Source organism: Leifsonia sp. 10N434 (assembly GCF_056394405.1).
Map to the genome: position 1 here is coordinate 225,426 of NZ_JBFTHV010000005.1, position 55,946 is coordinate 281,371.

Annotated in this window: 54 protein-coding genes (2 of these 54 cut by a window edge); 26 read left to right on the top strand and 28 right to left on the bottom strand. The window is 69.9% G+C overall.

All coding sequences use genetic code 11. The features are described from left to right. The 3 genes from purF to AC1DB1_RS14690 form a co-directional block, all read right to left on the bottom strand. A protein-coding gene (gene purF, locus AC1DB1_RS14680) for an amidophosphoribosyltransferase (protein ID WP_271175792.1) crosses the window boundary here: on the bottom strand, positions 1 to 1,426 show its 5' portion. Its footprint begins 158 nt before the window's first position; the window shows 1,426 of its 1,584 coding nt (coding positions 1-1,426); its start codon is at positions 1,424 to 1,426; the stop codon falls past the left edge of the window. A 26-nt stretch (positions 1,427 to 1,452) separates the two neighbouring features. Next, positions 1,453 to 1,836, bottom strand: coding sequence for a hypothetical protein (locus AC1DB1_RS14685; RefSeq protein WP_477201325.1), 384 nt, complete (start codon positions 1,834 to 1,836; stop codon positions 1,453 to 1,455). Between the two features lie 101 nt (positions 1,837 to 1,937). Further along, positions 1,938 to 2,306, bottom strand: coding sequence for a sterol carrier family protein (locus tag AC1DB1_RS14690; RefSeq protein ID WP_477201326.1), 369 nt, complete (start codon positions 2,304 to 2,306; stop codon positions 1,938 to 1,940). Positions 2,307 to 2,391: 85 nt separating this feature from the next. Between AC1DB1_RS14690 and purD the strand changes: the two genes are divergently transcribed. Continuing rightward, positions 2,392 to 3,651 (top strand): phosphoribosylamine--glycine ligase, encoded by a 1,260-nt coding sequence (gene purD, locus AC1DB1_RS14695; protein WP_477201327.1) that lies wholly within the window; start codon positions 2,392 to 2,394, stop codon positions 3,649 to 3,651. Between the two features lie 98 nt (positions 3,652 to 3,749). Here the strand turns inward: purD and AC1DB1_RS14700 are convergent, their stop codons facing one another. Further along, positions 3,750 to 5,054, bottom strand: a complete 1,305-nt coding sequence (locus AC1DB1_RS14700; protein ID WP_477201328.1) for an FAD-binding protein — start codon at positions 5,052 to 5,054, stop codon at positions 3,750 to 3,752. Between the two features lie 207 nt (positions 5,055 to 5,261). On the opposite strand from AC1DB1_RS14700, the gene AC1DB1_RS14705 reads away from it, so the two are divergent. Together AC1DB1_RS14705 and AC1DB1_RS14710 are read left to right on the top strand one after the other, a co-directional pair. Further along, complete coding sequence (locus AC1DB1_RS14705; protein ID WP_477201329.1) at positions 5,262 to 5,687, top strand: DUF6325 family protein; 426 nt, start codon at positions 5,262 to 5,264, stop codon at positions 5,685 to 5,687. Between the two features lie 71 nt (positions 5,688 to 5,758). Next, positions 5,759 to 6,133, top strand: a complete 375-nt coding sequence (locus tag AC1DB1_RS14710; RefSeq protein WP_477201330.1) for an SHOCT domain-containing protein — start codon at positions 5,759 to 5,761, stop codon at positions 6,131 to 6,133. Here AC1DB1_RS14710 and AC1DB1_RS14715 read toward each other — a convergent pair. Continuing rightward, entirely contained in the window at positions 6,102 to 6,623 is a 522-nt protein-coding gene (locus AC1DB1_RS14715; RefSeq protein ID WP_477201331.1) for a MarR family winged helix-turn-helix transcriptional regulator, read from the bottom strand. The two genes, AC1DB1_RS14710 and AC1DB1_RS14715, sit on opposite strands and share 32 nt — an antisense overlap. A gap of 53 nt (positions 6,624 to 6,676) precedes the next feature. Here AC1DB1_RS14715 and AC1DB1_RS14720 point away from each other — a divergent pair, with 53 nt between their 5' ends. The 3 genes from AC1DB1_RS14720 to AC1DB1_RS14730 are packed head-to-tail and all read left to right on the top strand — an operon-like array spanning position 6,677 to position 9,122. Beyond that, positions 6,677 to 7,435, top strand: coding sequence for a hypothetical protein (locus AC1DB1_RS14720; protein ID WP_477201332.1), 759 nt, complete (start codon positions 6,677 to 6,679; stop codon positions 7,433 to 7,435). Beyond that, positions 7,432 to 8,187, top strand: a complete 756-nt coding sequence (locus tag AC1DB1_RS14725; RefSeq protein WP_477201333.1) for an SDR family NAD(P)-dependent oxidoreductase — start codon at positions 7,432 to 7,434, stop codon at positions 8,185 to 8,187. Before AC1DB1_RS14720 ends, AC1DB1_RS14725 begins: the two co-directional genes overlap by 4 nt. A 23-nt stretch (positions 8,188 to 8,210) precedes the next feature. Continuing rightward, entirely contained in the window at positions 8,211 to 9,122 is a 912-nt protein-coding gene (locus tag AC1DB1_RS14730; protein WP_477201334.1) for a phosphoribosylaminoimidazolesuccinocarboxamide synthase, read from the top strand. Here the strand turns inward: AC1DB1_RS14730 and AC1DB1_RS14735 are convergent. Beyond that, on the bottom strand, positions 9,086 to 10,996 hold the full coding sequence (locus AC1DB1_RS14735; protein WP_477201335.1) for a heavy metal translocating P-type ATPase: 1,911 nt from the start codon (positions 10,994 to 10,996) through the stop codon (positions 9,086 to 9,088). The two genes, AC1DB1_RS14730 and AC1DB1_RS14735, sit on opposite strands and share 37 nt — an antisense overlap. Before the next feature lie 154 nt (positions 10,997 to 11,150). Here AC1DB1_RS14735 and AC1DB1_RS14740 point away from each other — a divergent pair, with 154 nt between their 5' ends. Beyond that, on the top strand, positions 11,151 to 11,744 hold the full coding sequence (locus AC1DB1_RS14740; protein ID WP_477201336.1) for a TetR/AcrR family transcriptional regulator: 594 nt from the start codon (positions 11,151 to 11,153) through the stop codon (positions 11,742 to 11,744). Here AC1DB1_RS14740 and AC1DB1_RS14745 read toward each other — a convergent pair. Continuing rightward, positions 11,734 to 13,110: an LCP family protein gene (locus tag AC1DB1_RS14745; protein WP_477201337.1), complete on the bottom strand. Its 1,377-nt coding sequence runs from the start codon at positions 13,108 to 13,110 to the stop codon at positions 11,734 to 11,736. The two genes, AC1DB1_RS14740 and AC1DB1_RS14745, sit on opposite strands and share 11 nt — an antisense overlap. A gap of 187 nt (positions 13,111 to 13,297) precedes the next feature. Between AC1DB1_RS14745 and AC1DB1_RS14750 the strand changes: the two genes are divergently transcribed. After that, positions 13,298 to 14,188: a VOC family protein gene (locus AC1DB1_RS14750; RefSeq protein ID WP_477201338.1), complete on the top strand. Its 891-nt coding sequence runs from the start codon at positions 13,298 to 13,300 to the stop codon at positions 14,186 to 14,188. Between the two features lie 115 nt (positions 14,189 to 14,303). Here the strand turns inward: AC1DB1_RS14750 and AC1DB1_RS14755 are convergent, their stop codons facing one another. From AC1DB1_RS14755 to AC1DB1_RS14780, 6 genes are all read right to left on the bottom strand, one after another. Beyond that, positions 14,304 to 16,070, bottom strand: a complete 1,767-nt coding sequence (locus AC1DB1_RS14755; RefSeq protein ID WP_477201339.1) for a DHA2 family efflux MFS transporter permease subunit — start codon at positions 16,068 to 16,070, stop codon at positions 14,304 to 14,306. 14 nt (positions 16,071 to 16,084) lie between these two features. After that, positions 16,085 to 16,666: a PadR family transcriptional regulator gene (locus AC1DB1_RS14760; protein ID WP_477201340.1), complete on the bottom strand. Its 582-nt coding sequence runs from the start codon at positions 16,664 to 16,666 to the stop codon at positions 16,085 to 16,087. 308 nt (positions 16,667 to 16,974) lie between these two features. Beyond that, the gene (locus AC1DB1_RS14765; protein ID WP_477201341.1) at positions 16,975 to 17,613 is read right to left on the bottom strand and encodes a uracil-DNA glycosylase; all 639 of its coding nucleotides are present in this window, start codon (positions 17,611 to 17,613) and stop codon (positions 16,975 to 16,977) included. Between the two features lie 146 nt (positions 17,614 to 17,759). After that, positions 17,760 to 18,932, bottom strand: a complete 1,173-nt coding sequence (locus AC1DB1_RS14770; protein ID WP_477201342.1) for a zinc-binding dehydrogenase — start codon at positions 18,930 to 18,932, stop codon at positions 17,760 to 17,762. After that, positions 18,929 to 19,894 (bottom strand): HAD family hydrolase, encoded by a 966-nt coding sequence (locus tag AC1DB1_RS14775; protein ID WP_477201343.1) that lies wholly within the window; start codon positions 19,892 to 19,894, stop codon positions 18,929 to 18,931. The genes AC1DB1_RS14770 and AC1DB1_RS14775 overlap by 4 nt, the downstream gene beginning before the upstream one ends. 163 nt (positions 19,895 to 20,057) lie before the next feature. Then, complete coding sequence (locus AC1DB1_RS14780; protein WP_477201344.1) at positions 20,058 to 20,618, bottom strand: TetR/AcrR family transcriptional regulator; 561 nt, start codon at positions 20,616 to 20,618, stop codon at positions 20,058 to 20,060. Between the two features lie 38 nt (positions 20,619 to 20,656). Here AC1DB1_RS14780 and AC1DB1_RS14785 point away from each other — a divergent pair, with 38 nt between their 5' ends. The 8 genes from AC1DB1_RS14785 (at position 20,657) to purL (ending at position 29,137) form a co-directional block, all read left to right on the top strand. Further along, positions 20,657 to 21,376 carry an MBL fold metallo-hydrolase gene (locus AC1DB1_RS14785; protein WP_477201345.1) on the top strand — a complete coding sequence of 240 codons (720 nt, stop codon included), beginning with the start codon at positions 20,657 to 20,659 and terminating at the stop codon, positions 21,374 to 21,376. Positions 21,377 to 21,494: 118 nt separating this feature from the next. Next, positions 21,495 to 22,355 carry a tryptophan 2,3-dioxygenase gene (gene kynA, locus AC1DB1_RS14790; RefSeq protein WP_271175813.1) on the top strand — a complete coding sequence of 287 codons (861 nt, stop codon included), beginning with the start codon at positions 21,495 to 21,497 and terminating at the stop codon, positions 22,353 to 22,355. After that, positions 22,352 to 23,398 (top strand): amidohydrolase family protein, encoded by a 1,047-nt coding sequence (locus AC1DB1_RS14795; protein ID WP_477201346.1) that lies wholly within the window; start codon positions 22,352 to 22,354, stop codon positions 23,396 to 23,398. Before kynA ends, AC1DB1_RS14795 begins: the two co-directional genes overlap by 4 nt. Beyond that, on the top strand, positions 23,395 to 24,660 hold the full coding sequence (locus AC1DB1_RS14800) for a kynureninase (RefSeq protein ID WP_477201347.1): 1,266 nt from the start codon (positions 23,395 to 23,397) through the stop codon (positions 24,658 to 24,660). Before AC1DB1_RS14795 ends, AC1DB1_RS14800 begins: the two co-directional genes overlap by 4 nt. 26 nt (positions 24,661 to 24,686) lie before the next feature. After that, entirely contained in the window at positions 24,687 to 25,499 is an 813-nt protein-coding gene (locus AC1DB1_RS14805; RefSeq protein WP_477201348.1) for a PaaX family transcriptional regulator, read from the top strand. A gap of 87 nt (positions 25,500 to 25,586) precedes the next feature. Beyond that, positions 25,587 to 25,847 (top strand): phosphoribosylformylglycinamidine synthase subunit PurS, encoded by a 261-nt coding sequence (gene purS, locus AC1DB1_RS14810; RefSeq protein ID WP_271175818.1) that lies wholly within the window; start codon positions 25,587 to 25,589, stop codon positions 25,845 to 25,847. Further along, the gene (gene purQ / locus AC1DB1_RS14815) at positions 25,847 to 26,545 is read left to right on the top strand and encodes a phosphoribosylformylglycinamidine synthase subunit PurQ (protein ID WP_477201349.1); all 699 of its coding nucleotides are present in this window, start codon (positions 25,847 to 25,849) and stop codon (positions 26,543 to 26,545) included. Before purS ends, purQ begins: the two co-directional genes overlap by 1 nt. A 219-nt stretch (positions 26,546 to 26,764) precedes the next feature. Continuing rightward, positions 26,765 to 29,137 (top strand): phosphoribosylformylglycinamidine synthase subunit PurL, encoded by a 2,373-nt coding sequence (gene purL, locus AC1DB1_RS14820; RefSeq protein ID WP_271175820.1) that lies wholly within the window; start codon positions 26,765 to 26,767, stop codon positions 29,135 to 29,137. Positions 29,138 to 29,152: 15 nt separating this feature from the next. Here purL and AC1DB1_RS14825 read toward each other — a convergent pair whose 3' ends face one another. Then, a complete protein-coding gene (locus tag AC1DB1_RS14825; protein ID WP_477201350.1) occupies positions 29,153 to 30,091 on the bottom strand; it encodes a DMT family transporter in 939 nt (312 codons plus the stop codon). Between the two features lie 101 nt (positions 30,092 to 30,192). On the opposite strand from AC1DB1_RS14825, the gene AC1DB1_RS14830 reads away from it, so the two are divergent. Beyond that, positions 30,193 to 31,692 carry a glycosyltransferase family 2 protein gene (locus tag AC1DB1_RS14830; protein ID WP_477201351.1) on the top strand — a complete coding sequence of 500 codons (1,500 nt, stop codon included), beginning with the start codon at positions 30,193 to 30,195 and terminating at the stop codon, positions 31,690 to 31,692. On the opposite strand, the gene AC1DB1_RS14835 is transcribed toward AC1DB1_RS14830, so the two are convergent. The 6 genes from AC1DB1_RS14835 to AC1DB1_RS14860 form a co-directional block, all read right to left on the bottom strand. Beyond that, positions 31,689 to 33,965, bottom strand: a complete 2,277-nt coding sequence (locus AC1DB1_RS14835; RefSeq protein ID WP_477201352.1) for an exo-beta-d-1,3/1,6-glucosidase — start codon at positions 33,963 to 33,965, stop codon at positions 31,689 to 31,691. The two genes, AC1DB1_RS14830 and AC1DB1_RS14835, sit on opposite strands and share 4 nt — an antisense overlap. Then, the gene (locus AC1DB1_RS14840) at positions 33,962 to 35,038 is read right to left on the bottom strand and encodes an ABC transporter permease (protein ID WP_373877110.1); all 1,077 of its coding nucleotides are present in this window, start codon (positions 35,036 to 35,038) and stop codon (positions 33,962 to 33,964) included. Before AC1DB1_RS14840 ends, AC1DB1_RS14835 begins: the two co-directional genes overlap by 4 nt. A 2-nt stretch (positions 35,039 to 35,040) precedes the next feature. Then, complete coding sequence (locus tag AC1DB1_RS14845) at positions 35,041 to 36,063, bottom strand: ABC transporter permease (RefSeq protein ID WP_477201383.1); 1,023 nt, start codon at positions 36,061 to 36,063, stop codon at positions 35,041 to 35,043. A gap of 44 nt (positions 36,064 to 36,107) precedes the next feature. Beyond that, the gene (locus AC1DB1_RS14850; protein WP_477201353.1) at positions 36,108 to 36,920 is read right to left on the bottom strand and encodes an ABC transporter ATP-binding protein; all 813 of its coding nucleotides are present in this window, start codon (positions 36,918 to 36,920) and stop codon (positions 36,108 to 36,110) included. After that, complete coding sequence (locus tag AC1DB1_RS14855; RefSeq protein ID WP_271175825.1) at positions 36,917 to 37,741, bottom strand: ABC transporter ATP-binding protein; 825 nt, start codon at positions 37,739 to 37,741, stop codon at positions 36,917 to 36,919. The genes AC1DB1_RS14850 and AC1DB1_RS14855 overlap by 4 nt, the downstream gene beginning before the upstream one ends. Before the next feature lie 85 nt (positions 37,742 to 37,826). After that, positions 37,827 to 39,479, bottom strand: a complete 1,653-nt coding sequence (locus tag AC1DB1_RS14860) for an ABC transporter substrate-binding protein (protein ID WP_477201354.1) — start codon at positions 39,477 to 39,479, stop codon at positions 37,827 to 37,829. Positions 39,480 to 39,656: 177 nt separating this feature from the next. Between AC1DB1_RS14860 and AC1DB1_RS14865 the strand changes: the two genes are divergently transcribed. After that, entirely contained in the window at positions 39,657 to 40,367 is a 711-nt protein-coding gene (locus AC1DB1_RS14865) for a TetR/AcrR family transcriptional regulator (protein ID WP_477201355.1), read from the top strand. A gap of 6 nt (positions 40,368 to 40,373) precedes the next feature. Here the strand turns inward: AC1DB1_RS14865 and AC1DB1_RS14870 are convergent, their stop codons facing one another. From AC1DB1_RS14870 to AC1DB1_RS14890, 5 genes are all read right to left on the bottom strand, one after another. After that, entirely contained in the window at positions 40,374 to 40,793 is a 420-nt protein-coding gene (locus AC1DB1_RS14870) for an organic hydroperoxide resistance protein (protein ID WP_477201356.1), read from the bottom strand. Between the two features lie 114 nt (positions 40,794 to 40,907). Next, positions 40,908 to 41,840: an SDR family NAD(P)-dependent oxidoreductase gene (locus AC1DB1_RS14875; protein WP_477201357.1), complete on the bottom strand. Its 933-nt coding sequence runs from the start codon at positions 41,838 to 41,840 to the stop codon at positions 40,908 to 40,910. Then, positions 41,837 to 42,151: a chorismate mutase gene (locus AC1DB1_RS14880; RefSeq protein ID WP_271175830.1), complete on the bottom strand. Its 315-nt coding sequence runs from the start codon at positions 42,149 to 42,151 to the stop codon at positions 41,837 to 41,839. The genes AC1DB1_RS14875 and AC1DB1_RS14880 overlap by 4 nt, the downstream gene beginning before the upstream one ends. Positions 42,152 to 42,336: 185 nt before the next feature. Beyond that, a complete protein-coding gene (locus AC1DB1_RS14885; protein WP_271175831.1) occupies positions 42,337 to 43,671 on the bottom strand; it encodes an ABC transporter permease family protein in 1,335 nt (444 codons plus the stop codon). Next, positions 43,668 to 44,480, bottom strand: a complete 813-nt coding sequence (locus AC1DB1_RS14890; protein WP_477201358.1) for an ABC transporter ATP-binding protein — start codon at positions 44,478 to 44,480, stop codon at positions 43,668 to 43,670. Before AC1DB1_RS14890 ends, AC1DB1_RS14885 begins: the two co-directional genes overlap by 4 nt. A gap of 269 nt (positions 44,481 to 44,749) precedes the next feature. Between AC1DB1_RS14890 and AC1DB1_RS14895 the strand changes: the two genes are divergently transcribed. Together AC1DB1_RS14895 and AC1DB1_RS14900 are read left to right on the top strand one after the other, a co-directional pair. Beyond that, positions 44,750 to 45,145: a RidA family protein gene (locus AC1DB1_RS14895; protein WP_477201359.1), complete on the top strand. Its 396-nt coding sequence runs from the start codon at positions 44,750 to 44,752 to the stop codon at positions 45,143 to 45,145. A 105-nt stretch (positions 45,146 to 45,250) separates the two neighbouring features. After that, a complete protein-coding gene (locus AC1DB1_RS14900; RefSeq protein ID WP_477201360.1) occupies positions 45,251 to 46,555 on the top strand; it encodes a GNAT family N-acetyltransferase in 1,305 nt (434 codons plus the stop codon). A 60-nt stretch (positions 46,556 to 46,615) separates the two neighbouring features. Here the strand turns inward: AC1DB1_RS14900 and AC1DB1_RS14905 are convergent, their stop codons facing one another. Beyond that, positions 46,616 to 47,902, bottom strand: a complete 1,287-nt coding sequence (locus AC1DB1_RS14905; protein ID WP_477201361.1) for an adenylosuccinate synthase — start codon at positions 47,900 to 47,902, stop codon at positions 46,616 to 46,618. 176 nt (positions 47,903 to 48,078) lie between these two features. Between AC1DB1_RS14905 and AC1DB1_RS14910 the strand changes: the two genes are divergently transcribed. From AC1DB1_RS14910 to AC1DB1_RS14930, 5 genes are all read left to right on the top strand, one after another. Then, entirely contained in the window at positions 48,079 to 48,708 is a 630-nt protein-coding gene (locus AC1DB1_RS14910; RefSeq protein WP_477201362.1) for a TetR/AcrR family transcriptional regulator, read from the top strand. Positions 48,709 to 48,718: 10 nt separating this feature from the next. Then, a complete protein-coding gene (locus AC1DB1_RS14915) occupies positions 48,719 to 49,576 on the top strand; it encodes a hypothetical protein (RefSeq protein ID WP_477201363.1) in 858 nt (285 codons plus the stop codon). Beyond that, complete coding sequence (locus AC1DB1_RS14920; protein ID WP_477201364.1) at positions 49,573 to 51,540, top strand: YhgE/Pip family protein; 1,968 nt, start codon at positions 49,573 to 49,575, stop codon at positions 51,538 to 51,540. Before AC1DB1_RS14915 ends, AC1DB1_RS14920 begins: the two co-directional genes overlap by 4 nt. A gap of 159 nt (positions 51,541 to 51,699) precedes the next feature. Then, positions 51,700 to 52,548 carry a metallophosphoesterase family protein gene (locus tag AC1DB1_RS14925; protein ID WP_477201365.1) on the top strand — a complete coding sequence of 283 codons (849 nt, stop codon included), beginning with the start codon at positions 51,700 to 51,702 and terminating at the stop codon, positions 52,546 to 52,548. Then, positions 52,545 to 53,042 carry a DUF3052 family protein gene (locus tag AC1DB1_RS14930; protein WP_477201366.1) on the top strand — a complete coding sequence of 166 codons (498 nt, stop codon included), beginning with the start codon at positions 52,545 to 52,547 and terminating at the stop codon, positions 53,040 to 53,042. Before AC1DB1_RS14925 ends, AC1DB1_RS14930 begins: the two co-directional genes overlap by 4 nt. 13 nt (positions 53,043 to 53,055) lie before the next feature. Here the strand turns inward: AC1DB1_RS14930 and AC1DB1_RS14935 are convergent, their stop codons facing one another. Further along, a complete protein-coding gene (locus AC1DB1_RS14935) occupies positions 53,056 to 53,703 on the bottom strand; it encodes a TrmH family RNA methyltransferase (RefSeq protein ID WP_271175841.1) in 648 nt (215 codons plus the stop codon). A 129-nt stretch (positions 53,704 to 53,832) separates the two neighbouring features. Here AC1DB1_RS14935 and AC1DB1_RS14940 point away from each other — a divergent pair, with 129 nt between their 5' ends. After that, positions 53,833 to 54,630 (top strand): HAD-IIA family hydrolase, encoded by a 798-nt coding sequence (locus tag AC1DB1_RS14940; protein WP_271175842.1) that lies wholly within the window; start codon positions 53,833 to 53,835, stop codon positions 54,628 to 54,630. Between the two features lie 11 nt (positions 54,631 to 54,641). Here the strand turns inward: AC1DB1_RS14940 and AC1DB1_RS14945 are convergent, their stop codons facing one another. Then, positions 54,642 to 55,946, bottom strand: partial view of a septum formation family protein gene (locus AC1DB1_RS14945; protein ID WP_477201367.1) — the 3' portion only. The gene runs 1,755 nt beyond the window's last position; only the last 1,305 of its 3,060 coding nucleotides appear in the window; the start codon falls outside the window, past its right edge; the stop codon is at positions 54,642 to 54,644.

Genomic DNA, 55,946 nt, shown 5'->3' on the forward strand with positions numbered 1-55,946 from the left:
GCGCATCCGGCAGCTCGATCGGGTACACGCCGGTGAAGCACGCCGTGCACAGACGCTCGCGCGGCTGCTCGGTCGAGACGATCATGCCCTCTTCGGAGAGGTAGCCGAGGCTGTCGGCGCCGATCGACTGGCGCACCTCGTCGACGCCGAGTCCGGTGGCGATGAGCTCGGCGCGCGAGGCGAAGTCGATGCCGTAGAAGCACGGCCACGTGATGGGCGGGCTCGAGATGCGCACGTGCACCTCGGCGGCGCCGGCCTCGCGCAGCATCGACACGAGCGCGCGCTGGGTGTTGCCGCGCACGATCGAGTCGTCGACCACGATGAGGCGCTTGCCCTTGATGACCTCTTTCAGCGGGTTCAGCTTGAGCTTGATTCCGCGCTGGCGGATGGTCTGCGACGGCTGGATGAACGTGCGGCCGACATAGGAGTTCTTGACGAGACCCTGACCGAACGGGATGCCGGAGGCCTGCGCGTAGCCGATGGCCGCCGGGGTTCCGGATTCGGGGGTCGGGATGACGAGGTCGGCTTCCACCGGGTGCTCGCCGGCCAGCTGACGCCCCATCTCGACGCGGGCCTCGTACACGCCGCGGCCCGCGATGGTGGTGTCGGGACGGGCGAGGTAGACGTACTCGAAGACGCAGCCGGCGCGCTTCTCCGGAGCGAACTTCTGGCTGCGGAGGCCGTTCTCATCGATCGCGATCAGCTCGCCGGGCTCGACCTCGCGCACGAAGCTGGCGCCGACGATGTCGAGCGCTGCGGTCTCCGATGCGACGACCCAGCCGCGCTCGAGCCGGCCGAGTACCAGCGGACGCACGCCCTGCGGATCCCGGGCGGCGTAGAGGGTGTGCTCGTCCATGTAGACGAGGCAGTATGCGCCGCGCAGCCGGGGCAGCACCTCGAGCGACGTCGCTTCGAGGGTGTGGTCGAGATCGCCGGTGAGCAGCGCGGTGACGACGGCCGTGTCGGTGGTGTTGCCGCGCGAGAGCTCGCCGTCGAGCTCGGGATAGCGCTCGTGCACGAGCTGCATGAGCTCGGCCGTGTTGGTCAGGTTGCCGTTGTGGCCGAGGGCGACGGTGCCGCTCGACGTGCGGCCGAGAGTGGGCTGCGCGTTCTGCCAGCTGGAGGCGCCGGTGGTGGAGTAGCGCGTGTGCCCGACGGCGATGTGGCCGGGCAGGGAGTTGAGCGCGTTCTCGTTGAAGACCTGCGAGACGAGACCCATGTCTTTGTAGATGAGGATCTTCGAGCCGTCGCTGGTGGCGATGCCCGCGGACTCCTGGCCGCGGTGCTGCAGCGCGTAGAGCCCGAAGTAGCTGAGCTTGGCGACCTCTTCGCCGGGAGCCCAGACGCCGAAGACACCACAGGCATCCTGTGGCCCCTTCTCGCCCGGAAGTAGATCGTGACTGAGAAGACCGTCGCCTCCGGACAAACCGGAACCCCCTTTATTCGGGAAGATTATTCCTCGATGGATTTGCGGGTATCGGATGCTCCGTCGATCTCGGATGGATCACCGTCTGCGACGGCCTCCTCCGGATCCTCCGGATGCACCGTCAGTCTATCGGCCGTGACGGTGCGCGCTCGGCGCGTCGTCGAACGGTCGACGAGCAGGGCGACGACCGCCCCGACCGTCACTCCCACGGCCACCCCGATCGCCAGCAGGAAGCCGAAGACGGCCCCGCGGTCGTAGGTGGGGTTCTCCGGGAAGGCGAACGTGAGGATGAGGGCGACGATCGCGAACAGGATGGCGCCGGCCAGCATGAAGCGGAAGTACCGCGGCGACCGCTGCACGACCACCGAGCTCTCGGTGACCGTTGCGTTCTCGTCGGGGTTGTCGCTCATGGAGTCCATTGTCCCTTAATCAAGCTGTGAGCGATCCCGCGGGCCGCGGGTCAGGCGCGACCTCGGGCCAGGAGGGACCGCGGGTCAGGAGAGACCGCCGGTCAGGAGAGGCCGCCGACGCGCAGCGGGAGCAGTCCCTCGAGATCGGCGCGCTGGCCCGACGCGTGCACGGCACCTGCCGCCATCGCCTCCGCCCAGGTCAGGCCGCCGGTCGCGAGGCCGAGCCAGGTCGCCGCATCCATCTCGATGACGTTGGGCGGGGTGCCGCGCGTGTGCCGCGGGCCCGGGATGCACTGCACGGCGCCGAACGGTGGCACGCGCACCTCGACCGTGTTCCCCGGGGCACGCTCGGCGAGCAGCTGCAGCAGGTAGCGCACGGCCATCGCGGTGGTGTTGCGGTCGGCCCCGCCGGCGAGCGCCGCCCGCACGGCCGGCTCGCCCTCGGCATCCTGAATCTTCGCCTTGGCCATCTCCACATTCTGGCATCGGCTGCCGTTCTTCACCGGTTCTGCGACGAGCGGGACCGACACCGGGCGGTCCTCTAGCATTGGTCGCGTGAAGATTCTGGTGCTGGGTTCGGGCGCGCGTGAGCACGCCATCATCACGTCGCTGCTGAGCGAAGAGGTTCAGCACGAGATCGTGGCCGCGCCCGGCAACGCCGGAATCGCGCGCGACGTCGCGGTCGAGACCGGTCTCGACCCGCTGAACGGCGAGGCTGTCACCGCGTACGCCATCGAGAACGGCATCGAGCTGGTCGTCATCGGGCCGGAGGCACCGCTGGTCGCCGGCGTCGCCGACCCGCTGCGCACCCGCGGCATCCCGGTGTTCGGCCCCGGCAAGGTCGCCGCTCAGCTCGAGGGCTCCAAGACGTTCGCCAAGCGCGTGATGGACGCCGCCGGCGTTCCGACCGGTCGCGCCGTCCGCGCGGCCACGCTGGTCGAGGCCGAGGAGGCGCTCGACACCTTCGGCGCCCCCTACGTCGTGAAGGCCGACGGCCTCGCCGCCGGCAAGGGTGTGCTCGTCACAGAAGACCGCGAGGCCGCCGTCGAGCACGCCACCCACTGGCTCTCGCACGGGCACGTGCTCGTCGAGGAGTTCCTCGACGGCCAGGAGGTCTCGCTCTTCCTGGTCAGCGACGGGCACAACGTGCTCCCCCTCGCGCCTGCGCAGGATTACAAGCGCCTGCTCGACGGCGACGCTGGCCCCAACACCGGCGGCATGGGCGCATACTCCCCGCTCCCCTGGCTGCCCGAGACCTTCGTCGACGAGGTGATCGACACGATCGCGCTGCCGACCGTACGGCAGCTCGCCAAAGAGCAGAACCCGTTCATCGGGCTGCTCTACTGCGGCCTCATCCTGACGAGCCGGGGCATCCGGGTCATCGAGTTCAACGCCCGCTTCGGCGACCCCGAGACGCAGGTCGTGCTCCCGCGGCTCGTCACCCCGCTCTCCGAACTGCTCTTCGGCGCCGCGACCGGCGCTCTCGCGGGCGTCAAGCGCCCCGAGTTCGCCCTCGATGTCGCCGTCACGGTCGTGCTCGCGAGCGAGGGCTACCCGGAGGCACCGGAGACCGGCCGCCCGATCGTGGGGCTCGAGGCGGCCGAGGCCGTTCCCGAGGTCACCATCGCGCACGCCGCGACCGCGCTCGACGAGCAGACGGGGGCGCTGCTCGCCACCGGCGGCCGCGTGCTCAGTGTCGTCGCCCGCGGAACGACCTTCGCCGAGGCGCGGTCCCGCGCCTACCAGGCGGTCGACGCGATCGAGCTCGAGGGCGCTCAATACCGCACCGACATCGCGGCGCGCGTCGCCGACTGAGACGCGCCTCCGTCGCCCGGCGCACCCGGCCGAGTGAGGCGTGCCGCCTACGCCTGGCGCATGGCTCGATGGGCCGGATCAGCCAGGATGAGCCGGGATCAGCCGAGCAGCCGCTCCACGAACGCATTGCGGAAGCGGCCATCCGGATCGTACGCGTGCACGAGGTCGCGGAACTCCGCCAGCCTCGGATACAGGCCGGGCACCACGTGGTCGCGGTCGAGATAGAGCTTGCCCCAGTGCGGGCGGGCGCCGAGCGGCAGCAGCGCCCCTTCGAGCGCGGGCAGCACCGCCTCGACGGCCGGCTGGTCGCGGAACCACGTGAAGTGCAGGCCGACCACATCCGTTCCCTGGGCGGACGACAACCACAGCTCGTCCGCCGCCACCGTGCGGATCTCGCTGATCTGCAGCACCGGAGCGATGAGCGGAGCGAGACGACGGACAGCCTCGATCGCTTCGACCGCGCGCGCCCGCGGCACCAGGTACTCCGACTGGATCTCCTCGCCGTTCGAGGGCGTGAATTCGAACCGGAAGTGCGGCAGGCGTTCGTTCCACGGGCCGGCGACACCGAGCTGCTCGGTGGTGTTGCGGACATCCATCGTCGGGATCATGTGCCGTGGAGCGGTCAGCGCCCTCGCACCGAAGAAGTCGTCGCCGATCGTGCTCGAGACGTCCGCGCGCTCTTTAAGCCACGCGAGACCGACCGTCGGCTCGTCCCAGGTGGTGAAGAGCGAGACGCTGTACGCCGCAGAGGTGACGTCGTCGAAGCGGCCGCTCACGGCATCCCACGGGAGGTTCTCGAACAGGCGCTGAGAGGCATCGAACGTCGGCACGATGTCGAGGGTGACCTCTACCACCACACCGAGCGCACCGAGCGAGACGACGGCGCCGTCGAATCCGTCATCACCGCGGGCGATGTCGACGAGTTCGCCGTCGGCACGGAGGATGCGCAGCGCGCGAACGGCGGTGGCGAGGTTGCCGTTGCGGTCGCCCGAACCGTGCGTCGCCGTTGCGATCGCACCGGCGACCGAGATGTGCGGAAGGGACGCGAGGTTGTGCAGGGCCCAGCCCGACTCCTGCAGTTGCCGGGCGAGGTCGCCGTAGCGGGTGCCACCGCCGACGGTCGCCGTGCGGGCATCCGCGTCGATCTGCACGGTGGACGGGAGGGACGCCGTGCTCACGAGCAGCCGGTCGTCGTCCGCGAGGTCGTTGAAGGAGTGGCGGCTGCCGAGGGCGCGGACGGAAGGCGAGCCGGCGATCAGCTCCCGCAGCTCATCGATCGACGACGGCTGCGCGATGCGCGCCGCGCGGTACTCGTAGTTGCCTGCCCAGTTGCGCTCGCCCACCGCGGTCTCCTTCGAACCTGTGCTGCCTGCCGAGGCGCCGGGACCGTCGTCACCGAGCATCCGGATCGCCTCTCGTTTGACAAGTCTCGCAGATGATGTGAACGTGCACATAGCCGTGCTGCCGGATGTCTCGCAGTGCGTCGGGCCGGCGGCCCGGATGCTCGCGACGGGTGCCCGCACACCCCCGCCACCGCTCTATACGGTGCGTGATGCCGCTGATAGCGTGGCGCGTGCGGCATCGTTGCCGCACGGGGAGAGGGGGTCCAGATGACCGATTTCGAGTACGGTCCGGCCGAATTCATCGTGGCGCAGTTCGCGGGAGACCGGCCGTCGCCCGGGGTCGTCCAGGCGATCCTCGACCTGGTGGATACGGGCACGGTGCGCCTGCTCGATCTGCTGTTCGTGTCCCGTGCGCCGAGCGGAGAAGTGCAGGTCTCCGAGTTCGAAGACGTCGGCGACGAGTTCGGCTTCGCGAGCATCACGCTCGAGGCCAGCGGTCTCGCCGGCGCCGAAGACGTCGACGACATCACCGAACTCATCGAACCCGGAACCTCCGGCGCCATCCTGGTGCTCGAGCACATCTGGGCAAAGGACCTCGCCAACCGTTTCTTCGCGGCCGGCGGCAGCGTCGTGCACGCCGAGCGCATTCCCGCTCCGGTCGTCAACGCCGTGCTTGCCGAAGCCGCCGGCTGAATCAGCCCACCCACCACCGGCGCCGAGGCCCGTCAATCGGGGCCCAGGCCCGTCAACTCGAGGAGCACACTATGCCGTTCATCCGTCGGTTCGGCCGTCCGGGACTTCTCGGGCTTGCCGCGCGCACCGCCGTCGTCGCCGGAACCGCCACTGCGGTCAGCGGTGGGATGCGAGCCCACCAGCAGCAGAAGGCCGAGGAGCAGTACGAGGCCGAGCAGTACCAGGCTCAGCAGCAGCAGGCGCAGATGCAGGCGGCCGCCCAGCAGGCAGCCGCTCAGCGGGCAGCGTTCCCGCAGGTGCCTGCGGCCGCGCCCGCACCGTCACCCGCTGCAGCCGGGAGCGGCTCGGATCTCATGGCGCAGATCGAGCAGCTGGCCGCCCTGCATGCGCAGGGCATCCTGACCGACGCCGAGTTCAGCGCCGCGAAGACGAAGCTTCTGGCCTGAGTCCGTCCGCCGCCTCGCGGTAGCCGGGATGCCCGTCCGGGCCGATCGTCGCACCCCCGGCGAGTTTGGCGAGCAGCCGCGACAGCACGACGCTCTCGTCCTGGTCGAGAGGCGCGAGCACCTCCGCCTGATGCGCCTCCGCGATCACGCGCAGCCGGCCGAGTAGTTCGGTACCTGCCGCCGTGAGCTGCAACTGGTAGTTGCGACGATCGTGCGGGCTGCGTGAGCGCTCGACGAATCCTCGCCGTTCGAGCTCATCGACCAGCGCGACGAGGCGGCTCGGCACCGTTCCGAGTCTGGTCGCGAGCTCGCGCTGGCTGATGCCGGGGTCACGGCCCAGCACCCGGATGGCGCCCGCGTCGCGAGGCGTCAGCCCCAGCTCGGCGACCCGCTGCGCGAAGCGATCGGCTGCGTCGGCGCCGAGCTGCGTGAGCAGAAAGGCGGTGCGCGGGCTGGGCCGATCGGGTCGGGAGGCGCTGGCGTCGGTCACGGGTCCAGAATACCCGTTGCGAAGAATGATTACAATATGTAATCATTACTTCCATGAACGCTATGACATCCTCCGGCGTCACGTCCGAGAAGACTCGACGGCGCTCGGGCGGCCCTCACCTGGGAGCCCTCGCCATCGTCACCGCCGGCCTCGTCGCCCTCGGGCTGATCCTCGGCGTCGTCCTCTCCGGCGGCACCGGTTTCGTCTCGCCCTTCGCGGGAAGCGAGGCGGTCGCCGCCTACGCTCAGAGCGACTGGCTGAGCATCCGGATCAGCGCCATGATCCAATTCGGCTCGGCCGTGCCGCTCGGCATCCTCGCCGCCACCGCGTGGGCCCGCCTGCAGCGCCTGGGGGTCCGGGTCCCCGGCCCCGGCATCGGATTCTTCGGCGGCATCACCGCCTCGCTGCTGCTCATGGTCTCGGCATTCGCGAGCTACGTGCTCAGCCGGCCGGAAGTCAGCTCCGACCCCTCGGTCGCGCTGGCATTGTCGTTCCTGGCGTTCGTGACGGGCGGTGTCGGCTACGCCACGGGACTCGGGCTCCTGCTCGCCGGAATCGCGGTGCCGTCGCTGATCCTGCACCTGCTGCCGCGCTGGCTGAGCTGGACGGGGCTCGTCATCGCCGCGCTCGCCGAGCTCAGCTTCCTGTCGCTCGCGATCGAGCCGCTGCAGTTCCTGCTCCCGATCGGACGCTTCGGCGGACTGCTCTGGCTGATCGCCGCCGGCTTCCTGCTGCCCACCGATCGCCGCGAGGTCCGGGATCGCGACGGCGCACCGAACGCGAGTGTCGCGCAGGCAGGCGACCGCTCATGAGCGGCAGCGCCGTCGCGCTCGGCGGCGCCCTCGTGCTCGGCGCCAACGGGCTGATCGGCAACGCGATCTGCCGGCTGCTGGGCGCCGACGGCCTCACCGTGATCCCCGCCGGCCGCGATACCGCCGCTCTCGAACGGCTGGCCGATGACCTCCGCACAGCGGGCATCCGATGCCCCGAGGTGCTGACCGTCGACGCGACTGACGACGACGCCGTCGAGTACGCGGTCGCGCGTGCCGCCGGCATCGCCGACCTCACCGTCGCCGTCAACAACATCGGCCGCGGTCACCGACCGTCCCCGTTGACGGCGATGGCGTTCGACGAGTTCGACGCCGTGGTGGCCGTGACGTTCCGGGCCGTCGCCGTCGCATTGCGGGCCGAGCTCCGAGCGATGACGGAGGTCGACGGACCCCGCGCGATCGTGAACGTCGCGTCGAGTGCCGGCACCAGCGGGGCGCCCGGCATGTCGGCGTACGCGGCGGCCAAGCATGCGGTCATCGGGCTGACCAGAACGGCGGCCATCGACGAGGCGCGCCACGGCATCCGGGTCAACGCGGTCGCTCCCGGCCCGATCGAGTCCGGCCCGATCATGGCGCAGGATGCGGCGGTCCGTGAGCAGGTCGGCCAATACATGCCGATGGGCCGGATGGGCCGTGCCGACGAGGTCGCCGAGGCCGTGCGCTGGCTGGCCTCGCCCGCGTCGTCGTACGTGACCGGGACGGTGCTGGCGGTCGACGGAGGCAAGGCCGCCTGAGCGCCTGCCCGTACGATGGACGCGTGACTACCTCTCCCGCTCTGCCCGACTGGTCGCACGTGTACTCCGGCAAGGTGCGCGACCTCTACGTGCCGTCCTCCGCCACCGGGCTGGACGACACCGACGCCGTGCTCGTGGTGGCGAGCGACCGGGTGAGCGCGTTCGACCATGTGCTCGAGCCGGGCATCCCGGCCAAGGGCGAGTTGCTGACCACCCTCAGCCTCTGGTGGTTCGACCAGCTGACCGAGGTGCCGAACCACCTGATCCCGGATCACCGCCTCGTCGGCGACCGCGTGGTCGAAGACATCCCGGATGCCGTGGCCGGCCGCTCGATGCTGGTGAAGCCGCTCGGCATGTTCCCGATCGAGTGCGTGGTGCGCGGCTACCTCACCGGCAGCGGCTGGGCCGAGTACCAGCAGACCCAGAGCGTGTGCGGGGTCGCGCTTCCTGCCGGGCTGCAGAACGGCGACCGTCTGCCGGAGGCGATCTACACGCCGGCGTGGAAGGCTCCGCTCGGCGAGCACGACGAAAACATCAGTTTCGAGCGCACGGTCGAGCTCGTCGGCGCCGACGTCGCCGAGGAACTCCGCCGACTGTCGCTGCTGGTCTACGAGCGCGGCGCCGCCATCGCCGAGAAGCGTGGCGTGATCATCGCCGACACCAAGTTCGAGTTCGGCGCCGACCGCTCGTCGGGCGAGATCACGCTGGCCGACGAGGTGCTGACGAGCGATTCGAGCCGCTACTGGGATGCGCAGGTCTACGCCACGGCCACGAGCCCGGGCGAGCGGATGGCCAGCTTCGACAAGCAGATCGTCCGCGACTGGCTGGCGGCCAACTGGGACAAGACGGGGACCCCGCCCGAGCTGCCGGCCGACATCGTCGAGCGCACGGCCGCCCGCTACCGGGAGCTGCTGGAGCGCCTGACCGGCGACTGAAGCGCGCCGGGGGCGTCGGGAGTCACGCCGACGGCCTCCGCCCTGGCATCCAGGCGCCCGCCGATCGCCCGCAACGCCGCGAGGATCGTCACCAGATCCACCAGCTCTTGGATGATCGCCCCGGCGGTGGCCGGAATCACGCCGAATGCCGCGATCACCATCAGCACGACGGACACGCCGATGCCCAGCCAGATGCTCTGCAGCGCGATCCGCACCGTGTCGCGGCCGAACTCGACGGCCTTCGCCGTGCGCGCGATGTCATCCACCAGGATCACCGCGTCCGCCGACTCGCTCGCGGCCGTCGCGCCCTTCGCTCCCATCGCGATTCCGACATCCGCCGCCGCCAGCACTGGAGCGTCGTTGACCCCGTCGCCGACCATGATCACGGGCCGTTCCGTGATCGCGGCCACCTCCGCGACCTTGTCGGCGGGCAGGCACTCGGCTCGCACGTGCCCGATGCCCAGTTCGGCGGCGATGTGCTCGGCCGTCTCGTGCGCGTCGCCGGTCAGCATCATGGTTCGGGTGACGCCGAGCGATCCGAGACGATCGAGGGTCGCCTTCGCGTTGGCGCGCAGGTGGTCGCTGGCGAGCACCGCTCCCGCGTAGCGCCCGTTCATGGCCACGTAGATCGCGAGTTCTCCGGGTGCGATGGCGGTTCTGCGGGCATCCGGCGCGTGCTCGGCGACGAACGCGAACTTGCCCACCACCACGTCGCTGCCGCCGAAGTGCGCGACCACGCCGTTGGTCGCCGCCTCCTCCGCCGAGTCGGCCTCGTGCAGGGTGAGCCCGCGTTCTCGGGCCGCCGCGATCATCGATGCGGCCAGTACGTGCGACGAGTACTGCTCGGCGCTGGCGACCGCGACCAGCAGCTGCTCGGGACTGAGCGGCTTGACCGGCCGCAGCTCGGTCAGGGCGGGGGCGCCGTAGGTCAGGGTCCCCGTTTTGTCGAACACCGCCGTCTTGGCGCGGGCGAGCTGCTCGAGCACGCCGCCGCTCTTCACGATGATCCCGTTGCGGGCGGCTCGGCTCATGCCGCCGATGAACGCGACCGGCGCGGCGATCAGCAGCGGGCACGGCGTCGCGAGAACGAGAACCTCCGCGAACCGAACGGGGTCGCCGCTCAGCCACCAGGCGAGAGCACCGAGCGCGAGGGAGAAGACGGTGAAGGGGACCGCATACCGGTCGGCCAGTCGCACGACCGGGGCCTTGCTCTGCGCGGCATGCTCGACAAGGGCGACGATCTGCTGGAACTGACTGTCGCCCGCGGTCTTCGTCGCGCGGATCTCGACGGCCTGGCGCCCGTTCACGGCACCGCTCAGCAGGACGTCGCCTACGACGCGCTCCACCGGAACGCTCTCCCCCGTGATGGACGACTCGTCGAGTGTCGTCTCGGGCGAGAGCAGCGTGCCGTCCACGGGGACGATCTCCGACGGCCGCACCAGCAGCACGTCGCCCGTCTTGACCTCGCCGATCGGGATGTCGCGGTAGCCGCCGCCGACCGCGTGATGTGCGACCTGCGGGGAGCGCGTGAGCAGCGCATCCAGCTCGCGTTTCGCCCGCTGGTTCGCGTAGTCCTCGAGCGCTTCTCCGCCGGTCAGCATCAGGACGACCAGCAGGGCCGCCACGTATTCGCCGACGAGAACCGTGGCGACGATCGCGGTCACGGCCAGGATGTCGAGGCCGAACTCTCGATGCAACATGGCCCTGACCATGCCGATCGCCTGCCAGGCCGCGACGGCGAGGGCGTACGCGCTGAAGGTCCACTGCACGAGCCAGCCGGCCCCGCTGAGCGCGAGCACGATGCCGAGCAGTCCCACCAGGATGGTCAGCGTGACCATCCAGTAGCGGCGGGCGAGACCGAGGATCTGGGTCATCCGGCCAGTCTTGCGGATGCCGCCGCGGCAGCAACGGGGCGCGCCGCTCCCTCCGCTGACGGCCGCCCACATCGAGTCCGGGAAGAATCACGCTGAACGGGTCGAAATCGGTACTTCTCCCGGACTCGATTCGACCAGCCGGTAGGGTGCGGCTATGCGCACGAGCGAGACCCCGGATGCCCGCCGACGGCACATCGGAGAAGCAGTGTGGCGCATCATCCGGCGGGACGGCATCTCGGCGGTCAGCACCCGAGCGGTCGCGGCCGAGGCCGACATGGCGCTCGGCTCACTGCGCCACTACTTTCCGCGGCAGTCCGACGTGCTGGCTTTCGCGATGCAGCTCGTGGTCGATCGCACCGCGCGCCGCATCGAGCAGCTCACCGCGGCCGCGCGTGACGGCGCACCGGATGCGCAACTCGTGCTCGAGCAGTACCTGCCGCTCGACGACGAGCGCCGGGAGGAGATGGAGGTGTGGCTCGCGTTCGTCGGGGCCACCTTCGCCGACGAACGACTCGAGCCGGCGAAACGCGAGTGGGACGACGGGATGCTCGCCGTCGTTCGGCAGGTGGTCGCCTCCGTCTCGCGTCCCGGCACGTCGAGCGCCGCGCTCGATCTGGCCGCCGACCGGCTCCGCGCGCTGATCGATGGGCTCGCCGCCCACCTCGTCGGCACGCATCCGGCTCTCGAGGGTGGGCGCGCCCGCGCGATCCTCGCCGACGAACTCTCCCGGCTCGGCGCTAGCCGCTGAACGGCTTCGAACAGGTGACCTGACCGGCGGTCTGGCCGTGCACATCCGAGGGGAGCTCGACGGACGGCGCTTGCGTCGCCGGGGGCTGTGTCGCTGGCGGCTGCGTCGCCGGGGGCTGCGTTGCCGGCGGCTGGGTGGCCGGCGGCTGCGTGGCCGGGGGCTGCGTGGCCGGGGAGTTCGGCGCGGTCTCGGATCCGACGCCGGTGTCGCCCGTCAACGCGATCGGCTTGTCGGCGGCGAGCGCCGTCATCAGGGTCTCCGCCGCATCCTCGGTCGGCTCGACGCCGCCGCCGCCCTTCACGTAATGGTTCGGGTACTGCACGAAGACGACCTTGTTCAGGTCTATGTTGCGCAGAGCCGCGGCGATCGAGACGATCGTCGTGAGATTGCTGAGGCTCTCGGAGAGCTTGATGTTCTTCACCGCAGCGCGCGCCAACCCGTAGACCTTTACCGGATTGGTCAGCGTGTCCGAACTCTTGATCGTGCGCACCAGCGACGACAGGAACACCTGCTGGTTGCTGATCCGGCCGAGGTCCGACCCGTCGCCGACACCGTGCCGCGTGCGGAGGAACGCCAGCGCCTGCGCGCCCTGCAACGTGTTCTGACCGGCCTTGATGTTCAGGCCCGTCATGTCGTCCGAGATGTCGCCCCCGGCGCAGACGGGCACGCCGCCCACCGCGTTCGACATCTCGATGACGCCGTCGAACTCGATCACCCCGGCATACGGGATGGTCAGACCGGTCAGCTTCTCGACCGTCAGAACGGTGCACGCGAGCCCGCCGTAGCTGAGCGTGTTGTTGATCTTCTGCCGGCTCATCGCGCTGTAGCTGCCTTTGCCGTCCTCAGTCGGGCAGGACGGGATGGGCACGAACATGTCGCGCGGGAAGCTGACGACGGTCGCGTTCTTGTGGTCCGCGGAGACATGCAAGAGCATCGTCACGTCGTTGAGCACTTCGCCGCGCGAGCCGTAGGCCTTGTTGCCTCCGCCACTGTCGCTGCCGGCGAGCAGCACGTTGAACCCGCCGCTGATCGCACCGACCTCCGGGATCGGGGGGATGACGTTTCCCTTGGCGTCCACGAGCTTGACGGCCGGCTTCACGCTGGAGGTGACGTTCCACAAGGCGTAGGCGGAGAGCGAGACGCTGGAGACGACCGCTACGGCGGCGAGGGATCCGATGATCGAGAGCACGAACGGCAGAGCGCGTCGCTTCCTCAGCCGGCCGTGCCGTGCGATTCCTGGGGCGCCGGTGTTCCGCGGGCGGACGTCGGCCAGCGCGCGCTCGTCCGTCAACGCACCCTCGTCGGGAGACCCACCCTTGTCGGGAGACGCGGTGCCGCCCATCGTCGGACGGTCCCCGGACGTCACGCGTCCCTCAGGCGTCGATCCTGCTTCCACCACTCCCCCTCCATCACGGGTTTCCGGCTGCGTCAGACGCCAGCCAGATCACAGTAGCGGCACCTGCCTCTTCCGCACCGTCATGGGGGCGCATCCGGTTCGCGTGTCCGGGTCGCGCATCCGAAATATATGCGTTCGCATGGGCGTTGGTGAAGGTATGACCGAGCTCCTCCCCGCCGACTCCGCCATGGGCGCCGTGACCTTGCGCGTCGCCGACCTTGACGGGATGACCGCGTACTACCGCGATGCCGTGACCCTCGATTTGCTGGCCCAGGCCGGCGGCAGCACGATCCTCGGCCGCGGCTCGACGCCGGTGGTGATCCTCGAGCACGCGCCAGAACTGCGTCATGCAGCGCCGCACGAGGCGGGTCTGTTCCACACCGCGGTGCTCTTCGATTCCGAGGAGGCGCTCGCGGCAGCGGTGTATTCGGTGGCGACGCGAGCACCGGGCACGTTCACCGGCAGCGCCGACCACCTGGTGAGCAAAGCGTTCTACTTCACCGACCCCGAAGGCAACGGCGTCGAGCTCTACTGGGATCGCGACCGCACGACGTGGAGCTGGACGCACGGCCAGGTCGAGATGGGCACGCTGTACCTCGACCCGAACGACTTCCTGCGCGAGCACCTCACCGATCGCGGCGCCGCGCTGGCGACGGAGGGCGCTCCCGGCGGCGGTTCGCCCTTCGGCTCGGCCGTGGTCGGGCACGTGCACCTCTCCGTCGGCGATGTCGCATCCGCCCGCGAGTTCTACGTGGACCGGCTCGGGTTCGCAACGACGGCCGCGCTCGGCGACCAGGCGCTGTTCGTGAGCGCCGGCGGCTACCACCACCACATGGCGATGAACACCTGGAACAGCCGCGGTGCCGGCCGCCGGCAGCTCGCCCTGGGTCTCGGCCAGGTGGAGATCCACGTTCCGCAGGCGGACGATCTCGGCGAGCTCGGCGAGCGGATGCGGCACTACGGCATCGAGGCGCGCGACGACGGCCGCTCGGTCACCTTCGACGACCCGTGGGCGAACGTCGTGCGCGCCGTGGTCGCGACCTCCTGACCGCAGGCCCCTGAGTCGCATCGACTCGGCGCGTGCGGGTGTGCGTGCGTGCGGGAACGACGGAAGCCCCGGCCGAGTCGGCCGGGGCTTCCTTCATCAAGCGGTGACGTCGGCGCTAGTCGGTTGCCGTCGTCGGGGCAGGAGCGGCGTGCAGCCCGTGCGGCGGCTCCTGGTCGGGAGCGAGGTCGGTGACGGGGGGAACGTCGGCGGCGTGCGAACCGTGCGGCACCGCATCCACCGGCACCGGAGCCGCATGCGAACCGTGCGTCGCCGCAGCGGTCCCGGCCTCGGTCGCGACCGACTCGGCCGGCGCACCAGCGCCCACCGGCACGGGCTCCGACCCGGTGACCGGCGCACCGGCTCCGGCAGGAGCATCCTGCGCCTTCGCTGCGTTCGGACCCCACGCGGGCGGCTTCGGCTTCTGCCAGAACGCCACGATCAGCGCGCCGAGGAAGGCGACGGCCGCCGGCAGGAGGAGCGACTCCGACATCGCCTGCGTGAAGCCGGCGTGCAGGAATTCGGGCAGCTCGGTACCGCCGACGACGGACCCCGCGCTACCGGATGCGCCACCGGGCGCCTTGGGCAGGTCGACCGCGAGGCGGCCCGAGATGAGGGCCGCGATCGACGCCGAACCGAGCACCGCACCGACCTGGCGCGTCGTGTTGAACACGCCGGAGCCGGCCCCGGCCTGGTTGATCGGAAGGTTGCGCGTGGCTGTCGTCGAAATCGGACCCCACACTCCGGACATCGCGATGCCGAGCAGGGCGCTCGGAGCGAGCAACCACCAGATCGACACATCCGGGGTCAGGAGACGCGAGAACCAGAACAGCGCGACGGCGAAGAGCACGAGGCCCGTCGTCGCGAAGTAGCGCGGGTTCACCCGGTCGATCATCTTTCCGACGAACGGAGCGAGCACGCCGGAGAACACGGCGGTCGGAGCGAGCATCAGCGCCGACTCGGTCGGGGTGAGGCCGCGGACCGTCTGGAAGTAGAACACCAGGGGCAGCGACATGCAGGTCACGGCGAAGCCGACGGTGGTGATGGCACCGTTCGAGAGGGAGAAGTTGCGGTCGCGGAAGAGCTTCAGCGGAAGCAGCGGCTCCTTCTTGTTGTAGGCCTGCCAGACGACGAACCCGATGAGCACGACGATGCCGGAGATGATGAGTCCCCAGACGGTGATCGGCCCGGCGATGACGCCCCAGTCGTACGTGCTTCCCTCCTGGATGCCGAACACCAGCAGGAACATGCCGACGGCGCTCAGCACGACGCCGAGGATGTCGAAGCTGTGCGAGTGCGTCGGGAGCTTCGGGACGAGACGCATCGCGAGCACGAACGCCACGATTCCGACGGGCACGTTGATGAAGAAGATCCACTCCCAGCCGAGGGCATCGACGAGCACGCCGCCGAGCAGCGGTCCGACGAGCGTCGCGACACCGGCGACGGCACCCCAGAGGCCCATCGCCGCACCGCGGCGGTCGGGCGGGAAGATGCGGGTGATGACGGCCATCGTCTGCGGCGTCATGAGCGCGGCGCCGAGACCCTGCACGACGCGGGCTGCGATGAGCATCCCGATGCCGCCGCCCGGCAGCACGCCGGAGAATCCGCACCAGGCAGACGCGATCGTGAAGATCACGAGACCGATGAGGTAGAGGTTCTTCGGGCCGAAGCGGTCACCGAGACGTCCGGTGATCAGCAGCGGAACGGCGTAGGCGAGGAGGTAGGCGCTCGTCACCCAGATGACGGCGTTGTAGTCGGTGCCGAGATCCAGGCCCTTCATGATCGCGGGGTTCGCGACCGACACGATGGTCGTGTCGATGAGGATCATGAAGAACCCGATGACCAGGGCCCAGAGGGCCGGCCACGGCTTCAGTTCTTTTTGCATGTGTGTTGTCTCTCTCAGTGGGGCTTCTCCTCGGACCAGGACAGTACGCCTGATTCGAGGTCGTCGATGAGGGTCTCCAGCCAGGTCAGTTCGACCTCGCGGATGGCCCGGATGTATTGGGCGTTGATCCAGTACTTGCGCGGCAGTCGCCTCGCCTCGAGATCCTGGATGCCCTTCTCGATGAGGTCGCGGTCGGCCTGCAGATGGGCGACGCGGGTGCGCAGCAGCTGCACGACCGTCTCGATCGGCAGGTTGTGCGCCTCGCCGAGTCCGAGCGGGAACTCGGGGTACTCGTTGATCGGAGTGCCGAGGATGCCGGCGACCCGCTCGCTCAGCGCCAGGCTCCCCTGTTCGGTGATCTCGTAGGTGGTGCGCTCCGGGCGGTTGCCCTCGCGCTCGGTGCTGATCGCCCGGACCAGTTGCTGCCCGGCGAGCCGGTCGACCGTGTGATAGAGCGAACCCGGGCGCACCTTGACCCAGCGGTCCTCCGAACGCTGGATCAGCGTCTGGTACATCTCGTACGGGTGCATCGCCCGTTCGGCGAGCAGCGCGAGCGCGGCGACGCCGAGGGGCGTGAGAGACGTAGCGGGAGGCATGCGGAGGGGAGTCCTTTTTCGAGGAGGGAGAGGAGCACGGGGCGACGGCGGCAGGCGACTGGCGGGATCAGAATTGCTCCCGTTTGATTATTCCACATGGAATATACGGCGCGGACTAGTTCGTTGTCAACCCTCCGACCTGCTTGTTTCCGAGCCTGCCACCCGCCACCGACACCCGTGCCGGCGCCCGCATCGAGTTGCGTCAGATGTGCGGTCGGTCGGGTGCGCATCCGCACATTCGACGCAAGTCGACGCCGGCAGGCGGCGCGGGCGCGGGGCGGGGCGGCGACGGGCGACGGCGCGACGGGTCAGCGGCGGCTGCGCCCCAGTTCGGCGAGCTGCTCGGTGAAGAGGCGGGCGCCGCCCTGCGCCGGATGGCGGATCGCCTGCGCAGCGACGCCCTCCGCCGCGAGTGCACCCTGCGCCTTGCGCCCCACCGCGACCACCGTCTCGATGCCGAGCGCTCGCACGAGCTCCAGCGCGACCGCCGTGCCCGCGCGGACTTCCGGCGGGCGCGGCGTGCGGTTGGTGAGGGGATCGCCGGCGACGAACGGATGATGCGGGTAGATCGGCCAGGTGACGGGGAGCGGCCCCTCCCACGACGCGAGCGCCGCCCAGACGACACGGCTCGACGCCTCCCACGGAGCCTGCGGGTGCTCCGGCAGCTCCAGCGGACCGATCGCGCGCGTGGCCGGGCCGTCGGGCGCTGCCTCGCGTGCCGACACGAACGGGACGCCGGTGACCGTCATCCCGCGCCAGCCCGGCGCCTCGCCCAGCAGCATGATCGACGCACTGCGCCCGACGCCGTCGAGGTAGCGCCGCAGGTTCCGCGCGCGCATCCGGCCGGCTTCGTCGTCGGCGTACAGGAACTCGGCATCCGACGGTGCGGGCACGGCGGCGAGGCGCGCGAAGAACTCGTCCAACGTGTCGTCCGCCGTGTCACCCACACCCCCAGCATCCCCCACGACCGGATGCCGCCGCCATCGAGTCCGGGAGAAATCATGCTCGCGAGTCGGTAGACCTGATTTCTACCGGACTCGACGCCTGCCGCCCGGACGGACGGACGGACGAGCGGACGAGCGGAGAAGCGGCGTCAGTGCGGGCGCAGCGCGACGCGGGGAGAGGCGCCGGTCGCTGCGGCGGCGAGCGCGGCATCCACCTCGGAGAGCGGGAAGGTCTGCCCGACCTGCTCAGCGAACGGATAGCGCGTCCCGCTCTGAGCGAGGAAGCGCACCGCCTGCTCCAGGTGCCGCGGCGCATAGTTGTGCACGCCGCGCACGGTCAGCAGCCGGCGCACCAGCTGGTCCGGATCCACCAGCAGCTCGGGACCAGGCGAGACCGAGCCGACGAGCACCAGCACCCCGCCCACGTCGATCGCCGACAACAGCGTGCTCCTCGCGCTCGCGGTGCCCGACAGCTCGAGTGCGACGGTCGGAACCGCGCCCCTGCCGCCGGCGCGCACGATCGCGGCGGCCAGCCCGAGAGCGGAGTCCGGGGCCACCGTCGGGTCCGAGACGGCCGCCGCCCCGAACGTGAGCGCCGCATCACGACGTGCCGGATCGGGGTCGCTCACGACGACGCGCGCCCCGGAGTCCGTGGCCATCGCGACGGCCGTGAGACCGAGCATCCCGGCGCCGGCGATGAGCACGACGGCCCCGTCGAGCGGCGTGATCGCGGATGCGGCTTCGAGCGCGGCGGCGACGGTGGCGGTCGCGCAGGAGGCCGGGGCGAGCACCGCGGCGGGCAGGTCGTCGGGCGCGGGCACCATCGGTGTTCCCGCGAGGATGTGCGCGTGGGTGGCGAAGCCGCCGGAGAGCTCCCAGCCGCGGCGCATCCGCTCATGCCCGTACTTCTGCAGGTTCGCGCACTTCTGCGGGAGACCCCGGCGGCAGCGGGTGCAGCGGCCGCACGGCACCGCGACCGACCACACGATGCGCTCCCCGAGGGAGATCCGGTGCCCGTCGGTGGAGGTCGCCCCGCCTCGCCCGAGCGCCACGACACGGCCGACCTGCTCGTGCCCGAGCACGAGAGGAGCGGGCGCCTCACGATCACCGGCCACCGTGTGCAGGTCCGACCCGCAGATCGTCGCCAGCTCGATCTCGACCAGGGCATCGCCCGGTGAGAGCCGCACGCCCGGCACGGCCACCGCCTCGTGGAGGTGACCGGCGCCCGGCCACACCATCGCGGTGGCGGATGGGTACACGCTGACCCCTTTGCCGCGCGCCGGAGGCTCGACGATGCGCGGCGTGACCGCCCTGACGGTCACCGGAGGACGTTCGCTGGGGGCGCCTGGTGCGCCTGACGCGCCTGGTGCGCCTCGTGCGTCTCGTGCGCCTCGTGCGTCTGGTGCGCGTCGTGCGCCTCAGGCGCCTGGTGCGCCTCGAAGCCGAGCAGCTCGGGAAGGTCCGCGACACTCGGGATGACCGCATCGGCCCCGGCGGCGAACAGAGTGTCCTCGTCGTCGGCGCCCGTGAGCACCCCGACCACGAGCCCGGCGCCGGCCGCGATCCCGGCAACGATGTCGTTCGCGGTGTCACCGACGACGACCATGCCTTCGACACTGCTCGCGCCCGTGCGCAGCAGCGCCGTGAGCGGCAGATCGGGGAACGGCCGACCGCGCCCCGCCTCGGCCGGCGTGAGCGACACGTCCGCCAGATCCTGCCAGCCGAGCTCGTCGAGCACTGCGTCGTGCGTTGACCGCGAGAACACACTGGTGAACGCGACGCGCACGCCGCTCTCCCTCAGGCGGCGGACCAGATCTTCCGCGCCCTGGACGGGACGCAGCCCGATCTCCGCGGCCAGCGCGGCGTACGCACCCTCGAACTCCGCGTTGGCGTGCTGCGCCTGCTCGTCATCGCGTGCGACCGAGCGGAAGACCGCCAGGGTCGGCTGTCCCGCCGTCTCGCGCAGGTAGTCGAGCGCGTCGGCTCGAGCATCCGGGGTCTCGCCGATCCCGGATGCCGCGAGCGCCAACTCGAACGCCCCGTTCAGCACGTCGTCGTCGATCACGGTCGTGCCGGCCAGGCCGAACACGACGAGTTCGAGGTCGACGTCCAGCTCGTCGGCTTCTTCCTCGTCGTCGTCCCAGTCGTCGTCATCGGCGTCGTCAGCCCGACGGTCGTCGAGGTCGTCGGCGTCGAGATCGCCGAATTCGTCGAGCGGGACGTCATCGTCGAACGTCGCCGCATCGTCGAACTCGGAAGTGATCAGTCCATCGCGCGTCGTCATGGTGCTGCCTTTCTGAGCGGGAGGCATCGTCCCCTGCCGATGCTCTGCCGCAAACGTTGCCTGTGACGTTAGAAGCGCGGTCGGTCCGTAGCAGCAACGCCGGGTTACGCGCAGGTGAACGGCGCACGGCATCCCGCTCCGGGCTCAGGACAGTTCGCTCGGCTCAGGTCTCGGCGGCGAGCGATGCGACGATCCGGTCGAGCCCCCATCGCCAGGCCGATTCGACGTCGCCGCCGAGTCCGAACAGCCCGCCGAGCTCCATCGTGATGAACCCGTTCGCCCAGGCCGTCACGAGGCGCGCCCCGTCCAGGGCGTGATCGGGGCCGGTCAGCGCCGCGACGGCGTCGAGCAGCGGGGCGACACTGCGCACCACCGCCGCCTGCTCCGGCTGCGGTGCGCCGTGTGCCGCGAACACGAGTCCGAAGCCGACGGGATGCTCGTGCGCGAACCTCCGCAGGGCGTCCGCCTGCTCCGCGAGACGACGGGTGGGATCGGCATGTTCGTCCAGCGCCTCGAGGCGGGCGGTGAGGTCGCCCAGGGTCGCCGCGACGACGAGCGCCAACAGCTCGCGCCGGTCGCGGACCCGCTTGTACAGCGACGGCGCACGCACGCCGACCCGTTCCGCCACGGCCTGCATGGTGAGCCCGTCCAGGCCGGCGCGCTCGACGAGCTCACGACCCGCAGCGACGATCGCAGCGCGCGACGTCTTGTCCGGAGTCGGCATCTTGCATCTCCTCTCGATAGCTAACTATCATAGCCATCATGGAACTCGCACCCGGCCTCCACCGCATCGGCACTGACATCGTCGCAATCCATCTCGTCGTGACCGACGACGGGATGACCCTCATCGACACGGGACTGCCCGGGCACTACGGCGACCTGAAGAAGGAACTCGCCACTCTGGGCCGCCCGCTCTCCGACATCAAGGGAATCGTCCTGACGCACGGGGACAGCGATCACACCGGCTTCGCCGAGCGGCTCCGTGCCGAGCTCGGCATCCCGGTCTATGTCGGCGCCGGCGACGCGGCGCGGGCGATGGGCGAGAAACCGCCGCCGCCGCCGAAGGACCCCCGCCGGCTGGGACCGATGCTCGGCTTCTTCGCGTACGCGATCAGCAAGGGCGGGGTGCGGATGCCTGCGGTGAAGGAGGTCGTGCCGGTCGACGACGGCGAGGTCCTCGCCTTGCCCGGCGCTCCCGTGATCATCGGGATGCCCGGTCACTCGCCCGGCAGCGTCGCGATCCACGTGCCAGCGGTGCGCGCAGTGTTCGTCGGCGACGAGCTCACGACGCGAAGCGTGCTGACCGGCGAGACAGGACCGCAGCCGGCGCCCTTCACCGACGATCAGGCCGCATCCTCCGCTTCGCTCGAGCGGCTGGCCGGACTCGACGTCGACTTCGTGGTCCCGGGTCACGGACCGGTGTGGACCCAGGGTGCGCCCGCACTCGTCGCCGCGTACCGCGAGGCCGAGAAGCGGCGCTAGGGGCCGATCCCTGCCCGCACCCGCGTCAGTGCCCGCAACCGCGACAGGTGCGGGCAACCGCGCCTCGGCGCGGAATGTGTCTGTTGCAGTTTTGTGACGATCGACGCAGAATTGCAACATGACCGCCGATGACAACACGCGCGCGTTCGATCCCGACATCGTCACCGACTTCCGTGAGCGGATGTCGTACGGTTCGTACCTCGACCTCCCCACCCTGCTGAGCGCGCAGAAGCCCGTGAGCGTCCCCGAGCATCACGACGAGCTGCTGTTCATCATCCAGCACCAGACGACCGAGCTCTGGCTCAAGCTCGTGCTGCACGAACTGGAGTCGGCGCGCGACCTGCTCCGCGCCGACGAACTGGCCCCTGCACTCAAGCGGATCGCCCGGGTCAAGCACATCCAGAAGACGCTGACAGAGCAGTGGTCGGTGCTCGCCACGCTCACACCGACCGAGTACGCCGAGTTCCGCGGCTTCCTCGGCAACTCGTCCGGCTTCCAGTCGTACCAGTACCGGGCCGTCGAGTTCGTGCTCGGCAACAAGAACCGCCGCATGCTGAGCGTGTTCGAAAGCGATCCGGTCGCCCAGGCGCTCCTTGCCCAGCTGCTCGAGGCGCCGAGCATCTACGACGAGTTCCTCCGTTACCTCGATCGGGCCGGGTTCGACATCCCGCCGAGCGTGCTCGACCGCGACGTGACCGAGGCGTACACGTTCCACCCCGAGCTCGTCCCTGTCTTCCGCGACATCTACGAGAACGCCGCCGACCACTGGGCCGAATACGAGGCATGCGAGGAACTCGTCGATCTGGAGGACAACTTCCAGCTCTGGCGGTTCCGGCACCTCAAGACGGTGCAGCGCACGATCGGCATGAAGACGGGCACGGGCGGATCGACCGGCGTCTCGTTCTTGCAGAAGGCGCTCGAGCTCACGTTCTTCCCCGAGCTGTTCGCCGTGCGAACGGAGATCGGCGCGCCACGATGACGGACGCGACCGCCGACGGCCGCACCATCGGCGTCGACGCAGCGTGGGACGGCGACGGCTTCCGTGGCCGCACCGTCTTCACGATCAGCGGCGGCACGCTCCAGCTCGCCGAAGCGGATGCGGCCGATCACGAACTCGGCGGCGCTCTCATCCCGCACCTGACCGACCACCACACGCATCTCGGACTCACCGATCCCGCCGTGATGTTCGCCAACGGCATCACCGACGCCGTCGACCTCGGCTGGATCCCCGAGGTCGCCGCAGGGTGGCTCGACGCCGATCCCGGGCATCCGGCCGTCACGATCGCCGGGGCGCTGCTCACCGCTCCCGGCGGGTATCCGGTCAATGCCGGCTGGGGACCTCCCGGGTCGTCGGCCGAGCTGAGGAACGCGGATGATGCGGTGGCTGCGGTGCGTGAACAAGTCATGTGGGGAGCCTCGCGGATCAAGGTCACGCTCAACACCCAATCGGGACCAACCGTGGACGACGCGACTCTCGCCGCGATTGTGGAGGAGGCTCACGCGCGCGGCCTCCCGGTGACCGTCCATGCGCAGGGCGATGGGCAGACCGCTCGTGCGATCGCCGCCGGCGCCGACCAGCTGGCCCACACCCCGTTCACCGAGCGGGTCGACGACACGACCATCCGGCGATGCGTCGACGCCGGCGTGAGCTGGGTCTCGACCCTCGACATCCACGGCTGGGGACGGCCAACCACCGAACTCGCGACCGCGATCGAGAACCTGCGCCGTTTCGCCGACGCGGGCGGACGCATCCTGTACGGCACGGACCTCGGTAACGGTCCGCTTGCGACCGGCGTGAACGCGCGTGAGCTCGCCGATCTCGCCGCCGCCGGCCTCGACGGCACCGCTCTCGTGCGCACCATCGCCGGGCCCGATCCGCTCACTCGCGCACCGTTCGGCCCCCGCTTCGCCTGGCTGCCCACCACCCCGCCCGCCGACGAGGCAGACCTGCCCGCCTGGCTGGCCACCGCCCGCGGCGCCACCGCCTCGACGATCACCACCATCCCCGGAGGAGACGCATGACCGACCGCACCGACCCCACCGACCTCACGGACCATCTGGCCGCCGCCCGCGCCGCCGACGCCTCCGACCCGCTCGCCGGCTACCGCACGCGTTTCGCCGGCATCGACGACGGCTCCAGCGACATCGTCGCGTACCTCGACGGCAACTCCCTCGGCCGTCCGACCCGGGCGAGTATCGACCGCATCCAGCGCTTCCTCGTCGAGGGCTGGGGGAACCGGCTCATCCGGGGATGGGACGAGGAGTGGATGGAGCTGCCGTTCACGATCGGCGACGCGATCGCCGACACCGTGCTCGGCGCCGCACACGGCCAGACCTTCATCGGCGACTCGACGACCGTGCTCCTCTACAAGCTGGCGCGCGCGGCCGTCGACGCCCGCCCGGGCCGCACCGAGATCGTCGTCGACACCGACAACTTCCCCACCGACCGCTACGTCCTCGATGGCATCGCGCGCGAGCGCGGCCTGACCCTGCGCTGGATCCAGGCCGACACCGAAGCCGGCGTCACGCCCGAGCAGGTCGCCGAGGTGGTGGGCCCGGAGACCGCGCTCGTCGTGCTGAGCCATGTCGCGTACCGCTCCGGTTTCCTCGCCGACGTGCCCGCGATCACGCGCATCGCCCACGACGCGGGCGCGCTCGTGCTCTGGGATCTCTGCCATTCCGTCGGCTCCGTCCCTCTCGAACTCGACGCGTGGGGCGTGGACGTCGCGGTCGGCTGCACCTACAAGTACCTCAACGGCGGGCCGGGCTCGCCCGCCTTCGGCTACGTGCGCGCTGACCTGCAGGGCGAGCTGACGCAGCCGATCCAGGGCTGGATGAGCGCCGCCGACGTGTTCCTGATGGGTCCCGAGTTCCAGCCGGCCACGGGCGCCCGCCGCTACCTCAGCGGCACCCCCGCGATCGTCGGGATGCTCGCGATGCAGGACACGGTCGCGATGATCGCCGAGTGCGGGATGGATGCCGTGCGCGCCAAGTCCATCGCGCTCACCGAGTTCGCCATCGCCCTCACCGACGACTGGCTGCGTCCCCTGGGCGTCACGGTCGCGAGCCCGCGGGATGCGGAGCGTCGCGGCGGCCACGTGACCGTGAACCATCCGGCGATGCGCGAGGCGACCGCGCTGTTGTGGGAGCGCGACGTCATCCCCGACTTCCGCGACCCGAACGGCCTGCGCATCGGTCTCTCACCGCTGAGCACGAGCTTCGAGGAGACGTATCTGGGCGTGGCCGCGATCCGCGACGCCCTCGGCGACCTCACGAATGAGTGAGCGACCGCACGAATGCGACCTCACGAATGAGTGAGGGCCGCGAAGACCTCGAGGCGCGCACCGGCAGCTCGACCGCGCTGCTGCGCACGGTCGTCGGAAGCGTTCTGCGTCCGCTCGGCGGCTGGATGACCGCATCCGGTGCCGTCGCCCTGCTCGACGCCCTCGACGTGCCCGCCAGCACGGCGCGCTCCAGCCTCACCCGGCTGTGCGCCCGAGGGGTGCTCGTGCGCGAGCCGCACGGAGCGGTCGCCGGATACGCGCTCGACCCCGCCGCCGTCCCGATGCTCGAGCGCGGCGACCGCCGGATCTTCGACACCCGGCCCGCCGGCGACGACGGCTGGTGCCTCCTCTCGTTCTCGATCCCGGAGCACCGCCGCGACCAGCGCCATCAGCTGCGCCGCCGGCTCGCCGCCCTCGGCTGCGGCACCGTGGCCGACGGACTCTGGATCGCCCCGCAGCACCTCGAACCCGAGATCGACCGGATGCTCACCGAGCTCGCTCTGCAGCAGGAGTGCGTGCTCTTCGCCGACGCCCGCGCACGCGGCCCGCTCGGCAGCGGCCTGGCGCTCTGGTACGACCTCGACCGCATCCGGGCCGCCCACGAGATGTTCCTGGAACGCTTCGCCTCGGCCGCGCATCCGGTCGACGATCGGGCCGCGTTCGCCCAGTGGATTCGCGTGCTCGACGAGTGGCGGGTGATCCCGTACCTCGATCCCGGGCTTCCGGCGGCCGCCCTCCCCGACGACTGGCCCGCCGCCGCCAGTGCCGCCCGCTTCGCCGAGCTGCGCGCCGCCCTGGAGCCGCGGGCGCTGGCCTGCGCGAGGCGCGTCGCGCTCTGACCCCGCACGGCGTCGCCGCCTGACGGCGCGCCTCTGGCTCTCCGGTAGAATCGGTGCATCCCCGACCCCTGTGAAGGTGAGTGAACGTTGCCAACGATCGTTGTCGAAGTCATGCCGAAGGCCGAGCTGCTCGATCCCCAGGGGAAGGCCGTCGCCGGCGCCCTCGCCCGCACCGGTCACACCCAGTTCAGCGGAGTCCGTCTCGGCAAGCGCTTCGAGCTGACCGTCGACGGGCCGATCGATGACGCCGTTCGTGCGACCGTCGAGCAGATCGCCGCCGACATCCTCTCGAACTCCGTGATCGAAGACGTCGTCGGCATCCACTATCCCGCCGAGGTGCAGGCCTGATGCGCGTCGGCGTCGTCACCTTCCCCGGCTCGCTCGACGACCGCGACGCCCTCCGCGCCATCCGCCTCGCGGGCGCAGAAGCCGTCGCCCTCTGGCACGGCGAGCACGACCTCCAGGGCGTCGACGCCCTCGTCCTCCCCGGCGGCTTCAGCTATGGCGACTACCTGCGCGCCGGCGCCATCGCCAGCCTCTCCCCGATCATGACCGAGGTCATCGACGCGGCCGGCAAGGGCATGCCCGTGCTCGGCATCTGCAACGGATTCCAGATGCTCGCCGAGGCCCACCTCGTCTCGGGCGGCCTGATCCGCAACGACCACGGCAACTTCATCCGCCGCGACCAGGCGCTGCGCGTCGAGAACACCGACACCCCCTGGACCAGCGGCTTCGAGCCGGGCCAGGAGATCGTGATCCCGCTCAAGAACGGCGAGGGCGGCTTCATCGCCTCCGCCGACGAGCTCGCACGCCTCGAGGGCGAGGGCCTGGTGGCGTTCCGCTACGAGGGCGTCAACCCGAACGGCTCGCTCAACGACATCGCCGGTGTGCGCAACGATCGCGGCAACGTGGTGGGCCTCATGCCGCACCCCGAGCACGCGGTCGAACCGGGCTTCGGCCCCGACACCGCCGCAGCGATGCGCTCGGGCACCGACGGCCTCACGTTCTTCACCTCGGTGCTGCAGGCGACGGTTCTCGCGGCGTAGCAGTCGGTGGCCGCGTTCGTCCAGCGACCGTCGGTTCACAACTCCGGAACACCCGGCCCCGCGGGCGCCATCCTTCCGGAACCATGCGCCCTCGCGCGGCGTGTCGAAGGCAGGTTCCGGATGAACAACCAGCGCCGCCCCGGACGAACAACCAGCGCCGCCGCAGACGAACAAGCAGCGCCTCCCGCCCGGAGAAGACGCGCCAGCTTCGCCGGTAGAATGAAGACCTCCCCCGGCATCCGAAAACCCTTGGAGAGTGCCAGCGTGACCGAAGCCCCCACCACCTCGCCCGCGCACGTCGTCGACACCGTCGCCAACGCAGCGGCCACGCCAGAGCGGGAGCAGCCGTACGCGGCGCTCGGTCTCAAAGACGACGAGTACGCGAGCATCCGCGAGATCCTGGGCCGCCGCCCGACCAGCGGCGAGCTGGCGATGTACTCGGTGATGTGGTCGGAGCACTGCTCCTACAAGTCGTCGAAGATGTACCTGCGCCAGTTCGGCCAGAAGGTCACCCCCGCCATGAAGAAGAACCTCATGGTCGGCATGGGCGAGAACGCCGGCGTCGTGGACGTCGGCGAGGGCTGGGCGGTGACCTTCAAGGTCGAGTCCCACAACCACCCCTCCTACATCGAGCCGTTCCAGGGCGCTGCGACCGGCGTCGGCGGCATCGTCCGCGACATCATCTCGATGGGCGCCCGCCCCGTCGCCGTGATGGACCAGCTGCGCTTCGGCGCGATCGACAACCCCGACACCGCCCGCGTCGTGCACGGTGTCGTGTCGGGAATCTCGTTCTACGGCAACTGCCTCGGCCTGCCGAACATCGGCGGCGAGACCTACTTCGATCCGATCTACCAGGGCAACCCGCTGGTCAACGCCCTCTCGGTCGGCGTCCTCCGCCACGAAGACCTGCACCTCGCGAACGCCTCCGGCCTCGGCAACAAGGTCGTGCTGTTCGGTGCGCGCACCGGCGGCGACGGCATCGGCGGCGCGAGCATCCTGGCGTCCGACACGTTCTCGGCCGGCGGACCCACGAAGCGTCCCGCCGTGCAGGTCGGCGACCCCTTCGCCGAGAAGGTGCTCATCGAGTGCTGCCTCGAGCTGTTCCGCGACAAGCTGGTCGAGGGCATCCAGGACCTCGGCGCGGCCGGCATCTCCTGCGCGACATCCGAGCTCGCCTCCAACGGCGACGGCGGGATGTTCATCGAGCTCGAGAAGGTGCTGCTGCGCGATCCCACTCTCACGGCCGAGGAGATCCTCATGTCGGAGAGCCAGGAGCGCATGATGGCGGTCGTGAAGCCCGAGCTGCTGGACGCCTTCCTCGCGGTGACCGCCAAGTGGGATGTCGAGACCAGCGTTCTCGGCGAGGTCACCGACACCGGACGCCTCGTCATCAACTGGCACGGTGAAGAGATCGTCAACGTCGAGCCGCGCACGGTCGCGGTCGACGGCCCCGTCTACGAGCGCCCCGTGGCCTACCCGGCCTGGATCGACGCACTGCAGGCCGACAGCGCCTCCCGCCTGGCTCGCCCCACCTCGGGCGACGAGCTGCGCGAGCAGTTCCTCGCACTGCTCGGCAGCGCCAACCTGGCCGACAAGGGCTGGATCACCGACCAGTACGACTACTTCGTCGGCGGCAACACGGCCCTCGCGTTCCCGGATGACGCCGGCATGATCCGCGTCGACGAGGAGAGTGGCCTCGGCTTCGCCATCGCCACCGACGCCAACGGCCGCTACTGCCAGCTCGACCCCAAGCAGGGCGCCAAGCTCGCCCTGGCGGAGGCCTACCGCAACGTCGCCGCCTCCGGCGCCGTGCCGGCCGCGGTCACCGACTGCCTCAACTTCGGCAGCCCGGAGAACCCCGAGGTCATGTGGCAGTTCTCGCAGGCGGTCGAGGGACTCTCGGATGCCTGCCTCGAGCTCGAGATCCCGGTCACGGGCGGCAACGTCTCGTTCTACAACCAGACCGGTTCGACTCCGATCTTCCCGACCCCCGTCGTCGGTGTGCTGGGCGTCATCGACGATGTCGCGCGGCGCATCCCGAGCGGGTGGCAGGACGAGGGCGACAACATCTACCTGCTCGGCATCACGCGCGAAGAGCTCGACGGCTCGGCCTGGGCCGGAACGGTGCACGGCCACCTCGGCGGGCGTCCCCCGGCGGTCGACCTCGACCGCGAGCGGGCGCTCGGCGAGCTGCTGCGCGCCGCGTCGCTGGAGAGCCTCGTCGGCTCGGCCCACGACCTCTCCGACGGCGGCCTGGCGCAGGCCCTGGCCGAGAGCGTGATGCGCTTCGGCGTCGGTGCGCGCGTCTGGCTCACCGAGATCATGGACCGCGACGGAGTGGACGCGGCGACCGCCCTGTTCAGCGAGTCGACCGGGCGCGTGCTCGTGTCTGTGCCGCGCGAAGACGACGTCAAGTTCCGCGGACTGTGCGAGGGACGCGACTTCCCCGTGCTGCGCATCGGCGTCACCGACGCCGAGGTGGGCACCCAGCCGGTGCTCGAGGTGCAGGACTTCTTCACCGTCGGTCTCGAGGAGCTGCGCGGGACGCACCGTTCGACGCTTCCCGAGCACTTCGGGCCGGTCGTCGCGTAGCGGCGGTTCCGCTCCCTATCGCTCGCGAGAGGCGGCATCCACCGCACTCGCCGGCACCGGCGCCGCCGCCGCGCGTCGCGTCAGCAGCCGCACCCGCTGCTGCGTGAGCAGGATGCCCAGCAGCACGACGACGGCTCCGACGGGCTCGTTCCAGCTGAGCGTCTCGTGCAGCACGAGGATGCCGAGCGCCACGCCGACCACGGGCGTCACGTACGTCACCCCTGAGGTCGCGGTCGGTCCCCAGGCGCGCAGCACGTTCATGTTCCAGATGTAGACCACGCCCGTGCCGAGAGCCCCCAGCGCCAGCAGGCTGAGCAGCACCGGCCAGCTGAACGTGATCGGGCCCACGGCGATGACGGGCGTGAGCACCAGCATGATGACGGCGGCGATGCCGATGTTCATCACGGCGGTCGACGTCGCCGAGATCTGACGGTGGCTGATGAACCGGCGGATGTACCCGAAGCTGAAGCCGTAGCAGGTGACCGCGCCGAGGCAGGCGAGCTGGCCCCACAGGCTGCCGGTGAGTGCCGCGACCTGCCAGGGACCGACGACCACCACGACACCGACGACGCCGATGAGCACGCCGAGCACCTGGTCGCGGTTGAGCTTCTCGACCCGGAACGCGAGCGTGACCAGGATGGCCGTGGTGATCGGCGTGACCGCGTTGTAGATGCTCGCGAGGCTCGACGAGACGTACTGCTCCGCCCACGCGAAGAGCAGGTACGGGATGACGCAGTAGGTGACCGCGACCACCGTGAAGTGCAGCCAGACGATCGGCTCCCGCGGGAGCCTGCTGCGCGTGATCAGGGCGATGATGCCGAGGGTGATCGCGCCGAACACCAGACGGGCCCACACCACCTGCCCGGGGCCGACCCCTTCGAGGCCCACCTTCATGAACAGGAAGCTGGCTCCCCAGATGAGACCCATGGCGATGAACTGCAGTGCGACCTTCACGTATCGACGGTAGTGCCAGCCGCGGACATCCGCACGCGGGTTTCGGACGCCGTGTTCCGCGCAGGCGGTATCGTGGCTGAAGACGGCGAGGGGTTTCGGGGATGGTTCTGTTGTCGGTAGGGATCTGGGCGCTGGTCGTCATCTGCCTGGTGCTGGCACTCACCGGGCTCGTGCCGGTGATCGCGAACTTCATCGTGTTCGCCGTGATCCCGTTCCACGCCTTCATCAACCACTACGGCAAGGCCAAGCCCTACCTGCCTCGGGTGGCGATCGTCGTTCCCGCCTGGAACGAGGGCGCCGTGATCGGCGCGTCCATCGACCGCCTGATGAAGCTCGACTATCCGCTCGAGGCGCTCCGCATCTTCGTGGTCGACGACGCCAGCACCGATTCCACGCCCGACGTCGTCCGAGAGAAGGCCGAACGGTATCCGGGCAACGTCTTCCTCCTGCGCCGCGAGAAGGGCGGAGAGGGCAAGGCGCACACGCTCAACCACGGCATCCGCGAGATCCTCAAAGACGAGTGGATGGAGGCGCTCCTGATCATGGACGCCGACGTCATCTACCTGCCCACCTCACTGCGCCGGATGACGCGCCACCTGGCGGACCCCGAGGTCGGCGCCGTCTCCGCGTACATCCGCGAGGGCAGCCAGGACCGCAATTACCTGACGAAGTTCATCGGCGTCGAGTACGTGCTGTCGCAGCCCGCGTCGCGCCGGGCACAGAACGTGCTGGGCGCTCAGGCGTGCCTCGCCGGCGGCGCCCAGCTGCACACCCGCGAGAACCTCGTCGCGATCGGCGGTCAGATCGACACGTCGTCGCTCGCAGAAGACACGATCACGACGTTCGAGACGCAGCTGCACGGCCGACGCGTGGTGTTCGAGCCGCACGCCGAGGTGCTCGCTGAGGAGCCGCGAGCGATCGACGGACTCTGGAAGCAGCGGCTGCGCTGGGCACGCGGCAACGCCACCGTGACCTCGCGCTACCGCAAGGTGTGGTTCCGGCCGTCGCGCACGCACCGCCTCGGCGGCGTCATGTTCGGGCTCGAGTGGTTCAGCCTCTGGCTGCTGCCGGTCATCATGGTCGTGTCGTCCATCGGCCTGATCGGTCTGCTGTTCCTGCAGAGCGAGTTCGCGACGACCGTCTTCCGCATCCTGTGGATCTCGGCGGCGCTGGCGTACATCTTCGTGCTGATCCTCGGCTCGCTCACCGACACCCGCACCAGCAGACGGGCGATCGGTCATATCCTGCTGTTCCCGGGGATCATCAACATGCTCGTGATGCTCACAGCGCTGTTCCCGCCGCTCATGCTGGTGTGGCTGCCCGGGCTGTTCGGTGTGACCCTGAACGAGACGGCGCTCTTCGTGCTCACCCTGTGCATCTACATCTGGGTGCCGATCTCGATGGTGTTCGCGTGGCTCGCCCGCAAGGTCGAGGTGACGAGGGCGGGCCGCTGGCTGGCGCCCACCCTCGTCTACCTGGCCGGCTACGGGTCACTGCTGTGCGCGATCACGTTCGACTCCTACGTCAAGGAGCTCCGCGGTGCCGAGGCGCGGTGGGACAAGACCGAGAAGATCGGTCGCGTCGCCACCAACCAGACCTAGGCCGCGTTCGCGACGACCTCGAACCCGGCCGTCAGCAACACCGCGTCACGCGAGGAGGGACCGACGAGCAGTTCGAAGGCACCGGGCTCCACCCGGCGGGTTCCCGCGGCGTCCACGATCGAGAAGTCCTGCACGGGGAGCTCGAAGCGCACCCGAGCCGTCTCACCCGGTTGCAGATCGACCTGACGGTAGGCCTTCAGCTCCTTGTCCGTCCAGCTGACGCTCGTCACCGTGTCCCGCACATAGACCTGGACGGTCTCGCGCACCGGGCGTGCACCGGTGTTGCTCACGCTGACCTCGGCCACGAGGTGCTCGCCGGCGCCGAGTTCGGTGCGCGCGAGGGTCAGGTCGGCGTACTCCACGCTCGTGTACGACAGTCCCTCGCCGAACCCCCAGGCGGGAGCCTGGGTGAGGTCGGCGTACCGGTCGCCGTGCTGCCCGCGGATCTGGTTGTAGTACGTCGGCTGCTGGCCGACGTGCCGGGCGAAGGAGATCGGCAGGCGGCCGGAGGGCTCGATGCGACCGGCGACGATCTCAGCGATCGCCTGACCACCCAGCATTCCCGGGTTCGCTGCCCAGACCACGGCGGCGGCGTTCGCGACCGACGGCGGCAGCACGAGCGGCTTCGAGGCGAGGAGCACCACGACGACGGGTTTCCCGGTCGCGATCATCGCGTCGAGCAGCGCGATCTGGCCGCCGATCAGTTCGAGTGTCGCGGTGGAGCGGCCCTCGCCGACGAGCTCGATCCGGTCGCCGACCACGGCGACCACCACGTCGGACGCCTCGGCGGCGGCGACGGCCTCGTCGATCAGCACGGGGTCCGGGTCGCACGGCACGACGACGGCGGGTCGCGGTTGCCCGTCGGGGAACGTCTTGCCGTGCGGGTCGTTTTCAAGCGTCAGTATGTCGGCGCCCCTGGCGTGCAGGACGCTCCAGCCGTCGATCGCCTGCAGACCGTCGAGCACGGTGGTGATCATCTCGCGCGGCTGGCCGTCGAGCCATCCGGCCTGGCCGGATCCGCCCGCCCAGTCGCCGAGCTGGGTCTGCGCGTCGTCGGCGAGCGGGCCGACGAGCGCGACACGCAGGGGCTCAGACGGGAGCGGCAGCGTCCCGTCGTTCTCCAGCAGCACGATCGAGCGCCGCGCGATCTCGAGGTTCAGCTCGGCGTGCGCCGCGCTGCCGACCACGGTGTCGAGTTCGGCCGAGGGGAGGCGGGCGTTCTCGAACAGTCCGAGATCGAACTTCAGCGTCAGAATGCGGGCGACGGCAGCGTCGAAGGCGTCCTCGGCGAGCATCCCCTGGGCGACCGCCTCGAGCGCGCCCTCGTAGAACATCGGCGTGGTCATGACCATGTCGTTACCGGCCTTCACCGCGGCAGCGGCGGCGTGCGCGTAGTCGGGCTGGATCTTCTGCTCCCAGACCATGCGGCCGACGTTGTCCCAGTCGGTGATCAGCGTCCCGGTGTACCCCCACTCCCCGCGCAGCACCTCGCTGAGCAGCCAGTCGTTCACCGTGATCGGCACCCCGTCGGTGCTCTGATAGCCGAGCATGAAGGTGCGGCATCCTTCGCGCGCCACCCGCTCGAACGGCGGCAGGAACCAGCTCCGCAGCTTGCGCCGTGAGATGTCGGCCTCGCTCGCGTCGCGGCCGCCCTGCGTCTCCGAGTACCCGGCGAAGTGCTTCGCCGTCGCGAGGATCGCCGTCGGATCGTCGAGTCCGTTCCCCTGGTAGCCGCGCACCATGGCGCTTGCGAGCTCGCCGATGAGGAAAGGATCCTCGCCGAAGGTCTCGCTGACGCGTCCCCAACGGAGGTCCCTGGCGATGCACAGCACGGGCGAGAAGGTCCAGTGCACACCGGTCACGGCGACCTCTTCCGCGGTGGCGCGCGCGACCCGCTCGATCAGGTCCGCATCCCACGACGCGGCCATTCCGAGCTGGGTGGGGTAGATCGTGGCGCCCGGCCAGAACGAGTGCCCGTGGATGCAGTCCTCGCCGACGAGGAGGGGGATCCGCAGGCGGGTCTCGGCGGTGAGCCGATTCGCCTCCAGGATCCGCTCCGGGGAGGTGTGCAGGATGGAGCCGACGTGCCGACGCAGGATGTGGTCGCGCAGGTCGTCGCGCGCGTCGAGCTGCAGCATCTGCCCGACCTTCTCCTCCACGCTCATGCGTGCGAGGAGATCGGCGACACGTTCGGCTGTCGTCAGCGCCGGGTCCTGGTACGGAGGGGTTCCAGATGCCAGAACCGGGGAGGCTGATGGCAGGGTCGAGGTCATTCGGTCGTGCTCTCCACTGTTCTTCCGACCGGAGCGGCCGTGGGGGTATCGGTGCGCACCTGGGTGACGGCGGCGTTGAGGTTGATGCCCTTGCGCTTCATCGCACGGGCCCGCTCTCCGGCCGAGCGCAGTCGGGGGTTGACGTATTCGTCGATGCCGAAGTTGATCAGGGACAGTGCCACGCCGAGCAGGGCGATGCACAAGCCGGCGGGAACGTACCACCACCAGTAATCCGGGAACGCGTTGTTCTGCTGCGCCCAGAACAGGATGGTCCCCCAGTTCAGGTTCGACACCGGGATGACGCCGATGAACGCGAGGGTCGTCAGACCCAGGACCGCGGCCGTCATGGTGCCGACGAAACTCGACGCGATGATCGCCAGGAGGTTCGGGAGCATCTCGACCAGGATGATGCGGTGCAGCGGTTCACCGTTGGCGCGCGCGGCCTGGATGAAGTCGCGGTTGCGCAGCGACATGGTCTGCGCCCGCAGCACGCGCGCTCCCCACGCCCATCCGGTCAGACCGAGCACGGCGGCGATGAGCCACAGGGGCGGGTCCTCGAACTGCGAGGCGACGATGATCATCAGCGGCAGTCCGGGGATGACGAGGAACACGTTCGAGAAGGCCGACAGCGATTCGCTCTTCCAGCCACGCAGGTAGCCGGCGGTCACACCGATGATGATCGCGACCACCGTGGCCATGATCGTCGCGAGGAACCCGACGACGAGCACGCCGCGCGTTCCGTAGACGAGCTGGCTGAAGACGTCCTGGCCGATGTGGGTCGTGCCCAGGAGGTGCTCCCACGACGGCGGCTGAAGGGTCTCGTCGAGATTCTGCGCGTTCGGGTCGTACGGAGCGATCCAGGGCGCGAAGATCGCGACGAGCACGAACACGCCCATGATGATCAGCCCGGCTGCGGACTTGGGGTTGCTGAACATCGCGAGCGAGGCTCGCAGCTGCGACCAGAAGGTGTTCTTCGTGGGGCGTTGGCGGCCTGCGACGGCGAAGGCCAGGGTCTCGGGGGCGCCGACGCCTGCGGGCTGCGCGAGCGTCGTCTCCTGGGCGGGGGTTGTCATGGTCAAGCCTCCGTCTGATGGGTGCGGGGGTCGAGGATGGCGTAGGCGATGTCCGCGAGGATGTTCGCCACCAGCACAGCCAGGACCAGGACGAGGAAGATGCCCTGCATCAGCGCGTAGTCCTTCGCGCTGGTGGCGTTGAGCAGCAGCAGGCCGATGCCTGGGTAGGAGAAGACCATCTCCATCACGATCGTGCCGCTGACGATGAAGCCGATGGCGAGGGCGAAGCTCTGGATCTGCGGGAGCACCGCGTTGCGGGCGGCGTAACGCCAGAGCACGCGGCGATCCGGCATGCCCTTGGCCTGCGCGACGGTGATGTAGTCCTCGTCGAGCACGGTGAGCATCATGTTGCGCATGCCGAGCACCCAGCCGCCGACCGAGACGATGACGATGGTGATCATCGGGAGCGCGGCGTGCGAGATCACCTGGGAGATGAAGTCGGCGTTCCATCCCGGTTCCACGCCCAACTCGTAGGCGTGTCCGGCGGGGAACCAGCCGAGCGTCGTCGAGAACACCGCGATCAGGATGAGCCCGACCCAGAAGTACGGGACGGTGCCGAGGAACGTCGTCACGGGGACGAACACGTCCAGCCGTCCACCGCGCTTCCATCCGATCACCGCGCCCAGGCTGGTGCCGATCAGGAAGGAGATCACCGTCGCGAAGCCGACGAGCCCGAGGGTCCACGGCAGGGCCGAGGCGATCGCATCGCCCACCGGCGCCATGCCGGTGGAGATCGAGACACCGAGATTGCCGTGGAAGAGCATGTTCCAGTAGTCGAGGTACTGCTGCCAGAGGGGCACCGACGTGTCCAGGCCGAACATCAGCCGGAGCGCCTTCTCCGCATCCGGGGTCAGCTGGCCCTGGCTTCGTGCCATGTACGACGAGACTGCATCGCCCTTCATCATGCGCGGCAGGAAGAAGTTGATCGTGATCGCCGCCCACAGGGTGAACGCATAGAAGCCAACGCGTCCGCCGATGAATCGCCAGGGGACGCGCTTGCCACGGCGCTCGGTCTTCGTGGCCATCGTCCCGACGAGGGTCGGGTCGATGGTCGTGGGAGCTTCGGCGCTCACAGTGCACCTCCTGAGGTCAGCGGGGCCATCGCACCGAAGTGCTTCTCGGGGTCGGGGGACGCAGCGCGGAGCTCGCGGGTGTACGGGTCCTGCGGCCGGAGGATGACATCGTCCGCGGGTCCGTGCTCGACGATCCTGCCCTGATTGAGCACGATGATCTCGTCGCTGAAATGCCGCGCGGTCGCCAGGTCGTGGGTGATGTAGAGCACGCCGAGCCCTTCTTGGCTCTGCAACTCGGCGAGCAGGTTCAGCACTCCGAGACGGATCGACACGTCGAGCATCGACACGGGCTCGTCGGCGACCAGCAGCGCGGGGCGCGATGCCAGCGCACGCGCGATGGCCACGCGCTGACGCTGACCGCCGGAGAGCTCGTGCGGACGCCGGTCGATCACGGCATCCGCGTCCAGCTGCACCCGGTGCAGCAGACGCCGCACCTCGTCATCGACCTCCTTGCGCGGAACGACATCATCCAGACGCAAGGGGCGCTCGATGTGGTGGCGGATCGAGTGCGAGGGGTTCAGCGACGCGAACGGGTCCTGGAAGACCATCCGGAGCTGCTGGCGATACTTCCTCAGCCGCTTCCCGGACCGGGGGATCGGGGTGCCGTCGAGCAGCACGTCACCGCTGGTGGGGGTCTCGAGCTGCGTGAGGATCTTCGCGATGGTCGACTTGCCGCTGCCCGACTGGCCGACCAATCCGATGGTCTGTCGCGGGCCGAGGGTGAAGCTGACGTCGTCCAGGGCCTTGAGCTGCCCCGCACCGCGCACGTTGTAGATCTTGGTGACGTTCTTGAATTCGAGCGTGGTCATCGCACGACCACCCCTCTCTCGCCGGTGAGGCGTGGAAACGACCGGAGCAGCTTGCGCGTGTACTCGTGCTGCGGGTTCGTCCAGATCTGATCCGCGTCGGCCAGCTCGACGATCTCGCCTTCGCGCATGATCGCGATGCGGTCGCTGATCTCCAGCAGCAGGGGGAGGTCGTGGGTGATGAAGACGACGGAGAAGCCGAAGTCGTGGCGGAGCTGGGAGATCTGCTTCAGGATCTCGCGCTGCACGAGCACGTCGAGGGCGGTCGTCGGCTCGTCCATGACCATCAGTTGCGGACGGAGCGCGAGGGCCATGGCGATCATGACCCGCTGGCGCATGCCGCCCGAGAGCTCGTGGGGGAAGGAACGCCGGCGCTGGGCGCCCACCTTCACGATCTCCAGGAGGTCGTTCACCTCGGCGCGACGCTGCGCACGGCTCATCTCCGGGCGATGCACCAGGAACACGTCTTCGAGCTGCGAGCCGATGGTGGCCACCGGGTTGAGAGCGTTCATCGCCCCCTGGAAGACCATGGAGACCTTGTCCCAGCGGAAGCGGCGCATCTCCTCCGCGTCGAGGGCGTTGATGTCGATGTCGTCGCCGCCTTCGTCGTGGAAGACGACGTTGCCGCTGCTGATGACGGCCGGCGGCTTGAGGAGGCGCTGCACTCCGTAGGCGAGTGTGGTCTTGCCGCACCCGCTCTCGCCGGCGAGACCGACGATTTCGCCGCGCTTGATGTCGATGGTGACGTTCTTGACCGCCTCGACGGGCGGATCCACGTCGTACACGACCGAGAAGTCGCGCACGGAAAGAAGGGAGTCTGTCATGGGGATGTCGCTTTCACGCGGTCCGCGGACCGTCCGGGGCGGACGAGGGCCGAGAGCCCTCGCCCACCCCGGACGCGCAGGTTACTTACTTACCAGCCGACTTCAGGTTCATGATGACCTGAACCGCCGAGGGCTGCGTCGGGTCAGCCGTCGCGTACTGGTTGCTCTCGCTGGGCCATCCCGTGAACTTGCGGGTGTTGTACTCGGCCAGCTGCGGGTGGGTACCGATCGGGATCGCCGGGACGTCCTCCACGAAGATCTTCTGCAGCTTGTTCAGCGCAGCGGTGCGGGAGTCGTCGTCGGAGGCCTGTGCGTACTCCTTGAGCAGGGCGGTCGCCTCGGGGTTCTTGTAGCGTCCGAAGTTGTCGGAGACCTTGCCGCCGGCAGCCTGATCGATGTAGCTGCTGTTCATGACGTCGTCGTAGATGTGCCACGGGTTCGAGCCGGAGCCGGTCCAGTGCAGAACGGCATCGAAGTTGCCGGAGGCGACGTTGGCGAACCAGGTGTCGGCGTCGGGCGTTGCGACCTTCGCGTCGGCGCCGAGCGTGGTCTTGATCTGCGTCGCGACCAGCTGGATGCCGGTGACGTAGTCGTTCCAGCCCTGCGGGTCCTGCAGGGTGAAGGAGACCGGCTTGCCGGACGGGTCGATGAGAGCGCCGCTCTTCCAGGTGTAGCCCGCGTCGGTCAGAACCTTCTTGGCGCCGTCGACGTCGATCTTGAAGGTCTGGTCCTTGTACTCGGGAGCGATGTACTGGTCACCGGTCGGCTGCGGGATGCCGGTCACGTTGGTCAGTTCCGGTCCGGCGTTGCTGCGCGCCTTCTCGGCGTGCGCCTTGCGGTCGATGACCATGTTGACGGCCTTGCGGAACGCGACGTCGTTGAACGGAGCCTTCGTCGTGTTGACCACGATCATGTCCGGGCTCAGAACGTTGGCACCCCAGAAGACGTTGTGCTTCGGGTCCTTGTCCACATAGTTCTTCTGGTAGTCGGTGATGAAGATCTGCGCCCAGTCGGTCTCGCCGCTCTGGAGAGCGCGGAGCAGGCCGGTGTTGTCGTTGTACTCGAGGTACTTCAGCTCGGCCACGGGAGCCTTGCCGCCCCAGTAGTCGCTGCGTGCCTTCAGCACGACGCCCTGCGACGAGAAGGTCTTGATCGTGTACGGACCGGTGCCGATCGCGTCCTTCACGGCGTCCTTGGTCGGGTCTGCGATGCCCTTCCACTGGTGCTCGGGAACGATGGCGACCTGCAGCACGTCACCCTGCTTGACGAACTTCGACTCGCTGAAGTTCAGCACGACGTTGTCGCCGTCCTTCTTGACCTCGGTCAGCTTGAGGCCGCCCAGGTCGAGAGCCGGGGTGTTCTTGATCAGGTTGTACGTGAACACGATGTCGTCCGCGGTGAAGGGCTTGCCGTCGTTCCACTTGACGTTCGCGCGCGGGGTGACCGTCAGCTGCGTGTAGTCGGAGTTCCACGTGACCTTCGAGGCGAGCCACGGGGTGGTCTCGTTCTTGCCGACCGGGTTCACGATCGCGAGGGGCTCGTAGATCATCCGGTCGTAGCCGAGCGACATGCCGGAGCCGGTCGTGATGAACGGGTTGTTGATCTGCGTGGCGAGGATGGCCGCGCCGTCCGGCTTGGCGACGGTGAGCGAGCCGGTGCTCGCAGCCTTCGCCCCGGACGAACCGTTCGATGAGCAGCCGGTGAGCGCAAGTGCGCTGATGGCGGCGATCGCGGACACCGTGATTAACGTTTTCCTAAGCCTCATTGCTTCTCCTTCATGGCGGACACATTCGTTGTGCCCTGTGGTGCGGGATGTGGCTGACGATAACTTGCTTACTGGTCAGAAAGCAAGTTGGATCGAGGTTACTGAGTGGTAAGCTCGCCCGCAAGCGGCACGAAATAGAGGACGGCACGCATGGTCACGACGGGGGACAGCACCACTCCTCGCCCGGAGACCCAGCGCAAGCGCAAGAAGATCCTCCGGGCGGCGATCGAGACGTTTGGCGCCAAGGGGTCGGCCAACGGCACGCTCACCGACATCGCCGATCAGGTCGGGATGACGCACGCCGGCGTGCTGCACCACTTCGGATCCAAGCAGAATCTGCTCCTCGAAGTGCTCGAGTTCCGCGACCAGGACGACGTCGCGCACCTGGCCGACCGTCACATCCCGGGCGGTCCCGCGCTGTTCGCGCACCTCGTCGACACCGCGCTGCGCAACGCCCAGCGACCCGGCATCGTGCAGGTCTACACCGTGCTCTCCTCGGAGGCGGTGACCGAGGACCACCCCGCGAAGGCCTACTTCCACGATCGCTACAGCACGCTCCGCCTCGAGATCGACGCGGCGTTCCGCGAACTGTGCGCACAGGAGAATGTGAGCGACCCCGACACGATCGACAAGGCCGCGGCATCCATCCTCGCGGTCATGGACGGACTGCAGTTGCAGTGGCTGCTCGACCCGACGGCGATCGATCTGGCGAAGGCGAGCGAGTTCGCCATCGAGGCGATCGTGAACGGTGTCCTGCATCCACCGCCGGCGGTGTCGTCGTACGTGCACCCGACGCGATCCGAGCAGGATGAGCCGCTGCCCGCCTCCGAGCCGGAGGCCGAGACCGAGCCGGAGGCGTGACGCGGGCTAGTCGACGATGGTGATCTTCACGGGCATGTTGCCCCGGGTGGCGTTCGAGTACGGGCACACGTGGTGGGCGGCGTCGGCGAGTTGCTCCGCCTGCTCCCGGCCGAGGCGCGGGGCGTAGACGTCAAGCTCGACGGCGAGCGCGAACCCGCCCGCTCCGTTCGGACCGATGCCGACGCTCGCCGACACTGCGGCATCCGAGGTGTCGACCTTCTCACGACGACCGACGGCGTGCATCGCGCTCAGGAAACACGCGGCGTAGCCCGCGGCGAACAGCTGCTCGGGGTTGGTGCCTGCACCGGATCCGCCGAGCTCAACGGGCGGGCGGGTGTCGAAGTCGATCAGATCGTCTTCGCTGCGGACGTGTCCGTCCCGTCCCCCACCAGTGGCGTGCGCGATTGCGGTGTAAGCGATGTCCATACACTCAGCCCATACCAGCGATCTGGGCGGCACCTGGGAGGGTGCGGGACCGGTCGGGTGTATGGGCCGGATGCCCGTGCGCGGCGCTCGGTCAGCGGCGGTCGCGTCGCGCTGTCAGCGCCGTTCGCCGACCTCGAACGCCTGGCCCGAGTACTCCTCGAGCAGCGTCCAGAGGCGCTCCCCGACCCGCGGGCTCCGGGTGGTCGGGGTGGCGTGCGTCACGACAGGCTCCCCCTTCGTCACGAAACGCGGCCCGTAGTACTGGCCGCCCACCGCATCCGGATCGATCGCCGCCCGCACTGCCGACCACGCCCCGTGGTCCTTCCCCTGCGTCCACGCCGCCTGCAGGTTGTCCGCGAAGCGCTTGGCCCGCGACGGCTGGTTCACCCCGCGGATGCCGGGGGTGCGCCCCGACGTCGAGTAGCCCGGATGCGCGACCAGGCTGGCCACCACCGATCCGGATGCGCGGAGCCGCCGGTCGAGCTCGAAGCCGAACGCCTGCACGGCGATCTTGGACTGGGCGTACGCGGTCCACGAGTTGTACGAGGACTCGAGCTGCAGGTCGTCAAGCGGGAAGCGGGAGAGGAGCGTGGCGAGCGAGCCGAGCGAGACGACGCGCGCCCCGTTCGAGCGCTCGAGCAGGGGCAGGGTGAGTGCGGCGAGCTGGAAGTGCCCGATCACGTTGGTGGAGAGCACGAGCTCGTTGCCGTCGTCGTCCGTCGCGCGTTCGGCGGGCGGATGCACGATGCCGGCGTTGAGCATCAGCACGTCGAGACGGTCGCGCTCGAGGAGCGACGCTGCCGCTGCTGCGACCGAGCCCCGGTCGGACACGTCGATCGGGGTCGCCTCGACGCTCGCGCCGGGCACGCGTCGCCGGATGGCCGAGACGGCGGCCTCGGCGCGCTCCGGATTGCGGCAGCCCAGGATGACGTGGGCGCCGGCGCGCGCGAGCTGTTCGCTGGCGAAGAAGCCGATTCCCGCGTTGGCACCCGTGACCATGACGGTCGTGCCGACGGCGTGCGGGAGAGCGTGCGGGTCCCAGCTCACTTGGTGCTCTCGGTGGCGATCCGCTCGTGGTGGTGGATGACCTCGGCGATGATGAAGTTCAGGAATTTCTCCGCGAAGGCCGGGTCGAGGTGGCTCTCTTCGGCCAGGGCGCGGAGCCGCTGGATCTGCTCCCGCTCGCGTTCGGGGTCGGCGGCCGGGAGGCCGTGCACGGCCTTCAGGGTGCCCACCTGCTGCGTGAACTTGAAGCGCTCGGCGAGCATGTGCACGAGCGCGGCGTCGATGTTGTCGATGCTCTGGCGGATGCTGTGGAGCTGCGCGATCGTCGCGGCCTCGTCTTCGTTCTGACCCATGCGTCGAGCCTATCCGGCGCCCTTGCGCGTTGCGGTGCGTTTCGCCGCGCGACGTGCGGGGAGGCCCGGCCCGGCTCGGTGAGTGGTCACCAACTGTCGCTCAGAGGCCGGATTCGCCGGTTCAGACGACAGTTGGTGACCACTCACCTGCAGCTGCCGACGAACAACCCATGGGCCGCACCGCTTCAGAGGCTCGGCGCCTGCTCCGCGAGCACCCGCGACAGCACCGGACGCGTCGCCAGCAGCCCGAGCCAGACCAGGAGGATGCCCGCCGCCAGGCAGGCCGCGATCATCACCAGCGTCGCCGGAGCGGTGAGCAGCGCCACGCCCGTCAGCGGGAAGACCACGATCGCTGCGGTGACGGCCGATCCGACGGTCGTGATGCGCAGCGGCGACAGCACGGCACGCGACCGGGCCGCGTTCATGGTCTGCTCGGGCATCCCGAGTCTGTCGAGGCTCACGTAGAGCGCACGGCGATCGAGCAGGGCCGAGGCCTGGTTGACGCCGACGGAACACGCCACCATCAGGAACGACGCGACCACCGTGATGATCACGCCCGTGCGGATGTCCGCGTAGAGCAGCACGGTGTCGTGGTCGGCTCTGTCGCCCATCACCCCGAGCAGGGCGACGCCGACTCCGGCGAACACAGCCATGAAGCTCGTCATCGCGACGCCCGCGACCTGCCGCCAGGCGGCCTTCGGCGACTCCAGGATGCTGCGGGCCGCGAGCAGGCGCGTCACGGTCTTCGCCCGCTTGGCCTGGCCGGATGCCGCGAGTCGCAGCACCCACGGTCCCATCAGGTTGAGCACCGCGACCGTCCCTCCGAAGCCCACGGCGAGCACGAGGAGGACGATCCCGAACCCGGCGGCCAGTTGCAGCAGACTCATCGCCGCGAAGGTGACCGCGATCACCGCGATGCCGACGACGATGCGCACCCAGTGCATCCGGGGCGCGGTCTGGCGGGTGCGCACACCGAGCGGGGAGACGATGACGCCGCGCAGCCCCACGACCGCACTGACGGCGGCGAGCGCACCGATGGCGACGACAGCTCCCGCGATGACGATCGGGGGCAGCAGAACCGCGTCCGCGCCGAGGGGCTCGCCACGGAACGGGATGAGGCCGACCAGCGGCACGCACGCCAGATACACCACGACACCGGCGAGCGCCCCGGCCAGCGCGAGCACGGTCGACTCGATGACGGTGAGAGCGGTGACCATGCCGGGAGTCGCGCCGAGGAGCCGGAGGCTCGCGAGGCGGTCGTCGCGACGCCGGGCCGACAGCCGCGCGGCGGACCCGCCGAGGGCGACGAGCGGCACGATCAGCAGCGCGAGCGCGACGACGGCGAGCAGTTGGTACAGGAAGGCGGTCTCGCCGGTCCAGGAGAAGAAGGCGCGTCCTCCGCCCGAGACGATGAGCAGCAGCGCGCTGACGACCGTGAACGCGATCAGCGGGAGCGCGACAGTGCTGCGGTCGGCGGCGCTGCGGCGGGTGAGGAGCCAGGCGATGCGCAGAGTGGTCACGCCGTCACCGCCTCGTCGACGATGCGGCCGTCGGCGAGCTGGAGCACGCGCGAGCAGCGGGCGGCGACGTCCTCGTCGTGCGTGACGACGATCAGCGACTTGCCGCGGCCGGTGGTGGAGGCGATGAGCGCATCCATCACCTCGGCGGAGGTGCGCGAGTCGAGCGCCCCGGTCGGCTCGTCGGCGAACACGACGGATGCTCCCGTCACCTGCGCCCGGGCGATCGCGACGCGCTGCGCTTGGCCGCCCGAGAGCTGCCCGAGGCGCCGGGACTCGAAGCCGGCGAGACCCAGCGCGGCGAGCCAGGACGCCGCACTCTGCTCGGCGGCCTGTCGCGTGGCTCCGCCGAGCATCAGCGGCAGCGCCACGTTCTCGACGGCCGTCAGTTCGGGCAGCAGGAACCCCTGCTGGAAGACGAAGCCGAACGCCTCGCGCCGCAGGCGAGAGCGCTCCTTCTCGCCGAGGCCGGTGACGTCGACGACGCCGTGCGGTGTCGCGAGCGAGACGCGCCCCGCATCCGGCCGGATGATGCCCGCGAGACAGTGCAGCAGGGTGGTCTTGCCCGAGCCGGATGCGCCCATGATGGCGACGGACTCGCCGGCTGCGACGCGGAAGTCGACGCCCGCGAGCGCGGTGGCGGCACCGTACGACTTGAGGAGGCCGGTGGCGGCGAGGACGGCGGGCTGCGGTGCGGCGGCGGGCTGCGGCGCGACGGCGGGCTGCGGCGCGACGGGCTGCGCGTCGCGGCCGGCGGGATGTCCAGCAGCAGCGGCGGCGAGCTGGGCGGAGGAGGACTGCGGAGAGGTCATCCCCCCATGCTTCCGGCGGGGCCACCGGCGCGCATCGGCCGTGCGCTCGATCCTGGCGGGCCGCGTCTCATCCCAGCGACGTAGTCCGCGGTACCACGGGGCGGTCGACCTCGAGTTGCGGCAGATGTCGGGTTGCGGCGGCTCCGGACCCGACATTCGACGCAAGTCAGCGCGAGCGAACGAGGAGAGGCGGCGCGAGCACTGGCGGGATGTCGGGGGACGCTGCGATACTCGCGGTGATCGCACGATGGAAACGATTGGATGACACCATGACCGAGGTACCAACACCCGTCGATCCGGCCCAGCTCTACCGCAGCCCTGCGTTCGCGCAGGGGATGATCGTTCCCGCCGGTCCGACGCTGTTCGTCGGCGGCCAGAACGGCACCGACAGCGAGGGCGCCCTGCTCGACGGACTCCACGCGCAGACCGAGCAAGCGCTGCGCAACCTGCTCGCCGTGCTCGCCGAGGCGGGGGCCGGCCCCGAGCACGTCGCCAAACTGTCGATCTACCTCGCGGCGGGGATCGATCCGACCGACGCCTACGCCGCCACCGGCGCCGTCTGGGGCGACCATCGCACGGCTGTCACCGTTCTCGCCGTCACTCCGGCGCGTCCGGGTGCGCTCGTCGAGATCGACGCCGTCGCCATGGTGCCCGCCGCGTCGTAGCTCCACCGACGCGGCCCCTCCGCGCCTGCCGCAGAGCAGTGAACCGACCCGGTCACGATCCTCCGCACCCTCGCGGCCCGCAGACCCGCCCGATACGGTGGACGGGTGACTCAGACCCACGAGAACCAGCCGCACCTGACCCAGCCCGTCGATGAGCAGTCCGCCCGCGCCCTGTCGGAGAAGGGCCTCCGCCTCGCTCTCGTCGACACCACCGACGACGCCGTCTTCGACGAGTGGCTGCACGCGGACTCCCGCGGCTTCCTCGGCGGACGCGACAGCGCCGAGGCCCTGACCGAGTCGCGCGAGCTCTTGCGCGACCGTCGCACCACGGCGGTCTACGACGACGTCATCCCGTCGTCGGCCTCACCCGTCGGCACCGTCAACTCCTGGGTGGCGCCGCTCACCGTCCCCGGCGGAGCGACCGTTCGCGCGTGGGCCATCAGCTCGGTGACGGTCGCCCCGACGCACCGTCGCCGCGGCGTCGCGACCGCCCTCCTCGGCAGCGAGCTGCGGGTCGCCCACGCGCTCGGCGTCCCGGTCGCCATCCTGACCGTGTCGGAGTCCGTGATCTACGGCCGCTGGGGCTTCGGCCCGGCCACCTTCGCCACCGAGTGGCGCGTCGACACCAAGCGCGTCCGCTGGACGGGACCGGCCACGGTCGGTCGGCTCTCCTTCACCGACCCCGCGGACTACCGCGAAGACGGCAACGCCGTGCTCGACCGGGTGATGGCCGGCCGCGCCGGCGAGATCGCGATGACCCCGTACCTCGCCGAGCGCCTCATGGGGCCGCGAAAGGGAGCGCCGGAGGCCGAGAAGTACCGGCTCGTGCGCTACGACTCCCCCGCGGGCGAACCCGAGGGCTTCGTGAGCTACCTCGCGAAAGACGCCGACGACTTCACCAAGCACACCATCGAGGTCAATTACCTCGCCGCGGCGACGGACGAGGCCCTGACCGCGCTGTGGCGGTTCCTGCTCGAGCTCGACCTGGTGGCGCAGGTGCATGTGACCACGCGCGGGCTGGACGAGCCGCTCCCCTTCCTGGTCTCCGACATCCGGGGCGCTCGGGTGACGGGGGTCGAAGACCACCTCTGGGTGCGCATCCTGGATGTCCCCGCGGCGCTGACCACCCGCCGCTACGAGCACGACGGGGAGCTCGTTCTCGACGTCGCCGACGATCTCGGCTTCACCGGCGGCCGCTACCGCCTGACCGTCTCGGGCGGCCAGGCGACCGTCGAGACCACCACCGACGATCCGGATGTCTCACTGACCGTCAACGCGCTGGGCAGCGTCTACCTCGGGCACGACGCCGCACGCGGTCTCTCCGTCGCCGGAAAGGTCACCGGCGACGCGGCCGCCCTCGACCGCCTCTTCCGCACCGCGACGCCGCCGCGCCTCAGCACCTGGTTCTAGCCGACGGCGTGGCGAGAGTCAGGGCTGCAGCGCGGCTTGCGCCTGCGCCTGCGCCTGCGCTCAGCCGATCAGGTCGTGGCGCACGACGATCTCGTCGCGGGCCGGGCCGACGCCGATCGCCGAGATGCGCGCACCCGAGAGCTTCTCGAGCGCCAGCACGTAGTCCTGTGCGTTCGTGGGCAGGTCCTCGAACGTGCGGGCGCCGCTGATGTCCTCCTGCCAGCCGGGGAACTCCTCGTAGATCGGCGTCGCGTGGTGGAAGTCGCTCTGCGACGCCGGGACCTCGTCGTGACGCACGCCGTCGACGTCGTACGCGACGCAGACCGGGATGCGGTCGATGCCGGTGAGGGTGTCCAGCTTGGTGAGCACGAAGTCGGTGACGCCGTTGATGCGGGCGGAGTAGCGGGCGATCGGAGCGTCGTACCAGCCGGTGCGGCGGGGACGGCCCGTGGTCGTGCCGAACTCGAAGCCGCGCTCGCGCAGGAACTCGCCCCACTCGTCGAACAGCTCGGTCGGGAACGGACCGGCACCGACGCGGGTCGTGTACGCCTTGACGATCGCGATCACGCGGTCGATGCGGTTCGGGCCGATGCCCGATCCGGTCGCTGCGCCGCCCGAGGTGGAGTTCGAGGACGTGACGAACGGGTACGTGCCGTGGTCGACATCCAGCATGGTGGCCTGGCCGCCCTCGAACAGCACGAACTTGCCGTCTTCGAGCGCCTCGTGCAGCAGCAGCGAGCTGTCGACCACCATCGGGCGCAGGCGCTCGGCGTAGCTGAGCAGGTCTTCGACCACCTCGTCCACCGAGATCGCGCGGCGGTTGTAGACCTTGACGAGCAGGTGGTTCTTCTGGTCGAGCGCACCCTCGACCTTCTGGCGCAGGATGTTCTCATCGAAGAGGTCCTGGATCCGGATGCCCACCCGGTTGATCTTGTCGGCGTAGGTCGGGCCGATGCCGCGGCCGGTGGTGCCGATCTGCCGCTTGCCGAGGAAGCGCTCCGTCACCTTGTCGATCGTGCGGTGGTACTGCGTGATCACGTGCGCGTTCGAGCTGACCTTGAGTCGGGACACGTCGACGCCGCGGGCGATCAGGCCGTCGAGCTCCTCGAACAGCACCTCGATGTCGACGACGACGCCGTTGGCGATCACCGGGGTGACGCCCTCGGTCAGGATGCCGGACGGCAGCAGGTGCAGCGCGTACTTCTCGTCGCCGACCACGACCGTGTGCCCGGCGTTGTTACCGCCGTTGAACTTGACGACGTAGTCGATGCGGCTGCCGAGGAGGTCGGTCGCTTTGCCTTTGCCTTCGTCGCCCCACTGGGCTCCGATGATCACGATCGCGGGCACTGTTGAGTCCTCTCGATGGGATGGAGCGCGCCGGAGCAGCCGTCAGCCGGCCTGGCAACCGTCGCACTCGATCCTATCGCGGCAGGTTTTCGAGCCATGTTCGGGGCCGCTCGGACCATCGCCGACACCATCCGATTATCTTGCACAATCGTGTGCAAGATAGTACGATGGATGCCGTGCCCACCACTCCATCCACCCGCGCTCCACGGCGCGACGCCACCGAGAACCGCGAGGCCATCCTCGCCGCAGCGGCCGCCGCGCTGAACGAAGACATCGACGCTTCGCTCGAGACGATCGCCGCGCGTGCCGGCCTCAGCCGCCGCGCGCTCTACGGGCACTTCGCCAACCGCGAAGACCTGCTCGTCGATGTGTTCACGCGGGGCGCAGCACGCCTCGCCGCGCTGCTCGAGCCCGTCGCGCATCCGGATGCCCGGGTCGAGATCGCCCTCTACGGCGCCACCCTCTGGGCCGAGGTCGAGCACGTGCGCGTCAGCGCCGCCCTCGCCGTGCGCGGTCCGTACCGCGAGCGCGTCGGCGCGGCCCTCGACCCCGCCCGCGAGCGACTCAACGCGACCGTCGAGCGCGGAACGGCCGCGGGCACGATCCGCACCGACCTCGATGTGGACACGGTGTCGCGGCTCATCGAGAACGCCGCGATCTCGGTGCTCGACGAGGCGACCCGCACGGGGCTCTCGCGCGAGGCCGGCCACCGGCTGGTGATGCTCGCCGGACTGAGTGCCGCCGGTCTCAGCTGGCGCGAATCCGACGCCCTCATCGCCGACACCCCCGAACTCGCTTTCAGCTAAGGACCCCCGCATGAAGATCGTGCTCGACCGGGTCGCCAAGGGCGCCCGCAACGCAGCGCTCCCGCCGACCTCGGCCTCGTTCCAGACCGGCGAGGTCACACTGGCACGCGCGGAGACGGAACAGCGCCCCACTGTGCTCGGCCTCATCGCTTCCGGCCGGATGCGCCCCGACGCCGGCACCGTGACGATCGACGGCTCCGCCGACTACTCGGCCATGCGCAAGCGCATCGCCCTCATCGACGCCCCGGATGTCTGCGAGCCCGCGCCCGACGTCACCGTGGCCGGCATCGTGGCAGAGGAACTGATGTTCGCCGGACGGGCGTCCAATCCGATCGCCGTGAACCGCGCACTCAACGAGCTCGGCGTCTCGGAGTTCGCGCGCTACGCCATCGGCACCATCCCGCCGACGGTGCGCATCCGGCTGCTCGCCGAGCTCGCGCTCATGCGCGACGGCGTCGAGGGCCTCGTCATCACCTCACCCGACCGCCACGGCGGCGACCCGAACGAGTGGTGGGAGCTGGCCAGGCGCCTGGCGGCCCGCGACATCGCCATCCTGATCGTCGCCGGCGATGCGTCGGCGGCGGCCATCGCCGCCTCGTCGCTGGTCGCCCGGCTCGACGACGCCACCACGCCTCGCACGCTCGCAGCCCGCGTCGAGCCGGCCGCCGACGAGCCCGACGGCGCCGACGAGCCCGACGGCGCAGACCGCGCCGCCGCCGACACCTTCGACGAAGACCCCGGCCGCGACGACACCGACGAACTGCCCGACGTGATCGTCGCCCCCGCACAGTCCGGCGCCACTCTCGCCGACATCGCACTCACCGAATCAGAGCTGCACGCAACGGCTCTCGCAGAGGACCCCGAATGAAGATCCCCCAGATGATCGCGGCGGAGTTCCGCCGTCTCACCTCCAGCCCGATGTCGATCGTCGCGCTCATCGCGCTGATCGCCGTGCCGGTGCTCTACGGCGGGCTCTACCTCTGGGCCAACCAGAACCCGTACGCGAACCTCGACCAGATCCCCGCGGCGATCGTCGTCGACGACACCGGAACGACGGTCGACGGCAAGACGACGAACTACGGCGACGAGGTCGCCCAGGAACTCATCCGCGACGGCTCGTTCGACTGGCACCGGGTCTCGACCGACTCGGCGGCGAGCGGTGTCGACGACTCGAAGTACGACTTCAGCATCACGTTCCCAGCCGACTTCTCCGAGGCGCTCGCCTCGGCATCCGGATCGTCGCCGCGCCAGGCCAAGGTCACCCTCACGACGAACGACACGAACAGCTACCTCGCGTCGACCATCGGAACGCAGGCCGCCGAGAAGATCCGCACGTCGATCGTGAAGAAGGTCAACCAGCAGGCGGCGGAGCAGTTCCTGCTCGGCCTCGCGGAGATCCGCGGAAAGCTCGTCACCGCCGTCGACGGTGCGGACAAGCTCGTCGACGGCAGCGCGACCGCACAGTCGGGTGCGGCGACTCTCGCGAGCGGCAATGCGCAGCTCGCGTCCGGCAGCGCCCAGCTCGCCACCGGGACGTCGCAGCTGGCCACGGGCTCGCAGCAACTGGCCGACGGCAACGCGCAGCTCGCGGTAGGGGCGGGCCAGCTCTCGTCGGGGGCGCAGCAGGTGGCATCGGGTGCGCAGCAGGTGGCGACCGGGAACCAGCAGATCGCCTCCGCGGCCAATGACGCCGGTACGGCCGCACAACAACTCGCGGACCTCGCCGCCAGCCAGGAGACGGCCATCCTCCAGAAGCTCACGGACGCCGGCGCGACGCCCGACCAGCTCGCGAGGGCGAGAGAGCTCTTCGAAACGGCGCAGAGGGGCAATTCAGAGGTGCAGACCCTCGTCGGCAAGGTCGACCAGCTCTCGGACGGCGCGAACCAGGTCTCCGCCGGTGCGTCGCAGCTGGCCTCGGGCAGCGCCACGCTGGCGTCGAAGTCGCAGGAGGCCTCCAGCGGTGCCGCGACCCTCGCGTCGAAGACCAAGGAGGCCGCGGCCGGGGCGTCGAAGCTCGCGACCGGCGCCGCGACGGCTTCAACCGGCGCAGCCCAGCTCCGCGACGGCCTCACCACGCTGCACGCCGGAACCCAGCAGCTGAGCGACGGCCTGAAAGACGGCGTCGCGCAGATCCCCGACAACTCCCCCGAACTGCAGAAGAAGCAGGCGAGCACCATCGCCGACCCGGTGAACCTGAAGAACGACTCGATCACCTCGGCCGGAACCTACGGCGCGGGTCTCGCACCGTTCTTCGTCGCCCTCGCGGCCTGGATCGGCATCTACGCCCTGTTCCTCATCGTCAAGCCGGTGTCGCGACGCGCGATCACCGCCCTGCACTCCCCGCTCAAGATCACCCTCGCGGGCTGGCTCACCCCCGGCCTGCTCGGTGCGGTGCAGATGATCGGCCTCTTCTCGATCGTCGCCTGGGCGCTGCAGTTCAGCATCCAGAACCCGCTCGGGATGTTCGGGATGATGACGCTCGCGTCGCTGACGTTCGCTGCGATCATCCTGGCCCTCAACGTGTGGCTGGGCAGCGTCGGGCAATTCCTCGGCCTCGTGCTGATGGTGCTGCAGCTCGTGACGGCCGGTGGTACCTTCCCCTGGCAGACGCTGCCCGGGCCGCTCGCCGCCCTGCACCACGTGCTGCCGATGTCGTACGCGGTGGACGGCATCCGGCAGCTGATGTACGGAGGCAACCCGGCCACGGCCTGGGCGGATGCCGGCGTGCTCGCCCTGTGGCTGCTCATCGCGTTGCTGCTCTCGGCGATCGGCGTGACCCGGATGACGCACTTCCGCACGCTGCGCGACCTGCGCCCGAGCCTGATCGGCTAACCACCGCCCTCCCTCGCCTCATAATTCCGGAACCCCGGGCCGAATCCGGCTCGGGGTTCCGGAGTTATACGCGATTTCCGGGTGTCCATGCCCGGTCTTCCGGAGCTGCGAACCCGGCCCCGCGAACCCGTGACGGATGCTGCGAGTAGGGTGTCGGGCGTGAGCGAATCGTTGCGCATCCTGCATCTCAGCGACACCCACCTGTACGGCGACGGGCGGCTGCACTACGGCGTGGTCGACACCCTCGCCGCCCTCGACCGCGTGCTCGCGCGGGCCGCCTCCCTCGCGTCGGTCGACGTCGTCGTCGCATCCGGCGACCTCTCCGACGACGGCAGCATCGAGTCGTACCGCCTGCTCTCCGAGCGACTCGAGCCCTGGGCCGCCGAGCGCGGAGCCGACATCGTCTACGCGATGGGCAATCACGACGTCCTCGGCAACTTCGAGGGTGTTCTGGGCGCCGCCGAACGCTCGATCACGGTCGGCGGCGTGCGCATCATCACCGTCGACAGCACCGTCCCCGGCACCGCCTACGGGATGGTCGACGGCGAGCGTCTGCGCCGGCTGTCCGACGAGCTCGCCGAGCCGGCACCGCGCGGAACCGTCGTCGCGCTGCACCACCCGCCCGTCCCGCCGACGACCGGCCTGTTCGAGCGCCTGCAGTTCGTCGACCCGGCGCCGTTCCTCGAGGTCTGCGCCGCCGCCGACGTGCGGCTGATCCTGGCCGGGCACTACCACCACGCACTGATCACGAGCGCCGGTCCGTCGAGGATCCCCGTCGTGGTCGCGCCCGCCGTCGCCAACACCACCGACGTGCTCTCACCCGCCGGGCACGAGCGCGCTGTTCGCGGCTCCGGCTTCGCGCTCGTGCAGGTCCCCGCGGCCGGGCCGATCCGCGCCCACGTCGTCACGGCGCCGGCGGCCGACGACGGTCACACGGTCTACGACCTCGACGAGGACGCGATCGAGCGCATCGCCGACGAGTCCGGCTGGCCCGGGCACGCCGGATGACCCCGGATGCCGCCGGCTCACGGGATGCCGCCGGGTCACGGGATACCGCCGGCTCACGGGAGCTCGCCGGGTCACCGGATGCGGCGCCGGCCGGGTACTCCGGCACCCCGCTCTGGAAGAAGCTCGGCCTCAAGCCGGGAACGCGGGCGCAGGTGCTGCACGCTGACGCCGGCTGGAGCATCCCGCTCGACGGCGGCCCCGGGGCGATCGACTGGCTGGAGCCGTCGGCAGAGGAGCCGGCCGGCCTCATCCTCGCCTTCTATCGCGAGGCCGCCGACTTCGTCGACGAGCTCGACGCGCTCGGCGCGCGCATCCGCCCGTCCGGGATGCTCTGGGTCGCCTGGCCGCGCAAGGCGGCGGGGCACGCGAGCGACATCGACGAGAATCTGATCCGAAACACCGCCCTCGAGCGTGGCCTCGTCGACGTCAAGGTGGCCGCAGCCGACACGGACTGGTCGGCGCTCAAGCTCGTCTGGCGGGTGACGAACCGCTAGCCGACGTGCCGGGCTAGCGCCAGGACACGTGCTGCATGATCCAGGCGTGCATCGCCACCGCGGCGGCCGCCGACGCATTGATCGATCGCGTCGACCCGAACTGCGAGATCTCGACCACGGCATCCGCGGCCTCGATGGCGGCATCGGAGAGGCCGGGACCCTCCTGACCGAACAGCAGCACGCAGTCGCGCGGGAACGCGTACGTCTCGATGATGACCGATCCGGGGACGTTGTCGATCGCGATGATCGGAAGGCCGGCATCCCGTGCCCACGCGACGAACCCGGCGACGTCGTCGTGGTGCCGCACGTGCTGATAGCGGTCGGTGACCATCGCGCCGCGCTTGTTCCAGCGACGGCGCCCGATGATGTGCACGGTGTCGGCGGCGAACGCGTTCGCGCTGCGCACGATCGACCCGATGTTCATGTCGTGCTGCCAGTTCTCGATGGCCACGTGGAACGGATGCCGGTGCTCGTCGAGGTCGGCGACGATCGCCTCCATGCGCCAGTACCGGTACCGGTCGATGACGTTGCGGGTGTCGCCGTGCTTCAGCAGCTCGATGTCGTAGTGCGGATCGTCCGGCCATTCGCCCAGCCAGGGTCCGACGCCGTTCGTGGTGAGCTCGGGGGTCGCGGCCGGGGCGGGATCGGGTTCGGTGTCCACGACTTCAGCGTAACGGCAGGGCCCCGCGCACCCCGGCGACGTTCAGCATCCCGGCACACGCAGGGAACCCTCCCGAAACCCCGCGGCAACAGCCCACCCCATAAGCTGTACCCGTTGAAAGGGGTTTGCGTGGCGCGACGCGACGAGATCGAATGCTGGCTGACCGACATGGACGGCGTGCTCGTCCATGAGAACAAAGCGCTCCCGGGTGCCACCGAGCTGATCCAGCAGTGGCGCGACCAGGGCACGCCGTTCCTCGTGCTCACCAACAACTCGATCTTCACGCCCCGCGACCTCGCCGCCCGGCTGCGCGCATCCGGTCTCGACGTTCCGGAGGAGTCCATCTGGACCTCGGCGCTCGCCACCGCCGACTTCCTCAAGTCGCAGATGCCCGGCGGCAGCGCGTTCGTGATCGGGGAGGCCGGCATGACCACCGCGCTGCACGAGGCGGGCTTCATCATGACCGACACCGATCCCGATTACGTGGTGGTCGGCGAGACGCGCAGTTACTCGTTCGACGCGATCACCAAGGCGATCCGCCTGATCGGAAAGGGTGCGCGTTTCATCGCCACCAATCCGGATGCCACGGGCCCGAGTGCCGAGGGACCGCTGCCGGCGACCGGCGCGATCACCGCGATGATCAGCAAGGCGACCGGCATGGAGCCGTACGTGGTCGGCAAGCCGAACCCGATGATGTTCCGCTCGGCCATGAACCGCATCGGTGCGCACTCGGAGAACACCGCGATGATCGGCGACCGGATGGACACCGACATCGTCGCGGGCATCGAGGCGGGCCTGCACACCATCCTCGTGCTCACCGGCATCAGCGATCAGAGCGAGATCGAGCGCTACCCGTTCCGGCCCGACGAGATCCTCTCGGGCGTCAGCGAGCTGATCGTCAAGGAGCCGGTCGAGTCCGACCTCTGAGTCGACGCGGATCAGCCCGTCGGGCCGGGGCCGGCCACCGATGATGTCATCGGCTCACCGCCGGCGCGACTGACGAAGCAGTAGTACGAGCGCTGCCCGGCCTTCCACTGCTCCGCGGTCGCCGGGAACGTGCCCTGGATCTGCAGATTGGGATACGCGGCCGCTGCGTTCAGATCGAGGATTCCCGGCTTCGTGCAGAGCGCGTTGATCTGCGCCGCGAGAGCGTCCGCACCGGGATACGCCGCCGCCGGATCCGCCGAGAGGATGTTCGTGTAGATCATCTGACCGGCGTGCGGGGTCGCGCAGTCCACGACCGTGAACGTCTCGGCCCACGGGGTCGAGTACGGCTGGATGCACTCGCCGCCGCCGAGCGTGTTCCAGGCACGGACCCCGGCGGGTTGCGGACCGGCGGGCTTCGGCTGCACGGTCGGTGTCGGGGTGGGCGTCGGCGTCGGCGTGCGGGATGGCGTCGGTTTCGTCGTCGCGGAGGCGACGGGTGCCGCGGCCGGACCGGCGAAGAGCGTCGGCAGCCGGGTTCCCAGAGCGAACAGACCGATCAGCACGAGAACGATCGCGAGTCCGCCCGCGACGTAGAGCAGGAGGCGGTTGGTGCGCGCGTTGCCGGCCGCGCCGGCCCCGCCGTCAGAGCCGCTCGCCCCGCCGGTTCCTCCCCCGGTCCCTCCGGGTTGCGCCGGAGTCGGGAGTGCGGTCGTCGACTGCGCCGCTCCGCCCGCCGCTGAGCTCGACGACGGGATCACGGTGGTGGCCGCGGTCGGGGCGAGCTCGGGGAAGAGGATCGAGTCGGCGGCCGGTCGCGAACCGGAGACCGGCTCGCTGGCGTCGGCCAGGCTCTCGGCGTCGAGCTGCTGCGTCGCGGGGGACGGCAGCGCGCCCATGAGGAGGGTGGCGTCTTCGAGCGGAGGGACGGCGCCGGTCTGCGGCGCATTCGCAGGAGCATCCGGTCCGGCGCCCGCAGGCTCGGACGGCGTCTCGGCCGGCTGGTCGCGGGTGGCAACGTTGTCGGGGTCCGGATCGCCGGTGCGCGCGCTCAGCAGCGCCGCGATCTCCCGGGTGTCGAGTTTGGTGGTCGGGGTGTCGGCGGCCGAAGCGCGGTCGCCGACCACCGCGGGCTCGGTGAGCGCGTCGGCGTCGACGGGAGGCAGCACCGGGGGTGCCACGAGCGGGACGACGGGAGGCGTCGCGATGGGGGGAACGAGAGACGAGGTGGCGGGCTCCGCGACCGGCGGGGTCGTCGGCAGCGGCGGCGTGGGCGGGAGCGAGGCGGCACCGTCGTTCCCGGGAACCGGGGCGACACC

What these genes read in the sequence shown, in the direction of transcription:
- kynA (WP_271175813.1), top strand. Translation starts at nt 21,495, where the DNA reads ATGACCGCCGATGACAACACGCGCGCGTTCGATCCCGACATCGTCACC.
- AC1DB1_RS14700 (WP_477201328.1), bottom strand. Translation starts at nt 5,054, where the DNA reads ATGCTCGGTGACGACGGTCCCGGCGCCTCGGCAGGCAGCACAGGTTCG.
- AC1DB1_RS14720 (WP_477201332.1), top strand. Translation starts at nt 6,677, where the DNA reads ATGAACGCTATGACATCCTCCGGCGTCACGTCCGAGAAGACTCGACGG.
- AC1DB1_RS14805 (WP_477201348.1), top strand. Translation starts at nt 24,687, where the DNA reads ATGAGTGAGGGCCGCGAAGACCTCGAGGCGCGCACCGGCAGCTCGACC.
- AC1DB1_RS14830 (WP_477201351.1), top strand. Translation starts at nt 30,193, where the DNA reads ATGGTTCTGTTGTCGGTAGGGATCTGGGCGCTGGTCGTCATCTGCCTG.
- purL (WP_271175820.1), top strand. Translation starts at nt 26,765, where the DNA reads ATGAAGACCTCCCCCGGCATCCGAAAACCCTTGGAGAGTGCCAGCGTG.
- AC1DB1_RS14870 (WP_477201356.1), bottom strand. Translation starts at nt 40,793, where the DNA reads ATGGACATCGCTTACACCGCAATCGCGCACGCCACTGGTGGGGGACGG.
- AC1DB1_RS14800 (WP_477201347.1), top strand. Translation starts at nt 23,395, where the DNA reads ATGACCGACCGCACCGACCCCACCGACCTCACGGACCATCTGGCCGCC.
- AC1DB1_RS14880 (WP_271175830.1), bottom strand. Translation starts at nt 42,151, where the DNA reads ATGGGTCAGAACGAAGACGAGGCCGCGACGATCGCGCAGCTCCACAGC.
- AC1DB1_RS14710 (WP_477201330.1), top strand. Translation starts at nt 5,759, where the DNA reads ATGCCGTTCATCCGTCGGTTCGGCCGTCCGGGACTTCTCGGGCTTGCC.
- AC1DB1_RS14685 (WP_477201325.1), bottom strand. Translation starts at nt 1,836, where the DNA reads ATGAGCGACAACCCCGACGAGAACGCAACGGTCACCGAGAGCTCGGTG.
- AC1DB1_RS14750 (WP_477201338.1), top strand. Translation starts at nt 13,298, where the DNA reads ATGACCGAGCTCCTCCCCGCCGACTCCGCCATGGGCGCCGTGACCTTG.
- AC1DB1_RS14755 (WP_477201339.1), bottom strand. Translation starts at nt 16,070, where the DNA reads ATGCAAAAAGAACTGAAGCCGTGGCCGGCCCTCTGGGCCCTGGTCATC.
- AC1DB1_RS14740 (WP_477201336.1), top strand. Translation starts at nt 11,151, where the DNA reads ATGCGCACGAGCGAGACCCCGGATGCCCGCCGACGGCACATCGGAGAA.
- AC1DB1_RS14775 (WP_477201343.1), bottom strand. Translation starts at nt 19,894, where the DNA reads ATGACGACGCGCGATGGACTGATCACTTCCGAGTTCGACGATGCGGCG.
- AC1DB1_RS14725 (WP_477201333.1), top strand. Translation starts at nt 7,432, where the DNA reads ATGAGCGGCAGCGCCGTCGCGCTCGGCGGCGCCCTCGTGCTCGGCGCC.
- AC1DB1_RS14835 (WP_477201352.1), bottom strand. Translation starts at nt 33,965, where the DNA reads ATGACCTCGACCCTGCCATCAGCCTCCCCGGTTCTGGCATCTGGAACC.
- AC1DB1_RS14785 (WP_477201345.1), top strand. Translation starts at nt 20,657, where the DNA reads ATGGAACTCGCACCCGGCCTCCACCGCATCGGCACTGACATCGTCGCA.
- AC1DB1_RS14840 (WP_373877110.1), bottom strand. Translation starts at nt 35,038, where the DNA reads ATGACAACCCCCGCCCAGGAGACGACGCTCGCGCAGCCCGCAGGCGTC.
- AC1DB1_RS14890 (WP_477201358.1), bottom strand. Translation starts at nt 44,480, where the DNA reads ATGACCTCTCCGCAGTCCTCCTCCGCCCAGCTCGCCGCCGCTGCTGCT.
- AC1DB1_RS14795 (WP_477201346.1), top strand. Translation starts at nt 22,352, where the DNA reads ATGACGGACGCGACCGCCGACGGCCGCACCATCGGCGTCGACGCAGCG.
- AC1DB1_RS14895 (WP_477201359.1), top strand. Translation starts at nt 44,750, where the DNA reads ATGACCGAGGTACCAACACCCGTCGATCCGGCCCAGCTCTACCGCAGC.
- AC1DB1_RS14690 (WP_477201326.1), bottom strand. Translation starts at nt 2,306, where the DNA reads ATGGCCAAGGCGAAGATTCAGGATGCCGAGGGCGAGCCGGCCGTGCGG.
- AC1DB1_RS14760 (WP_477201340.1), bottom strand. Translation starts at nt 16,666, where the DNA reads ATGCCTCCCGCTACGTCTCTCACGCCCCTCGGCGTCGCCGCGCTCGCG.
- AC1DB1_RS14850 (WP_477201353.1), bottom strand. Translation starts at nt 36,920, where the DNA reads ATGACCACGCTCGAATTCAAGAACGTCACCAAGATCTACAACGTGCGC.
- AC1DB1_RS14735 (WP_477201335.1), bottom strand. Translation starts at nt 10,996, where the DNA reads ATGACCCAGATCCTCGGTCTCGCCCGCCGCTACTGGATGGTCACGCTG.
- AC1DB1_RS14930 (WP_477201366.1), top strand. Translation starts at nt 52,545, where the DNA reads ATGACCCCGGATGCCGCCGGCTCACGGGATGCCGCCGGGTCACGGGAT.
- AC1DB1_RS14780 (WP_477201344.1), bottom strand. Translation starts at nt 20,618, where the DNA reads ATGCCGACTCCGGACAAGACGTCGCGCGCTGCGATCGTCGCTGCGGGT.
- AC1DB1_RS14865 (WP_477201355.1), top strand. Translation starts at nt 39,657, where the DNA reads ATGGTCACGACGGGGGACAGCACCACTCCTCGCCCGGAGACCCAGCGC.
- AC1DB1_RS14845 (WP_477201383.1), bottom strand. Translation starts at nt 36,063, where the DNA reads ATGGCCACGAAGACCGAGCGCCGTGGCAAGCGCGTCCCCTGGCGATTC.
- AC1DB1_RS14915 (WP_477201363.1), top strand. Translation starts at nt 48,719, where the DNA reads ATGAAGATCGTGCTCGACCGGGTCGCCAAGGGCGCCCGCAACGCAGCG.
- AC1DB1_RS14855 (WP_271175825.1), bottom strand. Translation starts at nt 37,741, where the DNA reads ATGACAGACTCCCTTCTTTCCGTGCGCGACTTCTCGGTCGTGTACGAC.
- AC1DB1_RS14920 (WP_477201364.1), top strand. Translation starts at nt 49,573, where the DNA reads ATGAAGATCCCCCAGATGATCGCGGCGGAGTTCCGCCGTCTCACCTCC.
- AC1DB1_RS14705 (WP_477201329.1), top strand. Translation starts at nt 5,262, where the DNA reads ATGACCGATTTCGAGTACGGTCCGGCCGAATTCATCGTGGCGCAGTTC.
- purQ (WP_477201349.1), top strand. Translation starts at nt 25,847, where the DNA reads ATGCGCGTCGGCGTCGTCACCTTCCCCGGCTCGCTCGACGACCGCGAC.